The 57671-nt window shown below is 61.2% G+C and carries 49 protein-coding genes, 1 pseudogene and 1 riboswitch (1 of these 51 only partly in view); of the genes and pseudogenes, 16 read left to right on the forward strand and 34 right to left on the reverse strand.

Annotated features, from left to right (window positions below; translation table 11 throughout):
- Window positions 1-85: 85 nt before the first annotated feature.
- From hflX to Q8M42_RS07475, 7 genes are all read right to left on the reverse strand, one after another.
- Complete coding sequence (hflX, locus tag Q8M42_RS07445) at window positions 86-1387, reverse strand: ribosome rescue GTPase HflX (protein ID WP_304864122.1); 1302 nt, start codon at window positions 1385-1387, stop codon at window positions 86-88.
- Window positions 1388-1401: 14 nt separating this feature from the next.
- Window positions 1402-1662, reverse strand: a complete 261-nt coding sequence (hfq, locus tag Q8M42_RS07450; RefSeq protein ID WP_090249679.1) for an RNA chaperone Hfq — start codon at window positions 1660-1662, stop codon at window positions 1402-1404.
- A 101-nt stretch (window positions 1663-1763) separates the two neighbouring features.
- Window positions 1764-2741, reverse strand: a complete 978-nt coding sequence (miaA, locus tag Q8M42_RS07455; protein WP_304864117.1) for a tRNA (adenosine(37)-N6)-dimethylallyltransferase MiaA — start codon at window positions 2739-2741, stop codon at window positions 1764-1766.
- A 29-nt stretch (window positions 2742-2770) separates the two neighbouring features.
- Window positions 2771-4669, reverse strand: coding sequence for a DNA mismatch repair endonuclease MutL (gene mutL / locus Q8M42_RS07460; protein WP_304864115.1), 1899 nt, complete (start codon window positions 4667-4669; stop codon window positions 2771-2773).
- Complete coding sequence (locus Q8M42_RS07465) at window positions 4666-6084, reverse strand: N-acetylmuramoyl-L-alanine amidase (RefSeq protein ID WP_304864112.1); 1419 nt, start codon at window positions 6082-6084, stop codon at window positions 4666-4668. The genes mutL and Q8M42_RS07465 overlap by 4 nt, the downstream gene beginning before the upstream one ends.
- A 19-nt stretch (window positions 6085-6103) precedes the next feature.
- Entirely contained in the window at window positions 6104-6571 is a 468-nt protein-coding gene (gene tsaE, locus Q8M42_RS07470) for a tRNA (adenosine(37)-N6)-threonylcarbamoyltransferase complex ATPase subunit type 1 TsaE (RefSeq protein WP_304864110.1), read from the reverse strand.
- Complete coding sequence (locus Q8M42_RS07475) at window positions 6559-8058, reverse strand: NAD(P)H-hydrate dehydratase (RefSeq protein WP_304864107.1); 1500 nt, start codon at window positions 8056-8058, stop codon at window positions 6559-6561. The genes tsaE and Q8M42_RS07475 overlap by 13 nt, the downstream gene beginning before the upstream one ends.
- Before the next feature lie 60 nt (window positions 8059-8118).
- On the opposite strand from Q8M42_RS07475, the gene queG reads away from it, so the two are divergent.
- On the forward strand, window positions 8119-9180 hold the full coding sequence (queG, locus tag Q8M42_RS07480; RefSeq protein ID WP_304864105.1) for a tRNA epoxyqueuosine(34) reductase QueG: 1062 nt from the start codon (window positions 8119-8121) through the stop codon (window positions 9178-9180).
- A gap of 127 nt (window positions 9181-9307) precedes the next feature.
- On the opposite strand, the gene orn is transcribed toward queG, so the two are convergent.
- Both orn and Q8M42_RS07490 read right to left on the reverse strand, forming a co-directional pair.
- Window positions 9308-9850 carry an oligoribonuclease gene (gene orn / locus Q8M42_RS07485; protein ID WP_304864103.1) on the reverse strand — a complete coding sequence of 181 codons (543 nt, stop codon included), beginning with the start codon at window positions 9848-9850 and terminating at the stop codon, window positions 9308-9310.
- 75 nt (window positions 9851-9925) lie between these two features.
- Window positions 9926-10705, reverse strand: coding sequence for a class I SAM-dependent methyltransferase (locus Q8M42_RS07490; protein ID WP_304864101.1), 780 nt, complete (start codon window positions 10703-10705; stop codon window positions 9926-9928).
- A 119-nt stretch (window positions 10706-10824) separates the two neighbouring features.
- On the opposite strand from Q8M42_RS07490, the gene rsgA reads away from it, so the two are divergent.
- Window positions 10825-11856, forward strand: a complete 1032-nt coding sequence (rsgA, locus tag Q8M42_RS07495) for a small ribosomal subunit biogenesis GTPase RsgA (RefSeq protein WP_275960543.1) — start codon at window positions 10825-10827, stop codon at window positions 11854-11856.
- Window positions 11857-11977: 121 nt separating this feature from the next.
- Here the strand turns inward: rsgA and motB are convergent, their stop codons facing one another.
- Window positions 11978-12994, reverse strand: coding sequence for a flagellar motor protein MotB (gene motB / locus Q8M42_RS07500; RefSeq protein ID WP_304864099.1), 1017 nt, complete (start codon window positions 12992-12994; stop codon window positions 11978-11980).
- 8 nt (window positions 12995-13002) lie between these two features.
- Window positions 13003-13854, reverse strand: coding sequence for a flagellar motor stator protein MotA (gene motA, locus Q8M42_RS07505; protein WP_304864098.1), 852 nt, complete (start codon window positions 13852-13854; stop codon window positions 13003-13005).
- A gap of 119 nt (window positions 13855-13973) precedes the next feature.
- Here motA and Q8M42_RS07510 point away from each other — a divergent pair, with 119 nt between their 5' ends.
- From Q8M42_RS07510 to Q8M42_RS07530, 5 genes are all read left to right on the forward strand, one after another.
- Window positions 13974-15488: an HDOD domain-containing protein gene (locus Q8M42_RS07510; protein WP_304864097.1), complete on the forward strand. Its 1515-nt coding sequence runs from the start codon at window positions 13974-13976 to the stop codon at window positions 15486-15488.
- A 45-nt stretch (window positions 15489-15533) separates the two neighbouring features.
- Complete coding sequence (locus tag Q8M42_RS07515) at window positions 15534-16349, forward strand: rhodanese-like domain-containing protein (RefSeq protein WP_304864096.1); 816 nt, start codon at window positions 15534-15536, stop codon at window positions 16347-16349.
- Window positions 16350-16386: 37 nt separating this feature from the next.
- The gene (gene asd / locus Q8M42_RS07520; protein ID WP_304864094.1) at window positions 16387-17247 is read left to right on the forward strand and encodes an archaetidylserine decarboxylase; all 861 of its coding nucleotides are present in this window, start codon (window positions 16387-16389) and stop codon (window positions 17245-17247) included.
- A gap of 233 nt (window positions 17248-17480) precedes the next feature.
- On the forward strand, window positions 17481-19283 hold the full coding sequence (locus Q8M42_RS07525) for a molecular chaperone (protein ID WP_304864093.1): 1803 nt from the start codon (window positions 17481-17483) through the stop codon (window positions 19281-19283).
- Window positions 19284-19347: 64 nt separating this feature from the next.
- Window positions 19348-21417 (forward strand): EAL domain-containing protein, encoded by a 2070-nt coding sequence (locus Q8M42_RS07530; protein WP_304864092.1) that lies wholly within the window; start codon window positions 19348-19350, stop codon window positions 21415-21417.
- Between the two features lie 55 nt (window positions 21418-21472).
- Here Q8M42_RS07530 and serB read toward each other — a convergent pair whose 3' ends face one another.
- The gene (gene serB / locus Q8M42_RS07535) at window positions 21473-22687 is read right to left on the reverse strand and encodes a phosphoserine phosphatase SerB (RefSeq protein WP_304864090.1); all 1215 of its coding nucleotides are present in this window, start codon (window positions 22685-22687) and stop codon (window positions 21473-21475) included.
- A 174-nt stretch (window positions 22688-22861) separates the two neighbouring features.
- Between serB and Q8M42_RS07540 the strand changes: the two genes are divergently transcribed.
- Window positions 22862-24397, forward strand: a complete 1536-nt coding sequence (locus Q8M42_RS07540; protein WP_304864089.1) for an AhpA/YtjB family protein — start codon at window positions 22862-22864, stop codon at window positions 24395-24397.
- A 35-nt stretch (window positions 24398-24432) separates the two neighbouring features.
- Here the strand turns inward: Q8M42_RS07540 and Q8M42_RS07545 are convergent, their stop codons facing one another.
- The 10 genes from Q8M42_RS07545 to thiC form a co-directional block, all read right to left on the reverse strand.
- Window positions 24433-25143 (reverse strand): membrane integrity-associated transporter subunit PqiC, encoded by a 711-nt coding sequence (locus tag Q8M42_RS07545; protein ID WP_304864087.1) that lies wholly within the window; start codon window positions 25141-25143, stop codon window positions 24433-24435.
- A 127-nt stretch (window positions 25144-25270) separates the two neighbouring features.
- Window positions 25271-27529, reverse strand: a complete 2259-nt coding sequence (gene parC / locus Q8M42_RS07550; RefSeq protein WP_304864085.1) for a DNA topoisomerase IV subunit A — start codon at window positions 27527-27529, stop codon at window positions 25271-25273.
- A gap of 7 nt (window positions 27530-27536) precedes the next feature.
- The gene (locus Q8M42_RS07555; protein ID WP_167143038.1) at window positions 27537-28061 is read right to left on the reverse strand and encodes a TIGR02281 family clan AA aspartic protease; all 525 of its coding nucleotides are present in this window, start codon (window positions 28059-28061) and stop codon (window positions 27537-27539) included.
- Window positions 28058-29041 (reverse strand): esterase-like activity of phytase family protein, encoded by a 984-nt coding sequence (locus Q8M42_RS07560; RefSeq protein WP_370692683.1) that lies wholly within the window; start codon window positions 29039-29041, stop codon window positions 28058-28060. Before Q8M42_RS07560 ends, Q8M42_RS07555 begins: the two co-directional genes overlap by 4 nt.
- A complete protein-coding gene (parE, locus tag Q8M42_RS07565; RefSeq protein WP_275960531.1) occupies window positions 29041-30945 on the reverse strand; it encodes a DNA topoisomerase IV subunit B in 1905 nt (634 codons plus the stop codon). Before parE ends, Q8M42_RS07560 begins: the two co-directional genes overlap by 1 nt.
- Window positions 30946-30960: 15 nt before the next feature.
- Entirely contained in the window at window positions 30961-31572 is a 612-nt protein-coding gene (locus Q8M42_RS07570) for a YqiA/YcfP family alpha/beta fold hydrolase (protein ID WP_304864082.1), read from the reverse strand.
- Between the two features lie 54 nt (window positions 31573-31626).
- Window positions 31627-32448 carry a 3',5'-cyclic-AMP phosphodiesterase gene (cpdA, locus tag Q8M42_RS07575; RefSeq protein ID WP_304864080.1) on the reverse strand — a complete coding sequence of 274 codons (822 nt, stop codon included), beginning with the start codon at window positions 32446-32448 and terminating at the stop codon, window positions 31627-31629.
- A 173-nt stretch (window positions 32449-32621) separates the two neighbouring features.
- Window positions 32622-33080 carry a DUF1249 domain-containing protein gene (locus tag Q8M42_RS07580; RefSeq protein WP_304864078.1) on the reverse strand — a complete coding sequence of 153 codons (459 nt, stop codon included), beginning with the start codon at window positions 33078-33080 and terminating at the stop codon, window positions 32622-32624.
- Window positions 33071-33670 carry an NUDIX domain-containing protein gene (locus Q8M42_RS07585; RefSeq protein ID WP_304864075.1) on the reverse strand — a complete coding sequence of 200 codons (600 nt, stop codon included), beginning with the start codon at window positions 33668-33670 and terminating at the stop codon, window positions 33071-33073. Before Q8M42_RS07585 ends, Q8M42_RS07580 begins: the two co-directional genes overlap by 10 nt.
- Before the next feature lie 88 nt (window positions 33671-33758).
- Window positions 33759-35651: a phosphomethylpyrimidine synthase ThiC gene (gene thiC / locus Q8M42_RS07590; protein ID WP_305283927.1), complete on the reverse strand. Its 1893-nt coding sequence runs from the start codon at window positions 35649-35651 to the stop codon at window positions 33759-33761.
- 95 nt (window positions 35652-35746) lie between these two features.
- Window positions 35747-35853, reverse strand: a riboswitch (TPP riboswitch).
- Between the two features lie 221 nt (window positions 35854-36074).
- Between thiC and Q8M42_RS07595 the strand changes: the two genes are divergently transcribed.
- Complete coding sequence (locus Q8M42_RS07595) at window positions 36075-37517, forward strand: TolC family outer membrane protein (protein WP_304864071.1); 1443 nt, start codon at window positions 36075-36077, stop codon at window positions 37515-37517.
- Between the two features lie 103 nt (window positions 37518-37620).
- Window positions 37621-38289: a thermonuclease family protein gene (locus Q8M42_RS07600; RefSeq protein WP_304864069.1), complete on the forward strand. Its 669-nt coding sequence runs from the start codon at window positions 37621-37623 to the stop codon at window positions 38287-38289.
- A gap of 95 nt (window positions 38290-38384) precedes the next feature.
- On the opposite strand, the gene waaA is transcribed toward Q8M42_RS07600, so the two are convergent.
- Window positions 38385-39668 carry a lipid IV(A) 3-deoxy-D-manno-octulosonic acid transferase gene (waaA, locus tag Q8M42_RS07605; protein ID WP_304864066.1) on the reverse strand — a complete coding sequence of 428 codons (1284 nt, stop codon included), beginning with the start codon at window positions 39666-39668 and terminating at the stop codon, window positions 38385-38387.
- A gap of 54 nt (window positions 39669-39722) precedes the next feature.
- Window positions 39723-40607 carry a LysR family transcriptional regulator gene (locus Q8M42_RS07610; protein WP_304864064.1) on the reverse strand — a complete coding sequence of 295 codons (885 nt, stop codon included), beginning with the start codon at window positions 40605-40607 and terminating at the stop codon, window positions 39723-39725.
- Window positions 40608-40694: 87 nt separating this feature from the next.
- On the opposite strand from Q8M42_RS07610, the gene Q8M42_RS07615 reads away from it, so the two are divergent.
- The 4 genes from Q8M42_RS07615 to Q8M42_RS07630 all read left to right on the forward strand — a co-directional run bounded on the left by Q8M42_RS07615 (window position 40695) and on the right by Q8M42_RS07630 (window position 44029).
- Window positions 40695-41027: a multidrug efflux SMR transporter gene (locus tag Q8M42_RS07615; RefSeq protein ID WP_304864061.1), complete on the forward strand. Its 333-nt coding sequence runs from the start codon at window positions 40695-40697 to the stop codon at window positions 41025-41027.
- Window positions 41028-41102: 75 nt separating this feature from the next.
- Window positions 41103-42275 carry an FAD-binding oxidoreductase gene (locus tag Q8M42_RS07620; RefSeq protein ID WP_304864060.1) on the forward strand — a complete coding sequence of 391 codons (1173 nt, stop codon included), beginning with the start codon at window positions 41103-41105 and terminating at the stop codon, window positions 42273-42275.
- Window positions 42275-43090 (forward strand): aldo/keto reductase, encoded by an 816-nt coding sequence (locus Q8M42_RS07625; RefSeq protein ID WP_304864058.1) that lies wholly within the window; start codon window positions 42275-42277, stop codon window positions 43088-43090. The genes Q8M42_RS07620 and Q8M42_RS07625 overlap by 1 nt, the downstream gene beginning before the upstream one ends.
- Window positions 43091-43153: 63 nt before the next feature.
- The gene (locus tag Q8M42_RS07630) at window positions 43154-44029 is read left to right on the forward strand and encodes a metal ABC transporter ATPase (RefSeq protein ID WP_304864056.1); all 876 of its coding nucleotides are present in this window, start codon (window positions 43154-43156) and stop codon (window positions 44027-44029) included.
- A gap of 198 nt (window positions 44030-44227) precedes the next feature.
- Here Q8M42_RS07630 and Q8M42_RS07635 read toward each other — a convergent pair whose 3' ends face one another.
- From Q8M42_RS07635 to Q8M42_RS07665, 7 genes are all read right to left on the reverse strand, one after another.
- On the reverse strand, window positions 44228-45436 hold the full coding sequence (locus Q8M42_RS07635; RefSeq protein WP_304864053.1) for an acyl-CoA dehydrogenase family protein: 1209 nt from the start codon (window positions 45434-45436) through the stop codon (window positions 44228-44230).
- A 12-nt stretch (window positions 45437-45448) separates the two neighbouring features.
- Window positions 45449-46732 (reverse strand): acyl-CoA dehydrogenase family protein, encoded by a 1284-nt coding sequence (locus tag Q8M42_RS07640; protein WP_304864051.1) that lies wholly within the window; start codon window positions 46730-46732, stop codon window positions 45449-45451.
- Between the two features lie 110 nt (window positions 46733-46842).
- The gene (gene hldE / locus Q8M42_RS07645; protein WP_304864048.1) at window positions 46843-48264 is read right to left on the reverse strand and encodes a bifunctional D-glycero-beta-D-manno-heptose-7-phosphate kinase/D-glycero-beta-D-manno-heptose 1-phosphate adenylyltransferase HldE; all 1422 of its coding nucleotides are present in this window, start codon (window positions 48262-48264) and stop codon (window positions 46843-46845) included.
- 65 nt (window positions 48265-48329) lie between these two features.
- The gene (locus Q8M42_RS07650) at window positions 48330-49730 is read right to left on the reverse strand and encodes a PIG-L deacetylase family protein (protein ID WP_304864046.1); all 1401 of its coding nucleotides are present in this window, start codon (window positions 49728-49730) and stop codon (window positions 48330-48332) included.
- 2 nt (window positions 49731-49732) lie between these two features.
- Entirely contained in the window at window positions 49733-50629 is an 897-nt protein-coding gene (locus Q8M42_RS07655) for a GNAT family N-acetyltransferase (protein ID WP_304864045.1), read from the reverse strand.
- The gene (gene msbA, locus Q8M42_RS07660) at window positions 50629-52467 is read right to left on the reverse strand and encodes a lipid A export permease/ATP-binding protein MsbA (RefSeq protein ID WP_304864043.1); all 1839 of its coding nucleotides are present in this window, start codon (window positions 52465-52467) and stop codon (window positions 50629-50631) included. Before msbA ends, Q8M42_RS07655 begins: the two co-directional genes overlap by 1 nt.
- A 3-nt stretch (window positions 52468-52470) precedes the next feature.
- On the reverse strand, window positions 52471-53628 hold the full coding sequence (locus Q8M42_RS07665) for an O-antigen ligase (protein ID WP_304864041.1): 1158 nt from the start codon (window positions 53626-53628) through the stop codon (window positions 52471-52473).
- 122 nt (window positions 53629-53750) lie between these two features.
- On the opposite strand from Q8M42_RS07665, the gene Q8M42_RS07670 reads away from it, so the two are divergent.
- Window positions 53751-54815 (forward strand): hypothetical protein, encoded by a 1065-nt coding sequence (locus Q8M42_RS07670; protein ID WP_304864038.1) that lies wholly within the window; start codon window positions 53751-53753, stop codon window positions 54813-54815.
- Window positions 54816-54833: 18 nt separating this feature from the next.
- The gene (locus tag Q8M42_RS07675; RefSeq protein ID WP_370692684.1) at window positions 54834-55439 is read left to right on the forward strand and encodes a toluene tolerance protein; all 606 of its coding nucleotides are present in this window, start codon (window positions 54834-54836) and stop codon (window positions 55437-55439) included.
- Here Q8M42_RS07675 and Q8M42_RS07680 read toward each other — a convergent pair.
- The 3 genes and pseudogenes from Q8M42_RS07680 to Q8M42_RS07690 form a co-directional block, all read right to left on the reverse strand.
- Window positions 55436-56533, reverse strand: a complete 1098-nt coding sequence (locus Q8M42_RS07680; protein WP_304864032.1) for a glycosyltransferase — start codon at window positions 56531-56533, stop codon at window positions 55436-55438. The genes Q8M42_RS07675 and Q8M42_RS07680 overlap by 4 nt on opposite strands.
- 29 nt (window positions 56534-56562) lie before the next feature.
- Window positions 56563-57525 carry a glycosyltransferase gene (locus Q8M42_RS07685; RefSeq protein ID WP_304864029.1) on the reverse strand — a complete coding sequence of 321 codons (963 nt, stop codon included), beginning with the start codon at window positions 57523-57525 and terminating at the stop codon, window positions 56563-56565.
- A gap of 120 nt (window positions 57526-57645) precedes the next feature.
- Window positions 57646-57671: pseudogene (locus Q8M42_RS07690) on the reverse strand (hypothetical protein); its annotated part runs 643 nt beyond the window's last position; the annotation flags it as partial.

Consider the following 57671-nt stretch of genomic DNA (forward strand, 5'->3'; position numbering starts at 1 on the left):
TCTGATAAAGCAAAGACGCGCCCACGGCGCGCCCGCCAATGCTACAGAATGCATGCAACCAGCGGCAAAGTCGCTGATGCAGGCTTTATTGCAAAGTGTGTTGCTCGATAAATTCCTGCGGCTTCAGCCCTTCGCGACTGACCAGCCGATTCAGTTCGATTCGCGGCAAGCGCACGGACAGCAGACTGCTGCCGTCCTCGGTATGCGACTCGCTTTGTACCGCCCCCAAAGCAAAGAACTGCGCGCGCAAACGCCCCAGGCGCTGCGGCAACTGCAATGTCGCGACAAACAGGTCATTGCCCAACAGCTCGGCAATGGCCTGGCGCAGCAACGGCAAGCCACGTCCGTCACGTGCAGAGAGCCAGACCCGCTGCGGCTTGCCATCGGCATCGCGCTGAATCTGCGGCTCCACACCCTCGAGCAAATCGAGCTTGTTATACACCTCAAGCATCGGCAGTTCATGGGCACCAATCTCGCCCAGCACCGCCAACACCTGCTCAATCTGCTGATCGCGCTCAGGCTCGTGGGAGTCGATCACGTGCAGCAGCAGATCGGAATTGCTCGACTCCTCAAGCGTCGCACGGAAAGCCTCGACCAGCTTGTGCGGCAAATGCCGAATAAATCCCACGGTATCAGCCAGCACAATCGGCCCCAGATCATCCAGTTCCAGACGACGCAGGGTGGGATCGAGGGTGGCGAACAGCTGATCGGCCGCGTAAACGTCCGATGTGGTCAGGGTATTGAACAGGGTCGACTTGCCGGCGTTGGTGTAGCCCACCAATGACACCGAAGGGATATCCGCACGTTGGCGACCGCGCCGCGCCTGCTCACGCTGGCTGCGCACCTTTTCCAGCTTCTGCTTGATCTGGCGAATCCGCACGCGCAACAGGCGGCGGTCGGTTTCTAGCTGGGTTTCACCCGGGCCGCGCAGACCGATACCACCTTTCTGCCGTTCAAGGTGAGTCCAGCCACGTACCAGCCGCGTACTCATATGGTCGAGCTGGGCCAGCTCGACCTGCAGCTTGCCTTCATGGGTACGCGCGCGCTGAGCAAAAATGTCGAGGATCAGACCGGTACGGTCCAATACCCGACACTCGAAAGCACGCTCAAGGTTACGTTCCTGACTGGGCGTGAGGACGTGATTGAAGATAACCAGATCAGCCTCGACAGCCTTGACCTGATCACGCAGCTCTTCAACTTTGCCACTGCCGATCAGGTACTTGGCCGTCAGCCGATTGCTCGGAACACTGAGGAACGCGACAGTTTCAGCACCGGCCGAGATGGCCAGCTCCTGAAACTCCTGCGGGTCCTCGCGCGCCTCGGAATTTTGGCCGTCCAGATGTACCAGAATGGCCCGCTCTCCACCTTCATGGCGCTCGAAGAACAATGCAGCCTCCTAAATCAGGCGTTACCAGGCTCAGCTTCAGCTTGCTCGGTTTCGCTGGCGCTCGGCAGACGCACCGGACGGCTAGGCACTACAGTGGAAATGGCGTGTTTATAGACCATCTGGCTGACAGTGTTTTTCAGCAAAATCACGAACTGGTCGAAAGATTCGATTTGGCCTTGCAGCTTAATGCCGTTAACCAAATAAATAGAAACCGGGACGCGTTCCTTACGCAAGGTATTCAGGTAAGGGTCTTGTAGCGAATGCCCTTTTGACATGTGCCGCACTCCTTTAAGGATCAATTTTCAATAATTTTAGTAAACCAACAAACGGCTTAAAGCCGTCATACCCCCAAGGATAGACGGCCAACGGCAAGGTCTCAGGTCAATATGGAGACCGCTGCCAGGTATTTCAAGGCACGCGGCAGATTGTCGCAGTCGGCGCTATCGAGCCAGTGCACATCCTGCTGCCAACCACGTAACCAGGTGAACTGTCGCTTGGCCAGCTGGCGCGTGGCGATAATGCCGCGCTCCTGCATCTGTTCAGCGTCGAGGTTGCCGTCCAGATAATCCCAGACTTGGCGATAACCCACCGCCCGTATAGACGGTAGCCCAACGTGCAAGTCACTTCGCTGACGCAGGCGTTCGACCTCGGCAACCAGCCCCTGTTCCAACATCAAGCGAAATCGCAGGGCAATTCGCTCATGCAACAGCTGCCTTTGTGCCGGGGCAATGGCCAATTGCGCCACAGTATAGGGGAATTGCCGCGCTGCCGATGCGCCACCGGCAGTATTTTCTGTCGCCTGGCGCTGGCGATGAACGGTCATGCTCTGCCCGCTCAGATGATAGACCTCAAGGGCGCGAATCAAGCGCTGCGGGTCATTGGGATGGATACGCGCTGCCGACTCTGGATCGACCGCACGCAGCTCGCCATGCAGCACCTCCCAACCGTCGGCCTGGGCGCGCGCCTCCAGCTCGGCGCGCAGCGCTGCATCAGCACTGGGCATTTCCGCCAGGCCTTCAAGCAACGCTTTGAAATACAGCATGGTCCCGCCCACCAGCAACGGAATACGCCCGCGCGCGGTGATCTCGGCCATAGCGGCCAGGGCATCACGACGGAATTCTGCCGCCGAATAGCTCTCGACCGGGTCACGAATATCGATCAGTCGGTGAGGAAACTCGGCCAGCGTGGCTTTATCCGGCTTGGCCGTGCCGATGTCCATATCACGGTAAATCAGCGCGGAATCGACGCTGATCAGCTCGCACGGCAGCACCCGTGCCAGCTCGATGGCCAGATCGGTCTTGCCGGCCGCAGTTGGCCCCATCAGGAAAATCGCCGGAGGCAGGCGCTCGGACATGCTCAAAAATTCTCTTAGTGGCGCAGCGGCTAGCGGCCGCGCAGGAACAGCTTGTCCAGGTCATCCATGCCCATCTGCGTCCAAGTCGGCCGCCCATGGTTGCATTGACCGCTGCGCTCGGTGTGCTCCATATCGCGCAGCAAGGCGTTCATTTCCGGCAGGGTCAGGCGCCGGTTGGCGCGCACCGCGCCGTGGCAGGCCATGGTGCCGAGCAGCTCATTGAGGTGTGCCTGAATGCGGTCGGTAGTGCCGTATTCGAGCAGATCACCCAGCACATCCTGCACCAGCCGCGTGGCCTCAGCCTGCTTGAGCAACGCGGGAATCTGGCGGATCGCCAGGGTTTCCGGGCCCAGACGCTGCAGCTCAAAACCCAAACGCTGGAACCACTCGGCATGTTCTTCGGCGCAATCAGCCTCACGCTGACTCACGGCAATCGACTCCGGCACCAGCAGCGGCTGGCCGCGCAGGCCTTCACTGGCCATAGCCACCTTGAGCCGCTCATAGGTGATGCGTTCATGGGCTGCGTGCATATCCACCACCACCAGCCCCTGGACGTTCTCGGCAAGGATATAGATGCCCTTGAGCTGGGCGATGGCATAGCCCAGGGGCGGAATATCGCCCTGCGCATCCGGCAGGCCCGCCGGAGCCGGCGCAGTGGCCATCGGCGAGAAGAACTCACGATAGGCGCCCTGAGCTTCGGCGGCAGGCAAGGCAGCTTCCGGGCGAGCGCCCTGATAACCGGCGCCTGGCGAACGCCACACCGAGTTGTTGGGCGCGGGTTGCAGCAGGCTGGCCGCCAGGCCGATTTCACCCTGCGGACCAAACTCGCCGGCAGCCTGGCCGGTAGGACGCAGCATCTCGTTGACCGTTGCCGGAGCCGCCAGCTGATCTTCCGGGCGCACCTCGCCAAGCGCACGGTGCAGCGTGCCGTAGAGGAAGTCATGCACCATGCGCCCATCGCGGAAACGCACTTCGTGCTTAGTCGGGTGCACATTGACATCGACCACCGACGGGTCGATTTCCAGAAACAGCACAAAGGTCGGATGGCGGCCATTGAACAGCACATCGCGGTAAGCCTGGCGCACCGCGTGGGCAACCAGCTTGTCGCGCACCATACGTCCGTTTACATAGAAATACTGCAGGTCAGCCTGGCTCCGGGAAAAGGTCGGCAAGCCCACCCAGCCCCACAGGTGCAGGCCGTTGCGCTCGATGTCGATGGGCAGCGCCTGCTCGAGAAACGCCGGGCCACACACCGAAGCCACCCGTCGCGCACGGCTCTGCTCATCTGGTGCTTCGTGCAAGCCGAGCACGGTCTTGCCGTTGTGGCGCAGATGGAAGGCCACATCGAAGCGCGCCAGGGCCAGGCGCTTGATCACTTCCTGCAGGTGATCGAATTCGGTCTTTTCGGTCTTGAGAAACTTGCGCCGCGCCGGGGTGTTAAAAAACAGGTCGCGTACTTCCACCGAAGTGCCAACCGGATGCGCGGCGGGCTGCACCCGCGGCTGCATATCACGACCTTCGGTTTCCACCTGCCAGGCCTGCTCAGCACCTTCCGTGCGCGAAGTCAGGGTCAGGCGCGCCACAGAACTGATCGACGCCAGCGCCTCGCCGCGAAAGCCCAGACTCATCACCTGCTCAAGGTCTTCCAGTTCGCGAATCTTGCTGGTGGCGTGCCGGGCCAACGCCAGGGGCAGATCATCCGGGGAGATGCCGCTGCCATTGTCACGCACCTTGAGCAGCTTGACGCCGCCCTGCTCGACATCCACTTCGATGCGTTTGGCGCCGGAATCCAGGCTGTTTTCCAACAGTTCCTTGATCACCGAGGCCGGACGTTCGACCACCTCGCCGGCAGCAATCTGGTTCGCCAGCCGCGGGCTGAGCAGCTGAATGCGTGCGGTCTCTCTTACTGACGGCTCATGGCTGCTCATGGCTGCGCAGCCAGAGCAGTCGCTGGGATCTGCAAACGCTGACCGACCTTAATCACATCACTTGTCAGCGAATTGGCACTGCGCAGCACGACCAGGCTGACCTGGTAACGCTGGGCGATCAGCGCCAGGCTTTCGCCGGAGCTGACTACATGTTCGCGCGGGCCGAGGGTAATCTTGCCGTTATCTCGCAACCAGGCCACATGGGTGCCGGGTGGCGGATTTTCATGGAAGAACTGCCTTACGCCCGTGACAATCGAGCGCGCCAGGGCCTGCTGGTGACTGGCGCTGGACAGTTTGCGGGCTTCATTGGGATTGGAGATAAACCCAGTTTCCACCAGGATCGACGGAATATCCGGCGACTTCAGCACCATAAAGCCGGCCTGCTCCACCCGCCGCTTATGCAACGGAGTGACGCGGCCCATATGACCCAGCACCTTGTTGCCGACGTTCAGGCTGGACGACAGCGAGGCGGTCATCGACAGGTCGAGCAGCACCCCGGCAAGCATCTTGTCCTTGTCGTCCAGGCTGACATTGCCTGCGCCGCCGATCAGGTCCGACTGGTTTTCCGCATCCGCCAGCCAGCGCGCGGTTTCCGAAGTGGCACCACGATCTGACAGTGCATACACCGAGGCACCGAATGCCGCCGCTCGCGGCGCCGCATCGGCGTGGATGGAAACAAACAGGTCGGCGCCCTTCTTGCGGGCAATCTCGGTGCGTTTGCGCAGCGGGATAAAGTAGTCGCCGGTACGCACCAGCTCGGCGCGGAAGCCCTTTTCGGCATTGACCTGCCGCTGCAGCTCCTTGGCAATCGCCAGGGTCACATGCTTTTCATACTGGCCTTTGACCGGCGACAACGCCCCCGGGTCTTCGCCGCCATGGCCCGCATCGATGGCAATCACGATATCGCGCTTGCCATTGGGTATCGGCGTCAGCTTCGGCGGCGCCTGGGTTGGCGTTACCGGCACCTGCGGCGCAGTGGCCACGGTAGTGGCAGGCAGGCTAGGTGCGGCGCCGCTTTCCTGGTCAAACAGGTCGACGACCAGACGATGGCCGTACTGCTGATTGGGCGCCAGGGTAAAGCTCTTCGGCGTGACCGCCGCAGACAGATCGATGACCACACGCAGGTCATCCGGGGTGCGCTGCGCCGAGCGCACACCCGTGATCGGGGTGTTGCTCAGGGTCAGCTGGTCGAAATTGGTGGCCAGCTTGGCCCCGCTGACATCAATGACGATGCGATTGGGCGACGACAGCAGAAATACGCTGTGCTGCACCGGGCCGGACAGGTCAAACACCAGACGGGTGTTATCCGGCGCACGCCACAGCCGCACACTACGCACATCCGACGCGGCCATTACATCGGCGGCCAGGGCTACCAATGCCACTCCAAGTGCGATGAAACGCGCGCCTATGCGCATAGCCAACCCCATAATAAATTCATGCCCCGACGGCCAAAGTGGCGCACCAGGTGGTGCCACGTGCGCCCTGCGCCTGCAAACGCAGCGCCCGGCCAGCCCCATGCGGGCTAATGGTAATGTCCAGGTCAGCCTTTGGCAAAACGCCGGCGCCGCGCTGCGGCCACTCGACCAGACAAAGGGCATCACCTTCGAAGTAATCACGAATGCCGAGAAACTCCAGCTCCTCAGGATCGACCAGGCGGTAGAGGTCGAAGTGAAAGGCGCGCAAGGCGCCGACCTCATAGGGCTCTACCAGGGTAAAGGTCGGGCTTTTCACTGCGCCAACATGCCCCAGCCCGCGAATAATGCCGCGCGACAGGGTGGTTTTGCCGGCACCGAGATCGCCATGCAGATAGATCACACCAACGCCGCCGGTCGCCTCGGCGATACGCGCGCCCAGCGCCAGCATCGCCTCTTCATCGGCGGCAAACAGTTCTAATTCAGACACGCATGCTGCTCCTGCAACAATTGACGAATAACCGCACACAAATCACTGGCCGCCAGGCCACTGCCCTGCTGCGCCAGCTGCTCGCCAGCACAGGCATGCAGGTAGACCGCCAACTGAGCCGCCCCCAGCCCAGACAGCCCCTGGGCCAACAATGCACCGGTCAAACCTGCCAATACATCGCCCAAGCCGGCGCCGGCCATAACCGGATGGCCACGATCACACAGCCACAAGCCGCCATCAGGCGCAGCTATTAGGCTGCCCGCGCCTTTCAGCACGCACACCGCCTGATAGCGCTGCGCCAAGGCACGTGCCGCTGCTGGCCGATCGGCCTGCACCTCAGCCGTGCTGATACCCAGCAAACGCGCCGCCTCGCCGGGGTGCGGCGTAAGCACGGAGTCCGCCGGTAACTGGACCTGTGCTTGCGCCAACAGGTTCAGCGCATCGGCATCCCAGACCTGCACAGCGCGACTGACCGCAGCCGCCGATAACAGACTACGCCCCCAGGCGCCCTGCCCCAGACCTGGGCCAACCACCCAGACACTGGCATTGGCGCCCAGGGCCAGCAGCTGATTGGCCGAGGCCACGCCAGCGGCCATGACCTCAGGCAAGCGCGCCTGCGCTGCCGGCAGATGCTCACCGCGGGTCGCCAGGCTGACCAGCCCGGCACCGGCGCGCAGCGCGCTTTGCGCCGCCAGCAGACCAGCCCCGGCAAAACCACGGTCTCCGCCGACCACCAGCACATGGCCCAACTGGCCCTTGTGCACGTTGCGCGAACGCATCGGTAACTGCGGCAAACAGGCCGGCGTCAGGCGCTGTGCGGTAAAAGCCTGAGCAGCGACCAGGGCCGCATCGGCCTGCAGATCATCAAACTGCAACTCGCCTAGATAATCCGCCGATTGCCCGGTAAACAGCCCCAGCTTCAGACCGATCAGGGTCACCGTCAGTTGCGCACGCACGGCAACACCCAGCACCTGCCCCGTATCGGCACAGAGCCCGGACGGAATATCCACCGCCAGCACTGGCAAACCACTGACATTTAACAGGCGGATGGCCTGGGCATAGGGCTCGCGCACCGCACCCTGTAAGCCCGTGCCGAGCAGGGCATCAAGCACCACGCCGTGCAGCTCGGCGCACTCGCTCCAGGGTTGCACCGCAACACCAGCAGCAAGCGCATGGTCACGGGCCAAGGCGGCATCGCCCTGCAACTGCGCTGCATCGCCGACCGCCAGCACCTGCACCTGCCAGCCCGCGCGCAACGCCAGCGCCGCCACCAGGTAACCATCACCCGCATTGTTGCCGCGCCCGGCCAGCACCGTCAGCACACCTGTATCCGGCCAACGACGGCGCAGGGCACGCCAGATAGCATGCGCGGCGCGGCTCATCAGCTCGAAACCCGGCGTGCCAGCAGCGATCAATAGCGCATCCAGCTCGCGCACCTGGGCGGCGCTGTATAGCGGCAGAGGAAGATTGTCAGGCGAATGCAGCATGCGTTGGCTCCGATGTCTGGCAGAATTATACCCACCTGCGCCCCGGTTACCCGCCCTCATATGAACATAGACACCCTTGACCTTGCCGCCCTCGCCCAGTCGATCAAAGACTGGGGCCGCGAGCTGGGCTTTCAACAGGTCGGGATTGCCGGTGTGCAACTGGGCGAACACGAGGCGCACCTGCAACGCTGGCTGGACGCTGGTTACCAGGGCGAGATGGACTATATGGCCGCCCATGGCAGCAAACGCACCCACCCCGATGAACTGGTGCCCGGCACTCTACGCGTGGTGTCGCTGCGCATGGACTACCTGCCCGGCGACACGCAGATGGCCCAGCGCCTCGGCCAGCCGGAAAAAGCCTACGTGTCGCGCTACGCCCTGGGCCGCGATTACCACAAGCTGATCCGCAAGCGCTTGCAGCAGCTGGCCGAACGCATCCAGCAGCAGATCGGCCCGTTCGGCTACCGCGCCTTTGTCGACAGCGCGCCCGTGCTGGAAAAGGCCATCGCCGAACAGGCTGGGCTCGGCTGGATCGGCAAGAACACCCTGGTGCTTAACCGCAAGGCCGGCAGCTACTTCTTTCTCGGCGAGCTGTTTGTCGACCTGCCACTGCCGGTGGACCCACCCCACGCCAGCGAGCATTGCGGGCGCTGCACCGCCTGCATGGACATCTGCCCGACCGCCGCCTTTGTCGGCCCCTATGTGCTGGACGCGCGGCGCTGCATTTCCTACCTGACCATCGAGCTCAAGGGCTCAATTCCGGAAGAGCTGCGCGCACCGATCGGCAACCGGGTGTTCGGCTGCGACGACTGCCAGATGGTCTGCCCGTGGAACCGCTTTGCCAAACCCACCGAGCAGAGCGACTTCCAGCCGCGCCACAGCCTGGACAACGCTGAACTGGCCGAGCTGTTCTGCTGGAGCGAAGACGAATTTCTCAGCCGCACCGAGGGCTCACCGCTGCGCCGCGCCGGCTACGAGCGCTGGCTGCGCAACCTGGCCGTCGGCCTGGGCAACGCCCCCTCCAGCATTCCCGTGCTGGAAGCGCTCAAGGCGCGCCGCGAGCACCCATCCGAATTAGTACGCGAGCATGTCGAGTGGGCGCTGGCGCGTCATGGCCTGTAACGAATGCGGCTGTGCTCGCAGGTCGTAGGATGGGTGATAACCCATCAATTGGCTGATGGGTTATCACCCATCCTACGCATCTTTCTTTTACATAACAGCGTTCCCGCGTAGCGGGCTTTTGCCAGTGTCAGACTTTGAGAAAGTGTTGGCGGTAATGCTTCAGCTCAGCGATGGACTCACGGATATCATCCAGCGCCTGATGCGTACCCTGCTTCTGGAACGACTCCTTGACTTGCGGCGCCCACAAGCCGGCGAGAATTTTCAGGGTCGAGACATCCAGATAGCGGTAATGGAAGTAGGCCTCCAGGTTCTGCATGTACTTGTAGAGGAAGCGTCGGTCCTGGCCGATGCTGTTGCCGCAGATCGGTGACTTGCCCTTCGGCACCCACTGCTCCAGAAAGGCAATGGTCATGGCTTCCGCTTCGGCCGGGCCAATCTTGCTTTCACGTACGCGCTGGGTCAGACCGCTGCCACCGTGGGTACGAGTGTTCCATTCATCCATGCCGGCGAGCAGCTCATCACTCTGGTGCACGGCAATCACCGGGCCTTCGGCGAGGATGTTCAGGTCGCTGTCAGTGACGATGGTGGCCATCTCAATGATGACGTCCGTTTCGGGCTCCAGACCGGTCATTTCTAGGTCGATCCAGATAAGGTTCTGCGGGTTCTGCATGCTGCGCTCCTCGGCTAAGGCCGACAGTTTAACAGGCCGCCGAAAAACTACTGCGTTCGGCCGACAGCATTGCGCTCAAGCCGCGCCGCGCATGCGCCATAACAGCAGGCGAGACTTGCGCCAGTCGTGCAGTTCGATCTGCTGATCCGCCGTCTGCCCCGGCACCTCGAAGGTGTTGCTGATCAACAGACTGCCAGCGGGCATCTGCGCGCAGGCCTTGGCCCACAGCTCCGGCATCGGTGCAGGCGAAAGAAAGCAATACACCACATCAAACGCCGACAGGTCGCTGCGCCAGAGGTTTTCATAGCGGATCTGGCAATTGCCCTGGAACAAGGCGCGCAACCAGGCGATGGCAAAGGACAGCGGCGCGGTCTCCACCCCGACAAACTGCGCCTGCGGATAGTGGCGAGCCAAACTCAGCAGCGTGCCGGCCGGGCCACAGCCCAGATCAATAAAACGGAACTGCGCAGGCTGCTGGTCAAGCACCGCACGCAGATGCTGACGCGTGCCGGCAGCCGTCAGGTACAGTGGCACCCGCTCGCCAAAGCTGTTCCAGTTGAGCAGCAACAACAAGACAAAGCCGCCAAGAAACACCCAAGACGGCAGCGGCGCGCCACTGGCCAGCAACAGCGCCGGGACGAACAGCAGATTCAATCCGCACCACCAGCGCGACAGCCCCAGGTAACGCGCCAAAATGGCAGCCAGCAAGCCTTGCAACAGGCCGGTGGCCAGCCAGGTCGGCCGCCAGGGCGAGAGCTGAGCGGCCAGATACAACGCCAAACCGATCAGCAAGGTCGCAGCCAACTGGGCAAACAAGGCGAGCAGCGCCGGATAGTGGCGAACAACGCGCAACATGCAAATTCCTCAACCGTCCGACCGATGATGCGCCGCAGTTTAGCCGCGCCAGCAGCTCAATAGGCAGCCCGTGCTAGACTCGCGACCGTTTATTGCGTAATTCAACTCTCGGAAGACCCATGGCCAAACGCCAACTCAACCGCCGGCAAAACTGGCGTATCGAAAAAATCCAAGGCGAGCGTGCCGCCCGCGCCGCCAAGCGCGAGTCGCAGGCTGTACAAATTCTTGAAGGTGGCGACCTCGGCCCGGAACAGACCGGCCTGGTGATTGCTCACTTCGGCGTGCAGATCGAAGTTGAAGCCCTGGATGGCGAACTTGCCGGCCAGGTATTCCGTTGCCACCTGCGCGCCAACTTGCCGACCATGGTCACCGGTGATCAAGTAGTGTGGCGCGCCGGCAACCAGGGCATTGGCGTGATCGTCGCGCAGTTGCCGCGCAGCACCGAACTCTGCCGCCCGGACACCCGCGGCCAGCTCAAGCCAGTAGCGGCCAACGTCGACCTGATCGTGATCGTCTTCGCCCCGCTGCCCGAGCCCCACGCCAATCTGATCGACCGCTACCTGGTGGCGGCCGAACACGCCGGTATCCGCCCACTGCTGCTGCTGAACAAGACCGACCTGCTGGATGAGCAGAACGCCGTGGCCCTTAACCGCATGCTCGGCGTGTACCGCGAGCTGGGTTATCCGCTGCTGGAAGTGTCTGCCCATGGCGGCGACGGCATGCAGCAGTTGCAACAGCAACTCGATGGCCATGTCAGCGTGTTCGTCGGCCAGTCTGGGGTGGGCAAGTCGTCGCTGGTCAACAGCCTGTTGCCGGAAGTCGATACCCGCGTCGGCCCGCTTTCCGAGCTGACCGGCAAAGGCACCCACACCACCACCACCGCGCGGCTGTTCCACTTCCCCGGCGGCGGTGAGCTGATCGACTCCCCGGGGATTCGCGAATTCGGCCTGGTGCACGTCAGCCGTGATGATGTCGAAGCGGGCTTTATCGAGTTTCACGACCTGATCGGCCAATGCCGCTTCCGCGATTGCAAACACGACCGCGAGCCAGGTTGCGCCTTGCTCAAGGCCCTGGAAGATGGCCGCCTGCATCCGCAGCGCATGGCCAGTTACCGGCATATCCTGGCCAGCCTGCCAGAAGCCGAGTACTGAAAAATCGCCGGAGCGATTTTTAACATCGCGCCGCGACGGCCCGTAGGATGGCCGCCAGGGATGGCAGACCATCAACAAAAAAGGCCGCGACATGTCGCGGCCTTGTGCATTTAGCTGCAGCTCACTCAGCGGGCTGATCGAACTGCAGCACACCTTCCTCGAAGATATTCAAACGCTCGCGCAACTGTCCGCCGGGTAATGGATCGCCTGGCGCAGCGGGCGGTGCGACCGTGGGAGCGGGCGAGGGACTACCCGCATCAGCAGGCGGATCTGCCGCATCACTTTGCCCACCCTCGATGGCGCGCTGAGCCTTCTTGGTCAGCACCACAATGTCGATACGCCGGTTGACCGGATTGAGCGGCTTCTCCCGATCAAACAAGGCCGACGACGCGTAACCCACCACCCGCGCCACCTGCTCGTCGTCATAGCCCCCCGCAATCAGCACGCGCCGCGCCGCATTGGCGCGATCAGAAGACAACTCCCAGTTGCCATAGCCACCGCGGCCGACAAAGGGTGCAGCATCGGTATGACCACTGACACTGATCTTGTTTGGCACCGCCGAGATGGTGTCGGTCATGGCCAGCAGGATGTCCTCGAAGTACGGCTGCAAGCGCGCGCTGCCGGAGGCAAACATCGGTCGGTTCTCGGCATCCATGATCTGGATACGCAGGCCGTCCTGGGTGATCTCGAAAAGAATCTGATCCTTGAAATTCTGCAGCTGAGGGTTTTCCTCAACCTTGTTCTGCAATTCCTGCAGCAGCAATTCCAGGCGCTCACGCTCGACTTCTTCGGCTATCGACTCGGCCTGCAGCTTGTCCACATCCGCCTGCGCATCCTCGGCCGGGCTCTTTTCGTCCTGCGGTTCCGGGTTCAGGGTGCGATCAGGGGCCGGCGTCGGCGTGCCGCCCAAGTCAATCACATAGGGGCTGGCACTTTCCGAGAATCCCACAGGGTCCTGAAAGTAGCCGGAAATCAGCTTCTTCTGCTCAGGCGTCGCCACAGACATCAGCCACATCACCATAAAAAACGCCATCATCGCCGTGGCAAAATCGGCAAAGGCAATCTTCCAGGCGCCACCATGATGGCCGCCGGCAACCTTCTTGACCCGCTTAACGATAATCGGCTGGTTGTTTTCCATGCTATGCCTTAGCCCCCACGCATAGCCTGTTCAAGCTCGCTGAAACTCGGACGGTGCGCCGGGTAGAGCACCTTGCGGGAAAATTCGACCGCCAGCGACGGTGGCATACCTGAAGCAGAGGCTACCAACCCGGCTTTGATTGCCTCATAAACGTTCAGCTCTTCCTTGGCGTCATGCTCCAGTGAGCCGGCCAACGGACCGAAGAAACCATAAGACGCCAGAATCCCAAGGAAGGTACCCACCAGTGCAGTGCCGACCTTCTCGCCAATTTCCGCGTTGTCAGCCTCGGCAAGGATCGACATGGTAATCACGATACCCAGCACCGCTGCCACGATCCCCATGGCTGGCATACCGTCGGCAATCTTCGCAACAGCATGTGCCGGGTGCTCGAGTTCTTCCTTGAGGCTGGTGATTTCCATATCGAACAGGCCCTCAAGCTCGTGCGGGGCCATGTTGCCGGAGGACATGATGCGCAAGTAATCGCAGATGAAGGATGTCATCCGCTGATCCTTGAGAATACCGGGATATTTGCTGAATATCGGGCTGGCCGCGGGGTCTTCAACATCGGCCTCAATGGCCATCATGCCTTCGCGGCGGCTCTTGTTGAGAATCTCATAAAGCAGCTTAAGCACATCCAGATAGTAGTGGTGAGTGAAGCGCGAGCTGAACATGCTCAGCGATTTCTTAAACACCTGCATAAACATGCTGCCAGGGTTGGCCTGCAGAAATGCGCCCAAGGCAGCCCCACCAATGATCAACACTTCGAAGGGGTGGACCAACGCCATAAACTTACCGCCAGAGAGGATAAACCCCCCTAAAACGCTGGCGAGTACAACAATGATACCGATGATTTTTGCCATAGAAAGAGACTTGCCAGAGAGGGTAGAAAGGGGCTTTGCAAAACAACCCTTCTATTTATCGGAAGTTTTGCGCGAGACTATAGCCAGTTAAGGTCAAAAGCCAGCTTGTCTCAACCCGCATGCCAAAGCCCGTCCACTATCCGCGCACCCTGACAGACTGGCTCAAGCAGCTGGATAGCCAGCTATTGCCCGCCTCCATCGACAGTCAGCAGACGCTGCGCCGCGCCCTGGCAGATAGCAGCCGCTCGATGCGCGAGTTGGCAGATTTGATGCAGGGCTGCCCGGCGCTGGCGCTCAGTGTCTTGCGTGAAGCCAACCGCAAGAGCAGTGGGCTCAGCGAGCAAACCGAAAGTCTTGAAGCTGCGATTAGCCGCGTCGGCATTAAACGCACTGAAGACCTGCTCAATACCCTGCCCGCCCTCCCCGAGCAGCAATTGCCTAAAGCGCTGCGGCAAATCCAGCTGATCAGCCAGCATGCCAGCCAGCAGGCCAATGGTCTGTTTGCCGGCCGTCTGGCACGGCTGTGGCAGGAAGTGCATTGGGGTAGCCTGTTGTTTCTCGCGCCGATCTGGACCCTGCTCGCCGCCCACCCTGAGCTGTTCGAGGCCTGGGAACAGCGGGTGCTGGTCAAGGGCGAAGCAGCGAGCAAGGTGGAGCAGGAACTGCTGGGGGTACCGCTGCTGAAGCTGTGCCTGGCCCTGAGCGAGCAGTGGCATTTGCCGGAATGGGTCATTCAGGGCTATCGGTTGCTGGTTAGCGACCGCCGCTTACTGGTCAAGGCGCTGCATATCGCCCGCGACAATGAGCATCCACTGCACCAGCAACAGATCCTAGACGCCGACAGCAACCTGCGCCGCTGGCTGACTCAACCGGCCAACAGCATTCTGTTGGCCAACGGCCTGGCGCTGTCCGCACACTACGCCTGGAACAGCCCGCACAGCCTGCGCTGGCAGCGCCTAACCGGCTTATTCCTACAGTTGCCGCTCGATACCGTGCAGCAGTTGCTGCACCAAAACGCCGTCAGCAGCGCCCGACAGATGCCCGGCACCGACCTCTGGCACCCGGCCGAAGCGCTGCTCTGGCCGTGGCAGGCACGGCACCTGCAGGCCACAGCCGAACAGCCCAAGCCCGCAGTCGTCAGCGAGTGGCGTCAGCAATGCGCACAATTGCTCGCCCAGCCCAGCGCGTTTAGCAATGTGCTGCAGCTCACCGCCTGCGCCAATCAGGCAATCCAGGCCTGCGGCATGCAGCGCGTGCTGATCCTGCTCGCTGATCGTACCCATACCCGCCTGATGGCCCAGCAGCAGAGCGGCCTGGACAAAGCCACCGCCAGCCTCAGCCTGGACCCGCAGCACAGCCAGGTGCTACGCCGCCTGCTCAGCGCCCCTGCACAACTCAAACTGAGCCCGGCCAACATTGCGCAGTTTTCCGCCATGCTACCCGGCTCGCTGAAAAGCCTGTTCCCCAGCGAACACCTGCTGATTCGCTCCATCGCCAGCAACAACCGCGTGGTTATGCTGATCTTCGCCGACCAGGGCGGCCGACCGCTGAGCGATGCCAGCGTGCAGGGCTTCGGCAAAACCGTGCAATGCATTGAGCGTGCCCTGGCCAGCTTTGCCGGCCGCAGCCGCTAGGCTTTCCGCTACAATCCGTCCCTTTCCCGTCAAAAGAGCCCCGGCATGACCGCCTTCGCTGAGTTGCCCCTGCTGATCGAACCCGCGCAACTGGCCAGCCGCCTGAATGCGCCCGAACTGATCCTGATCGACCTGACCAGCAGCGCCCGCTACGCCGCCGGCCACATCCCTGGCGCGCGCTTTGTCGACCCCAAGCGCACCCAACTGGGCCAGCCGCCAGCACCTGGCCTGCTGCCGGAACAGGCGCAGCTTGAGCAGCTGTTCGGCGAGCTGGGACATAACCCCGACGCCGTCTACGTGGTGTATGACGATGAAGGCGGCGGCTGGGCCGGACGCTTTATCTGGCTGCTGGATGTGATTGGCCACGCGCGCTATCACTACCTCGACGGCGGCTTGCAGGCCTGGCTGGCAGAAGAGCGCGAGCTCAGCACCACAGTGCCAGATGCCGGCGCACAGGCGGTTGCACTGCAACTGGACAGCGCGCCGACCGCCACCCGCGAATACCTGCAAAGCCGCCTCGGAGCCGCCGACCTGGCGATCTGGGACGCCCGCGCGCCCAGCGAATACAGCGGTGAAAAAGCCCTGGCACAAAAAGCCGGGCACATTCCTGGCGCCCTCAACTTCGAATGGACTGCGGGCATGGACCCAGCCCGAGCACTGCGCATCCGCGAGGATATCCAGGCGCAGCTCAATAGCCTCGGCATCACCGCCGACAAGGAAATCATCACCCACTGCCAGACCCACCACCGCTCCGGCTTTACCTACCTGGTCGCCAAGCTGCTCGGCTACCCACGGGTAAAAGCCTACGCTGGCTCCTGGGGCGAGTGGGGCAACCACCCGGACACCCCGGTCGAGCGCTAAGCACCCGCAGACCGCCAGTCATTTTTAAGGAACGCCAATGAAAGATCGTCTGTTTATCCTCAGCCAGTACCTGCTGCCGCACCACCTGCTGTCGCGCCTGATCGGCTGCGCCGCCGAATGCCGCGCTGGCTGGTTCAAGAACCGCCTGATCGGCTGGTTCGCCAAGCAGTACCAGGTCAACATGAGCGAAGCCCAGGTCGAAGACCTGAGCGCCTTTGCCCACTTCAATGACTTCTTTACCCGCGCCCTGAAAGACGGCGCCCGCCCGCTCGACAGCACGCCTGGCGCGGTGCTCAGCCCCGCCGATGGCGCAGTCAGCCAGCTCGGCAAAATCGAACAAGGCCGGGTATTCCAGGCCAAGGGCCACAGTTTTAGCGTGATTGAGCTGCTGGGCGGCGACACTGAGCGCGCCGCGGCCTTTATGGGCGGCGACTTCGCCACCATCTACCTCTCACCCAAGGACTACCACCGCGTGCACATGCCGCTGGCCGGCACCCTGAAAGAGATGGTCTACGTGCCGGGCCGGCTGTTCTCGGTCAACCAGACCACGGCGGAAAACGTCCCTGAGCTGTTTGCCCGCAACGAGCGCGTGGTCTGCCTGTTCGATACCGAGCGCGGCCCGATGGCCGTGGTGCTGGTCGGCGCGATGATCGTGGCCTCGATCGAAACCGTCTGGGCGGGCCTGGTCACGCCGCCAAAACGCACCTTGAAAACATTCAGTTACGACGAAACGGCACGTGCGCCGATCATGCTGGAAAAAGGCGCAGAGCTTGGGCGCTTCAAGCTTGGCTCCACCGCCATCGTGCTGTTTGGCCCGGAACAGGTGCAGTGGGCCGCAGAATTGGCCGCCAACAGCCCAGTGCAGATGGGCCAGCGCCTCGCCGCACCACGCGGCTAGCCCACCAAGACTGGCACCGTCAGCCCATGCAGACGGTGCCGGAAGACTGGCCAGGGTGAACCTCCGACCACGAAAACCAGTCACAACAATGACTTCCAGATGATTTGTGTGCCGCGCCAACTTGGCAACCCAGCCAAGGACATGGCTGCGGGGCACGCGAGATGCTGCTAGAGTCGAAACATAATTTCTAGACTCACCTGCCTTGCCCGTGTGCTGTGGAGTATCCGATTTAGATGGATAAACAGAATTCTCACTTGCTACTGCGCGTTACAACGCCGGACAAGCAAAGCCTGTCATTCTGCGAAGCCAGTCCTCGTGATCTGAAAAAATGGGTCGAAGGCCTGCCCAAAGCTAATATTGGCGAAACCGCGCGCCAGCTGTATCAGGCCCTGGTCGAGCTCAATCAGCTGCTGACCCCCTCGGAAAATCGCCTGCAGCTGCTGGAAATCCTCCGCCCGGAAATCTATTTCGTCTGCAAGCAGCTGGAAAAGCACTTCCTTAACCAGGCCATCGTTCTTGATGAGCGGCCGCGCAAGGTTGCCAACCTCTGCCAGGCCCTGCAGAACCACCTGGCAATCGGCTACAAGCTGATCGTCGCCCGGCTGGCGGCCCAGCCAGGCCGCGAACGTCACCAACTGCTTGCCGTAGCCCTGCAGCGCGCCACCCACAGCCTGTGCGGCCCGCTGATTCGCGCCAGCCAGTTATACTGCCCGGTTCCGGAGGGGCTCTGGCTTGAGCTACACCAGCTGTACCAGATCGCCCTGGCGCGCGACCTGCACAAAACCATAATTCGTGACACCCAGGCCCTGCGCACCCAAGGCCTGAGTACTGAACAAAGTTATCTGGTCGCCCTGCTGCTCGGTTGCGCGCGCTGCAACCAGATGCGTCAGAGCGCTATTGCCCGCCTGGCCGAAGTACTTGAGCCCTGGAGCGCACTGGCCACCCTGCAAGCCGGCGACGCCCCCTCCAGCCTGTTTGCCATTGCGCCGCAGCTGGATGGCCCGCCGCGCTATATCTCGCTGTTTCAACAGAGCCAGTTGCACACCGCAGTCGGCATCGACCCCAGCCAACTGGTAGATGCGATCAAGGAGCACCTGCTGCTGCCGGCCGAGAACCTTGCACAATCACGCCTGACGGTGCCCGAAGGCTTCAGTCACGACATGCTGCAGCATCTGGCCGCGGCCTGGGGCGATATCGCCGAGCGTACCTTCCAGCGCAGCCAGGGCCAGGGCGCCTTGACTCTGTGCATCGGCATGAGCGCGCTGCATTTCTACCTGGCCGGCAAACGCCCATTCAACGAAGTGCTGCAGCTACCAGTGACAACCAATGCCGCAGTATTCAAAGCCGAAACCGGCGCACCGGATGTCTGGTCGAACGCCTTCGATGCACAGAAGAGCAACCAGTGGGAAAACGGCCTGCCCTTCGAAGAGATCCAGTACAACAAACCGGAAAAAATGGCTGGTAGCGCCGACAGCAATGCCGACAGCTACCCGGTATTCGAAGTGGCCATCGTCAATATCAGCCCCGGCGGCTACTGCCTGTCGTGGCCGAAAGACGTCCCCAGCCAACTCCAGGCCGGTGAACTGCTCGGCGTACAAGGCCTGCCGCAGCAAGGCTGGAGCATTGCCGTGGTGCGCTGGATTCGCCAGGTACGTGGCGGCGGCACACAGATGGGCATCGAACTGATCGCTCCGCACGCGCAAGCCTGCGGCCTGCAGCTGGTGCGCAAGGCCGAGCAGAACAGCCAGTACCTGCGCGCCCTGCTGCTGCCGGAAATCAGCGCCATCTCGCGGCCGGCCAGCCTGATTACTGCGCGCCTGCCGTTCCAGGAAGGCAACAAGGTCAGCATCAATCTGAATGGCAACGAACATCGCGCAGTACTCAGCCGCCGGCAAACCAGCACCGGCAGTTTCAACCAGTTCGAGTACCGCGGCGTCGAGCAGATCAGCAGTGAGCACGGGAAGCCTGTCACAGCGCCGAAAAGCCGCACGCCAGGCGGGGAGGAAGACTTTGACTCACTCTGGAAGTCGCTGTAGATTGCCGACGCACTCCCGTTTGTCGCCTTTTCGCGCCCGTTCGACGCAGATTTGATACCACACCATGGCCATTGAAAAAAAAACCATACGGCTACTGATACTCGAAGACTCGCAGAACGAGGCCGAGCGCCTGGTCAGCCTGTTCCGTAATGCGGGGCGGGCAACCCGCGTGCATCGCCTGAGTTCCAGCGATGACCTCAACGAGGCCCTGCAACAAAGCTGGGATCTGCTGATCTGCGCACCGAGCAGCGAACAGCTGGCGCCGAGTGAAGCGATTGGCGCGATCCGACGCCAGGCCAAGGATATTCCGGTTATCCAGCTGCTCGCCGACAACGATTCCGACAGCATCACCGAAGCGCTGATGCTCGGCGCCCAGGACGCATTGCCGCAGGGCGAAGACGAGCGCCTGGTACTGGTGGCCAAGCGCGAGCTGGCCAACCTGGAAGAACGCCGCGCGCGCCGCGCCTGCGAGGTGGCGCTGCGTGAAGCGGAAAAACGCTGCCAACTACTGCTCGACAGCTCCGTTGATGCCATCACCTATGTGCACGACGGCATGCACATCTACGCCAACCGCGCCTATCTGGAGCTGTTTGCCTACGAAGATGCCGACGAGCTGGAAGGTATGCCGATGATCGACCTGATCGGCAGCAGCGACCAATCCAGCTTCAAGGACTTCCTGAAGAATTATCAAAGTGCCGAAGGCAGCGCTGAACTCAACTGCGCCGGAATCAAGGCCAACGGCCAGAGCTTCCCGGCACAGATGAGCTTCTCCCCGGCCACCTACGATGGCGAACCCTGCATCCAGGTGGTGATTCGCGCCGAAACGGGTAACGCCGAACTGGAAGAAAAGCTGCGCGAGATCAGCAGCCAGGACCTGGTCACCGGCCTGTTCAACCGCACTCACTTCCTCGAACTGATGGACAGCGCCGCCGAGCGCGCAGTGAATGCCGGACAGCCGTCCAGCCTCGCCTACATCCGCGTTGACCGTTACGCCAGCCTGCTCGCCGATATCGGCCTGGCCGGCATCGACATTCTGCTGACCGATCTGGCCAACCTGCTGCGCGCGCACTTCAGCGCTGACGCGCAACTGGCGCGTTTCGGCGATGACGTATTTGCTGTGCTGCAACCCGGCGTCAGCCCGGAAAGTACTCGCGAGCAGCTGAGCAGCCTGCTGAAAAAAGTCGAAGGTCATCTGTTCGACGTCAGCGGCCGCACCGTGCAAAGCACGCTGTCGATTGGCGTGGCCGGGCTCAACGAGAAAACCGCCAAGGCCCAGGAAGTGGTCGACCGCGCCCATCGCTGCGCCGACGAGCTGAGCGATGGCAACGCGATCAAGCTGTTCAACCCGGCCGATGAGCTGGCCGCCGCTGCGAGCCGCGGCAATATCGTCGCGATGATCCAGCAGGCGCTGGAGAAGAACAGCTTCCGCCTGCTGTTCCAGCCGATCATCAGCCTGCGCGGCGACAGCTTTGAACACTATGAAGCGCTGCTGCGCCTGATCGGCCCACAAGGCGAGGAAATTCCGCCGACCGAACTGTTCAACGCGGCGAAAGATGCCGGACTTGCCGAGAAGATCGATCGCTGGGTGATCCTCAACTCGATCAAACTGCTCGCCGACCATCGCAGCAAAGGCCATAACACCCGCCTGTTCGTACACCTGTCGACCGCCAGCGTGCAGGATCAGACCCTGCTGCCGTGGCTCAGCGTGGCACTGAAAGCCGCACGTCTGCCGTCAGACTCGCTGGTGTTCCAGTTCAGCGAGCCGGATGCGATTGCCTACCTGAAGCAGGCCAAGGCCATCACCCAGGGCCTCAACGAACTGCACTGCAAAACCGCGCTAACTCAATTCGGCTGCTCGCTGAATCCGTTCAACACACTCAAGCACCTGCAGATCGACTTCGTCAAAGTTGACAGCTCCTTCTCCCAGGACCTGAGCAAGACGGAAAACCAGGAAGCGCTGAAAACCTTGCTGGCCAGCCTGCACTCCCAGGCCAAGCTGACCATCGTGCCCTTCGTCGAGAGCGCCAGCGTGCTGGCCACTCTCTGGCAGGCCGGGGTCAACTACATTCAGGGACATTACCTGCAGGGCCCGAGCCAGTCGATGGACTACGACTTCTCGGCCGGCGACGAATAAGACTGTGTAGATACAACTAAAGCCGCCTCTAGGGCGGCTTTAGTTTGCTTGCTATTTACTCCAGGCCGTCGCGGTCGCGAAAGCCGAGCAGATAGAGAATACCGTCCAGGCCCAGGGTCGAGATCGCCTGCTTGGCCGATTGCTTGACCAGCGGCTTGGCGCGGAACGCCACACCGAGGCCGGCGATGGCCAGCATCGGCAGGTCATTGGCACCATCGCCCACGGCGATGGTCTGCTCCAGGCGCAAGCCTTCCTTGGCCGCCAGCTCGCGCAGCAGGTCAGCCTTGCGCTGAGCGTCGACAATCGGCTCAACTGCCACACCAGTGACCAGGCCATCGACAATCTGCAGTTCGTTGGCAAACACATAGTCGATACCCAGCTTGGCCTGCAGCTGCCTGGCAAAGTAGGTAAAGCCGCCAGAAAGGATCGCAGTCTTATAGCCCAGGCGGCGCAGCTCGCTGAACAGCGTCTCGGCGCCTTCGGTCAGGCGCAGTGAGGCGCCGATATCCGCCAGCACGGTTTCCGGCAAGCCCTTGAGCAACGCCAGGCGTTCGCGGAAGCTGGCGGCGAAATCCAGCTCGCCGCGCATCGCCCGCTCGGTGATTTCCGAGACCTGCTCGCCAACACCAGCGGCTTTGGCCAGCTCGTCGATCACCTCAGCCTCGATCAGCGTCGAGTCCATGTCGAACACCGCCAGACGGCGATTACGACGGAACAGCGAATCGCGCTGGAAGGCGATATCGACGTTGAGTTCCTGCGCCACGCTAAGGAACTCGGCACGCAGAGCGGCCGGATCAGCCGGCTCGCCACGCACCGAGAACTCAATACAGCCCTTGCCCTGTTCGGCCGGCATATCCAGCGGCATGCGCCCGGAGAGGCGGTCGATATGGTCGATATTCAGGTCATAACGCGCGGTAATCGCACTGACGCGCTGCAGTTGCTCGGCCGTCACCTTGCGCGTCAGCAGGGTGACAATATGCCGGGCCTTGCCCTGGCCACTGACCCACTGCTGGTAGTCCACCTCGGATACCGGGGTAAAGCGCACCTGCTGATCAAGTTTGTAGGCGGTAAAGAGAATGTCCTTGAGCACCGAGGACGCGCGCTCGGTATCCGGTATTTCCACCAGGATGCCGAACGACAGGGTGTCATGGATCACTGCCTGGCCAATATCGAGGATATTCACCCCGCCCTGAGCCAGTACGCCAGTGATGGCGGCAGTCAAACCGGGGCGATCTTCGCCGGTGATATTGATCAGGACGATTTCGCGCAAGGCTCGGTCTCCAGTACAGCGTCAGGGGCAGCGGCTTGCTGAACAGGTCACAAGCCGTGGAAAAGGCGCACATTCTACCCATTTTCAGCGGCAAACAGCCACGCACGGCGCTTTGCCCACTGCGGGGGCGCCGCTATACTGCGCGCCAACTACAGTCGACATGAGCCGAGCTCTGTGAACCGGCCCGCCCCCGTAAAACCCGATAATTTCTTCCTGCTGCTGTTCCAGGCCCTGCGCCAACGGCGCATCCCCCTGGCGCTACGCATTGTCAGCCATAGCTTGCTGCTGGTGGCCCTGGCCCTGGTGATCTATGGCTGGGTGATCGGCATGCAGTTCAAGCATGCCATGCAGCAGCAGGCCGAAGCCCTGGGCACCAGCCTGATTACCCAGACCGCCGCCTCGGCGACCGAACTGCTGGTGTCCAACGACATCCTCAGTCTCAACGTGCTGCTCAATAACCTGGTGAAAAACCCGCTGGTGGCCCACGCCGCCATCTACAGCGTGGACAACCGCATCCTCGCCGAGGCCGGTTCACGCCCAAGCAAAAGCATGCTCGGGGAAACCGAGGGGCTGTACTCAACACCGATCACCTTTCAGGAGGTAATCGCCGGGCAGCTGCGCATCAGCCTGGATATGCAGCAGTTCCAGCAGCCGATGACCATCAGCCTGCAGAGCATGGGCATTCTTAGCCTGATTCTGCTGGCCCTGACTCTCAGCCTGAGCTTGCGTTTAGGTCGGCATATCTCCACCCCGCTGCTGCAACTGCGGGTATGGCTGCGCGACCCGGATGACCCTGCGCCAGGCGCTGGCCGCCAGGATGAAATCGGCGACCTGGCGCGTCAGCTGCAAGCACGCCTGGTGCCCGAGAAGCCTGCGCTACCAGAAGACGAGCAAGAGCCGCTCTACGACGACGAGCCACTCGCCCAGGAGGATGACGACTATCTGCCTGAAGCCTTCGATGATGAGCCGGACTTTGAAGTGCGTGACCTGCACGATGAGCGCTTCGATGAGCGCGACGAGTTGCTCGAGCCGCTGCACAGCGATGACCAGCCATACGTAGACAGCGCCATGGACGATCCATTCTCCGAGCTGCGCGAGCAGCCCGAGCATGAGCCCGCGCCAGCCCCCGTGATCCGTCAGCCGCTGCCCAGCGCCGTACTGGCGATCCAACTGGGCGCACAGGAGCAACTGCGCCGCCTACCGCGCAGCCGCCTGATGGAGCTGCTACAGCGTTACCGTGACTGCCTTGACCGCGCCGCCAATCTGTATCAGGGCGAGCTGCATACCTTGAGCGACGGTAGCAGCCTGATGCTGTTTCACCAGCTGGATATTGGCGAGGACTACCTGACTCACGCCATCTGCTGCGGCGAACTGATGCGCGCCCTCGGCCATGCCCTGCAGATTGAAGTGGCGGACAGCGGCATCACCCTGCAACTGCAGCTGGGTCTGACCCTGGGCGAGAACCTCAGCGATCTCAGCCAAGGCGACCTGCTGCTCAGTGAAACGGCGCAGAACGCCCTGGCACTGTCACAGCACAGCCGCAACCTGCTGCTGGTCGAGCGCAGCATTGCCGACGATGCTCTGGTCAGCCAGCGTGCGCGCATTCGCGCCATCGCCAGCCCGCAAGGTGCCTGCTGCGTGGAGCGCCTGCTGGAGCCCTATCCATCGCTGCTGGAGCGCCAGCTGGCGCGCATGCACGAAAGCAACTAGAAACACGCGCCTGGCTGAATCGCCAGGCGTTATCCCTAGAAGCGGAACACTTCGCCTTCACCACGCATCGGCTCAACCACCGGAATACGCGGCGGCGCGGGCGGCGCCGGCTTTATCGGCGCAGGTTTACGCACCGGTGCCGGCGCGACGACTGGCGGCACTTGTGTGCCGTGGGTTTCGATGGCGACGGCCAGCTGCTCGATCAGCTGCTGCAGCACCAGGCTCTGCGCCCGCACCTGATCGACGATGGTGCCGCTATGGGCCTCTTCCAGCCTGACCAGACGCCCATCGAGCAACTTGCCATCGACCCCGGCCAGGCGCCACTGCGCGTCCAGCACGGCGGGACGCTGTGGGCCAGAGTCCAGTCGAGTAATCGACAAGCCCAAACGGACCTGCGGCACAAATCCGGCGGCGCCAGGCGCCAGTACCAGGCGCTGGCTGTCCAGGCGCGAGGCCAGTTGGCGCAACAGCTGCTGATCGATATCGGCGGCCAGGCTGCCGGCCCAGCGCGCATCCTCAGCGGCGGTCAGGCTGCCGTCAGCCTGACGTTGCAACAGCGCGTCACGCTGCAGGTAATCAGCCACCGCTACCGGCCCGAGCAGCACGGCAATGCCTTGCTCGGCTACGGGAACGCGAATATCGCCGCTGTCGAGCTGGTACAGCGGCGCTTGCTGATAGCGCATACAACCCGCCAGCCCAAGCACGCCGGTCAGCAGCAAAATTCCGGGAAAACGCAGTGCAGTCATCTTACTCATCCAGCCGGCCAGTCTGCCGGCGTGCATACACATTAGGTGCCGGCGGGTCGCTTGCGTGACCCGCCTTACGGCCGCGTATCATCCTTGAAAGCCGCTCGCGACTCCAGCGCAGTACTCGCTAGCCCTGAACCTCGACCAGCAGGCTGTCGACGCGCTGGAAGCCGCGCGGCAGCTTGTTGCCACGCCGCCCGCGCTCACCTTTGTAGTGCTCCAGATCATCGGCTTTCAGCGACAGGGTACGCTTGCCGGCCTGCAATACCAGGGTGCTGCCTGCCGGCAACACGGCCAGATCGGTGAGGTATTCCTCACGCGACGCGACCCGCTCACCCGGGATGCCGATAATCTTGTTGCCCTTGCCTTTACCCAGTTGCGGTAAATCGCGCACGGGGAACAGCAGCAAACGGCCTTCGGTGGTCACTGCCGCCAGCCAATCCTCTTCACGATTAGCCAACGGTTTCGGCGGCACTACCAGGGCACCGGCAGGCAGGCTAAGCAGCGCCTTGCCGGCCTTATTCTTGGCCTGCAGGTCTTCGCCTTTGACCACAAAACCGTAGCCGGCATCGGAGGCGATCACATACAGCGCATTGTCATCCGGCAGTAGCACGCACTCGAAGGTCGCCCCCGGCGGTGGCGTCAGGCGGCCGGTCAACGGCTCGCCCTGGCCACGGGCCGATGGCAGCGAATGCGCCGCCAGCGAGTAGCTGCGCCCAGTGGAGTCGATAAACACCGCGTACTGGTTAGAGCGACCTGGCGCGGCAGTCTTGAAACCATCACCGGCTTTGTACGACAGGCCAGTGGCGTCGATATCGTGGCCCTTGGCGCAGCGCACCCAGCCTTTTTCCGAGATCACCACGGTGACCGGCTCGGTCGGCATCAATTCGGTTTCGCTGAGTGCTTTGGCTTCGGCGCGAGCGACGATGGGCGAACGACGGTCATCGCCATATTTCTCGGCGTCGGCCAAAATTTCCTGGCGCACCAGCTTCTTCAGCTTGGTTTCACTGCCCAACAAGGCCAGCAGCTTGTCGCGCTCCTTGGCCAGTTCTTCCTGCTCGCCACGGATCTGCATTTCCTCAAGCCGCGCGAGCTGGCGCAGGCGGGTCTCAAGGATGTACTCGGCCTGAACCTCGGTAAGGCCAAAGCGCTCCATCAGCACCGGCTTGGGCGAGTCCTCGGTGCGGATGATGCGGATCACTTCGTCGAGGTTGAGGAAGGCAATCAAGCGGCCTTCCAACAGGTGCAGGCGATGCTCAACCTTGTCCAAACGGAACTGCAGGCGACGGCGTACGGTGCCGACGCGGTACTGCAGCCACTCGGTGAGCAGGGTGCGCAGGTCTTTTACCGACGGTTTGCCGTCCAGACCGATCACGTTGCTGTTGACCCGGTAGCTGGACTCCAGCTCGGTGGTGGCGAACAGGTGCTGCATCAGCTCATCGGCATCCACGCGGTTGGAGCGCGGGATAATCACGATGCGGCACGGGTGCTCGTGGTCCGACTCGTCGCGCAGGTCGGCGACCATCGGCAGCTTCTTGGCCTGCATTTGCGCGGCGATCTGCTCCAGTACCTTGGCCCCGGAGACCTGATGCGGCAGCGACGTCACCACCACATCGCCGTCCTCGACGCGGTACACGGCGCGCATACGCACCGAGCCTTTGCCGGTTTCGTAGATCTTCAGCAGGTCGCTGCGCGGGGTGATGATTTCCGCTTCGGTCGGGTAATCCGGGCCGAGAATATGCTCGCAAAGCTGCTCGACCGTGGCATTCGGCTCGTCCAGCAGGCGAATGCAGGCCGACGCGACCTCGCGCAGGTTATGTGGCGGCACATCGGTGGCCATGCCCACGGCGATACCGGTGGTGCCGTTGAGCAGAATATTTGGCAGGCGCGCTGGCAGGGTCGCCGGCTCGTTCATGGTGCCGTCGAAGTTCGGCACCCAGTCCACGGTGCCCTGGCCCAATTCGGTCAGCAGCACCTCGGAATAACGCGACAGACGCGCCTCGGTGTAACGCATGGCGGCAAAGGATTTGGGATCATCCGGCGCACCCCAGTTGCCCTGGCCGTCGACCAGGGTGTAGCGGTAGCTGAACGGCTGCGCCATCAGCACCATGGCTTCGTAGCAAGCGCTGTCGCCGTGCGGGTGAAACTTGCCGAGCACGTCACCAACGGTACGCGCCGACTTCTTGTGCTTGGAGTCGGCGTCCAGGCCCAGCTCGCTCATGGCGTAGACAATGCGCCGCTGCACCGGCTTCAAGCCGTCGCCTATATGCGGCAGCGCGCGGTCCATGATCACGTACATGGAGTAATTGAGGTAAGCCTGCTCGGTGAAATCGGCAAGGGAACGGCGTTCAACACCGTCCAGGCTCAAATCGAGGGATTCGCTCATGCGTGCCTCATTGCAAAGTGGATTGGCGCAGCATCAAGGTGCCGCCGCGCTGGGTAAATTCGAGTTGTTTCAGGGCACTCATGCCCAGCAATACGTCATCGCCGCCCATGCCGGGGGCGATCAAAGCCTCTACGTCGGTCAGCACGATATCGCCCAGCTGCAAGCGCTCAAGCCGCGTACGGTGCGCCGTGGCGCGGCCATTGGCAGTGCTGATGGTAATTGCCGCGCCAGCCTGCAAACCCAGGCGCTGCGCCACCTCGGTCGGCACCGCAACCTGCGTCGCCCCGGTATCGAGAAGGAAGGTCACCTCCTCGCCGTTAATCTTGCCGCCGGCCATGTAGTGGCCCTGGCGGCTGCTGGCCAGGTGCACCTCGACATAGCCGCTGCCATGCAGCGACTCAGGCGCGCGATTGGGGTTGCGCTGGGCATCTTCCCAGTCGCCGAAAAACTTGGTCGCCAGCAGCAAAGCAGCACCCCAGGCCAGCACCAGCATCACCCGCCCGGCACGTTTGCCCGCAGGCTGCTCGCTCACGGCTTGCTACCCCAGCCGCCTTGGGGTGCGGCAAAGCGCCAGATAATCGGCCGCGATTCACCGTCAGCGCGGCTGAAACGGCCGTTATCGACACCCACCCAGGCACCGGCCTGGTCCACCCACAGCGCCTCGGCCAGGCCATAGGACGGCGGGTAGAGGCGTTCAGGGGTCAGCGCTTCACCGGCAAACGACCAGCACTGTTCGACCTGACCATTACTCAGGCTGCGCCGACAGATGCGGTGCGCCTGGCGCTCAAGGGTGAACAGCTTTTCGTTATGGAAGGCCAGTCCGGAGAAGTCCCGTGGCTGCTCTTTCGCGCCCAGCTGCTCGGGCGCGGGCTCGGTGCCCGCCTCACTGAACAGCACGCAGCCACCGGTACAACGCCAGACGCTGCGCTGCTTATGCACCACCAGCAAGCCGCGACGCATGCGCTCGGCCGCCAGATACAAACGCTCGCCCGCCGGATCGACGGCAATTCCCTCAAACAGCGAGTTGTAGTGCAACAACATGCCACTGGCGCGCGCCTGGCGGATCAGCCCCTGGGGCAGCTTGAGCCAATTAGGCTCACCCACGACCGGCAACTGCAGCACGGCCGCCTTGGCCTCGCTGACCAGGTAACGGTTACCGGCAGCGTCACAGCTGATGCCCTCGAAATCCAACTCACCACCGCGCACCAGCCCGGCGACCCAGCTGCGCATGCGCAAGCCCCAAGGCAAGCGCGTATCCGGGGCGGGGGGAGCAACAAAGGTCTCGGCACTGGCCTGCCACTGCGCCTCATCCGACGTCAGGCGATACAGCTGCTGATCATCGCGATCAGAAACCGCCCACAGCGCGTTATCGCACCAGGCCAACCCGGACAAATTACCGCTGCTGATGCCGCTAACCGGTTGTTCATTGAGCAGCTTCAGCTCCTCCAGCGCCGTCGCGCTCGCCAACAAGGGTGAGCAGACTAGTAGGCAGACAGCCAACAACCGCTGCATCAGAGCAACACCTCGGCCAGGTTGCCCTTGGACTCCAGCCAGGATTTACGGTCGCCGGCGCGCTTCTTCGCCAGCAGCATGTCCATCATTTCCTGGGTGCCGGGGTAATCGTCCAGGGTCAACTGCACCAGACGCCGGGTGTTGGGGTCCATGGTGGTTTCGCGCAGCTGCGGCGGGTTCATTTCGCCCAGGCCTTTAAAGCGGGTGACCTGCGGCTTGCCGCGGCGCTTCTCGGCCACCAGACGGTCGAGAATGCCGTCGCGCTCGGCTTCATCCAGGGCGTAGAAAATTTCCTTGCCCAGGTCGATGCGGTACAGCGGCGGCATGGCGACATAGACGTGACCCGCATCCACCAACGGGCGGAAATGCTGGACGAACAGCGCGCAGAGCAACGTCGCGATATGCAGACCGTCGGAGTCGGCGTCGGCGAGGATGCAGATCTTGCCGTAGCGCAGCTGGCTGAGGTCGCTGGAGCCCGGATCGAGGCCAACCGCCACGGCGATGTTGTGCACCTCCTGGCTGGCCAGCACCTCGCTGCCATCGACCTCCCAAGTATTCAGAATCTTCCCGCGCAGCGGCAGGATCGCCTGGAACTCTTTGTCGCGCGCCTGCTTGGCCGAGCCGCCGGCGGAATCACCTTCGACCAGAAACAGTTCGGAGCGCATCGGGTCCTGGCCAGCGCAGTCAGCCAGCTTGCCCGGCAGCGCCGGACCTTGGGTAATACGTTTGCGCTCGACCTTCTTGCCGGCCTTAAGGCGACGGTTGGCGTTGCTGATCGCCAGCTCCGCGAGCTGCTGACCCAGTTCCGGATGGCCGTTAAGCCATAGACTGAAGGCGTCTTTCACCACACCGGAAACGAAGGCGGCGGCCTCGCGGGACGACAGACGTTCCTTGGTCTGCCCGGAGAACTGCGCGTCCTGCATCTTCATCGAGAGGACGAAAGCAATGCGCTCCCAGATATCTTCCGGGGCCAACTTGACCCCGCGCGGCAGCAGGCTGCGGAACTCGCAGAACTCGCGCATGGCATCCAACAGGCCCTGGCGCAGGCCGTTGACGTGGGTGCCGCCCTGAGCGGTGGGGATCAGGTTGACGTAGCTTTCCTGCACCGCGTCGCCGCCTTCCGGCAGCCACAGCAGTGCCCAATCTACTGCTTCTTTATTACCCGCCAGGCTGCCGCAGAACGGCTCATTAGGCAGGCGTTCAAACTCGCTGACCGCGTCCACCAAATAGGAGCGCAGGCCGTCTTCGTACATCCACTCGACTTTCTCGCCGCTGGCTTTGTCCTCGAAACTGACCGCAAGCCCCGGGCACAACACCGCCTTGGCTTTCAGTACGTGTTTAAGGCGGCTGACCGAGAACTTGAAGGAGTCGAAATACTTGGCATCCGGCCAGAAATGCACGCTGGTGCCGGTGTTGCGCTTGCCCACGGTGCCGACCACGGCCAGGTCGCTGGCCTTGTAGCCGTCAGCGAAACTCATCTGGTACTCGTTGCCGTCGCGTTTGACCGTGACAATCACGCTGGTCGACAGCGCGTTGACCACCGAGATGCCCACGCCATGCAGGCCGCCGGAGAACTGGTAGTTCTTGTTGCTGAACTTGCCGCCAGCATGCAGCTTGGTCAGGATCAGCTCGACCCCTGGTACGCCCTCTTCCGGGTGAATATCCACTGGCATGCCGCGACCGTCGTCGAGCACTTCCAGGGAGTTGTCCTCATGCAGGATCACCTGAATCGATTTGGCATGCCCGGCCAGTGCTTCGTCGACGCTGTTGTCGATGACTTCCTGAGCCAGGTGGTTGGGCCGGCTGGTGTCGGTGTACATGCCCGGGCGTTTGCGCACCGGGTCGAGGCCGGAAAGGACTTCGATGGCATCGGCGTTGTAAGAGCTAGAACCTTGCTGGGCCATGGGGTCTCTTGTTGGTCAATTGAAAACGGAAAAGTCGATATCCTGCCACAGCTGGCGTGGAATACCGGCGAAAGCGAAAAGCATCGGCAGGCGCTCGGCAAAACCCTGAAAGCCGTGATCGCCACCGGCCTGGATACGCAGCGCGCAGGCGCGGTAATAGTGCTGGGCATCGCGATAATCGAGGGTTTCGTCGGCGGTCTGCAGCCACACCTGATAGCGCGCCGGGTCTTGCAGCACCGCTACATCCAACTCGGCCAGGGCGGTTACATGGTCGGTCGTCAGCTCCCAGGTCTCATCGCTGTAATAGTTCTTCTGCGGGCCCAGGTAACCATCGAAACGCAGGTGCGGGCGCACGGCGGGATTGATCAGCAGCGCCGGCAACCCATGGCGTTCGGCCAAGTGGGTCGCATAGTAGCCGCCCAGCGAGCTGCCAACCAGCACGGGCCGACCAAGCTCGGCTATCAGCGCTTCGAGCTGGGCAATTGCTTGGCGTGGATGGTGATGCAAGGCTGGCACCCGTAGCTGCGCGACCAGGCCCAGCTGCGCCATGGCGCGCTGCAACTGGCTGGCCTTGAGCGATGCCGGCGAGCTGTTGAGCCCGTGAATATAGAGAATGGATGCGGTCATGGGCGGGAGGCTAACCGGTTGCGGCGACCGGCTGCAACCGGTTAGCCGAGCGGCTTAATAGCCTTTGATGGTGTAATCGATTTCGAACTTGATGCCAGTCACCCGCGACACTGCGGTTTCCAGGCGGCCGTCATCGAACAAACGCAGCCAGCGATAGCCCGGCGCGGTTTTATCGACCTGAAACTCCTCGCTGCCCGGGGCGAACTGCACGCAGGTCGAGGGTGACGCCAGTAGACGAATCGGGCCGCGCTGCTGATCGAGTTCCTGATGGATATGCCCCCAGAGCACCGCACGCACCTGACTGAAACGCTCGAGCACGGCAAACAGGGCATCCGGGTTGCGCAGACCGATGGGCTCCATCCATTTGCAACCGATGGACACCGGGTGGTGATGCAGGCAGATCAGGTGATGACGATCCGGCGCTTCGCTGAGCGCCCGTTCCAGCAGGGCAAGCTGCTGATCGTTGAGGTAACCGGGAACGGCACCGGGGATCGAAGAGTCGAGCAGGGTCACGCGCCAGTTGCCCAGGTCGATCACCGGCTCCAGCAGGTCACTGCCAACACAGGCTGCCTGCATAGCAGGTACTTCATCGTGGTTACCGGGGAACCAGCGTGCGGGCGCGGGGATGACAGCGGTCATCTCGCGAAAACGCTGGTAGGACTCGGCACTGCCATCCTGCGAGAGGTCGCCACTGGCCAGGATCAGGTCAATCTGCGGTTGCTCCTGCAGCACGCGCTCGATCACCCGCTGCAAGCTGTCTTGGGTATCCATGCCCAATAGCTTGCCTGCCCCGTCGGCAAACAGGTGACTGTCGGATAACTGCACAAGCAGTACCGAGCGATCAACAGCAGTGGTTTTAGTCGGCGCGCCCGGCAAGACCTTCTCCTTGAGCGGAATGCGTGAATTATGCTGGCTAGCCCTGCGGGCGGTAAACCCGCGAAAGGGGAATAGATCACAGAACGCCCGCTGTAAATCCAACGCCCACCCTAAGGCTAGCGCGTATCGGAATAATGCGCCTGCGACTGATTATCGGCAGAACGTGGAAAAACCTAACGCACCGGAGCCAGTTCGTGGCCGCAAGCCAGGCAGTGGCTCAGCCACTCGCCGAGAAACAGATTGAGCTGGGTCTTTTCATCCGGCTGGTGCATGGCCGCATTCGGGTAAGGATAAATACCGTGGAAGCGCCGCGCACTCTGCGTGCCGACCACCTCGGCCATGCGCGCATCGTGATAGACCCGCACCTCCAGACGCGGCACCGGCAGCCAGGACAGGCTGTGTTCCTGGCGCACCTCGATGGTCGAGGTATAAGGGCAGGTTTCCAGCACCTCCAGGGCCAACACCCCGAGCAGGTGCTCGCCCTGACTGAGGGCCACACGGCGAATCTGCTGCCGGGCCTCACCGCGCATGTCCGGCAGCAACTGCAGCAGACGCACGTAGTTGAGTTCGCAAGCGGTCTGCAGCTCGACCAGGTCGACCCGATAGCGCTCGCGCAACAGGTTCACGACCACAGCCCCCGTACTTCGGCGCGGTTCAGCGCCAGCCACTGCAGAGCGATGATGCTCGCGGCATTGTCGATACGCCCATCTTTCAGCGCATCCAGGGCATCTTCCAGCGGCCAGACGTGCACGCGAATGTCCTCGCCCTCTTCCGCCAGACCATGCACACCGCCGGCACCTTCACTGTCGCAACGACCGACAAACAGGTGCACACGTTCATCCGAGCCGCCGGGTGACGGGTAGTACTGGGTAATCGGCCACAAGGAGGTCAACGGCAGATTGGCTTCCTCCATCGCCTCACGGCGGGCGACTTCCTCCGGCTGCTCATCTTTGTCGATCAATCCAGCGACCAGCTCCAGCAGCCAGGGATTAGCGCTTTTCTCCAGCGCGCCAACACGGAACTGCTCGATCAGCACCACACAATCGCGCTGCGGGTCATAGGGCAGCACGCACACCGCATCGTGGCGCACGAACAATTCGCGACTCAGCTCCGGGCCCATGCCACCGGCAAACTGGCGATGGCGCAAACGCAGCCGATCGAGTTTGTAGAAGCCGCTAAAGCAGGCCTCGCGCTCGATCACTTCGACATCTTCTCGTTGCATAACGCCCCCTGATTAACAGAAACGGGCCCGAAGGCCCGTCCTAGTTGCATCCTATGCTGCGCCGAAACAGGGCGCAGCAAAAGCTCTATCAGACCTTGTGGTAGAGCTGCGCACCCTGCGCCTTAAACTCCTCTGCCTTGGCTTGCATGCCCGCCTCAGCGTCCAGGTCGAGTGCGGCGATGCGTTGCTCTTCAGCATAGACGCGAACTTCCTGGGTGATCTTCATCGAGCAGAACTTCGGCCCGCACATGGAGCAGAAGTGTGCCACCTTCGCCGAGTCCTTGGGCAGCGTTTCGTCGTGATAACTGCGCGCGGTGTCGGGGTCGAGGCCGAGGTTGAACTGGTCTTCCCAGCGGAATTCAAAGCGCGCCTTGCTCAGCGCATTGTCGCGAATCTGCGCGCCCGGGTGACCTTTGGCCAGGTCAGCGGCGTGAGCAGCGATCTTGTAGGTGATGATGCCGGTCTTCACGTCATCCTTGTTTGGCAGGCCCAGGTGCTCCTTGGGCGTGACGTAGCAGAGCATGGCGCAACCGAACCAGCCGATCATCGCCGCACCGATGCCGCTGGTGATGTGGTCGTAGCCTGGCGCGATGTCGGTGGTCAGCGGGCCGAGGGTGTAGAACGGCGCCTCGTCACAGCATTCCAGCTGCTTATCCATGTTCTCCTTGATCAACTGCATCGGCACGTGGCCAGGGCCCTCGATCATGGTTTGCACGTCGTGCTTCCAGGCGATCTTGGTCAGCTCGCCGAGGGTTTCCAGCTCGCCGAACTGCGCTTCATCGTTGGCGTCGGCAATCGAGCCCGGACGCAGGCCATCGCCCAGCGAGAAGCTGACGTCGTAGGCCTTCATGATTTCGCAGATGTCTTCGAAATGGGTGTAGAGGAAGTTCTCTTTATGGTGCGCCAGGCACCACTTGGCCATGATCGAGCCGCCACGGGAAACGATGCCGGTGACGCGCTTGGCGGTCATCGGCACATAACGCAGCAACACGCCGGCGTGGATGGTGAAGTAGTCCACGCCCTGCTCGGCCTGCTCGATCAGGGTGTCGCGGAACAGCTCCCAGGTCAGTTCTTCGGCCGCGCCGTCAACTTTTTCCAGGGCCTGGTAGATCGGTACGGTACCGATTGGCACGGGCGAGTTGCAGATGATCCACTCGCGGGTTTCATGAATGTGCTTGCCGGTGGACAGGTCCATGACCGTGTCCGAACCCCAGCGAATACCCCAGGTCAGCTTGGCCACTTCTTCTTCGATGCTTGAGCCCAGCGCCGAGTTGCCGATATTGCCGTTGATCTTCACCAGGAAGTTACGGCCGATGATCATCGGTTCCAGCTCGGTGTGGTTGATGTTGGCCGGGATGATCGCGCGGCCGCGGGCGATCTCTTCGCGGACGAATTCGGGGGTGATGATTTTCGGCACGCTGGCGCCGAAGCTGTGGCCAGGATGCTGTTGATCGAGCAGGCCGGCGGAACGCGCCACTTCCAGCTTCATGTTCTCGCGGATGGCAACGTATTCCATCTCGGCGGTGATGATGCCTTTGCGCGCGTAGTGCATCTGGCTAACGTTGGCCCCAGCCTTGGCGCGGCGCGGGTTGTTGACGTGGGCGAAACGCAGCTTGGTCAGCTCGGCATCGGCGAGGCGCTGCTGGCCGAAGTTGGAACTCAGGCCAGGTAGCCGCTCGGTGTCGCCACGGGACTCGATCCACGGCGAGCGCACATCGGCCAGGCCCTTACGCACGTCGATGATGACATTCGGATCGGTGTACGGACCCGAAGTGTCGTAGACCACCACTGGCGCGTTGATCTCGCCGCCGAAGTCAGTCGGGGTGATATCCAGGCTGATTTCGCGCATCGGCACCAGGATGTCCGGGCGCGAGCCCTGCACATAAACTTTCTGCGAACGCGGGAAGGGTTGGATCGACTGCTGGTCGACCTGGGCGGACTCACTCAGGATCGGATTGAGGTTTTTTTCTTGTGTGCTCATCGGCGGCTCTCCAGGGCTATATGTCGGAGCGAACCTGGAGATAAATGAGCGGCGAAAGGCGCACCTGGGGCGGTGCCAGAGGCTCGCCAGGGGAAAGGCGAGCACATCTTGTTCCCTACGCAGGCCTTAACCTGATCAGGTTCAACGGGATCCGGCAGCTGCCAATCTCAGCCCCGCAATTGGGGCACCCCGACAAGAACGCGGCCAGTCTAATCAACCCCAGCCAATAAAACCAACTCGGGAGTCAATTTCTTATGACCCACGCGTCGGAAAGTGACGAAAGCAGCCACCACAAATAACCCGAAACGCAGAACACGCCATGGATTGTTGCAATCTACACTCATTCAGCCCCAGACAAATCTTGACCCTCTAGGCAGCGCCCCTATAGCCTTGCCGATTACCGCCAAAATCAGGATCACACCCATGTTGCGCAGACTCTCTCTGGCTCTCGCTGTGGCCGCCGCGTCCAACGGAATGGCCTGGGCTGCTGAACAAGCCCCGCTGTCTACCAAAACTGACCTGGTCACGGTTTACCAGGAAGCCGCCGCCAACAATGCCGACCTGGCCGCCGCCCGTGCTGACTATGAAGCACGCAGCGAAGTGGTGCCCCAGGCCCGCGCCGGCCTGCTGCCGAACCTGTCGGCCGGCGCCAACCTGAGCGACACCCGTACCCAGGTCGACTCGCCAGCCAACACCAGCTCGCGCAGCGGCACGGTATACCAGGCCAACCTCAGCCAGCCGCTGTTCCGCGCTGACCGCTGGTTCCAGCTGCAGGCCGCCAAAGCGAGCAACGAACAAGCCGTACTGGAACTGTCGGCCACCGAGCAGAACCTGATTCTGCAGAGCGCCGAAACCTACTTCGCGGTACTGCGCGCCCAGGACAACCTGGCATCGACCAAGGCCGAAGAAGCCGCGTTCAAGCGTCAGCTGGATCAAGCCAACGAGCGCTTCGATGTCGGCCTCTCGGACAAGACCGACGTACTGGAAGCCCAGGCCGGTTTCGACACTGCCCGCGCCAACCGCATCATCGCCCAGAAACAGGTAGAAGACGCCTTCGAGGCCCTGATCACCCTGACCCACCGCGACTTCGCTGCACTGGAAGGCATCGAACACAGCCTGCCGATCCTCGCGCCGACGCCGAACGACGCCAAGGCCTGGGTTGATACCGCCGCCGCGCAGAACCTCAACCTGCAGGCCAGCAACTACGCCGTTGAAGCCGCCGAAGAAACCCTGCGCCAGCGCAAATCCGGCCACGCCCCGACCCTGGATGCGGTAGCCAGCTACCAGAAAGGCGATAACGACAGCCTCGGCTTCAGCAACAACGCCGCCAGCGTCAATCGCTTCAGCGGTGACGTCGAGCAGCGCTCGATTGGCCTGCAACTGAATATCCCGCTGTACAGCGGCGGCCTGACCAGCTCTCAGGTGCGCGAGTCCTACCAGCGCCTGAACCAGAGCGAGCAGCTGCGTGAAAGCCTGCGTCGCCAAGTAGTGCAGAACACCCGCAACCTGCACCGCGCGGTCAACACCGACGTGGAAACCGTGCAGGCGCGCAAGCAGTCGATCATCTCCAACCAGAGCGCCCTGGAAGCCACCGAAATCGGCTATCAGGTCGGTACGCGTAATATCGTTGACGTGCTGGATGCCCAGCGCCAGCTGTACAGCTCAGTGCGCAACTACAACAACGCGCGTTACGACTACATCCTCAACAACCTGCGCTTGAAGCAGGCCGCCGGCACCCTCAGCCCGGACGACCTGGCGGCACTGGAGCAGTACCTGAAATCCGACTACAACCCGGATAAAGACTTCCTCCCGCCAGACCTGGCCAAAGCCGCCGAAGCCCAGCTGCGTGGCAGCCCGCAGTACTGAGTTGAGCAAAACAAAAAAAGCCCGCTGAAATCAGCGGGCTTTTTTATGTACTGTGTACAAATGGCTTTAAAACACTGAACTGAAAACAATGAACGGATACCACGTGAGCCGCTTACTTTTTTTATTTTTGGCCCTTGTACCCGCCATAACGTTTGCCGGTAACTGCAAAGTAATTGATGTTAACGATGGCGATACATTTACCTGCTTCACCGATGAGAATGAACAAGTGAAAGTGAGGCTGGCAGAGATTGATGCTCCCGAATTAAATCAACCCTACGGCGACCGCGCTAGACAGGCCTTATACAGCCTGATATCCAGTGAGATGGTGAGGCTGGATGTTCAAGATACAGACAGCTATGGCCGCACAGTGGCTCGGGTTAAACGAGTGGATGGTCTCGATGTAAACGCTGAGCAGGTTCGCGCAGGAGCCGCTTGGGTTTATCCAAAGCACCTAAAGGACAAGTCACTACTAGTAGTAGAGGCTGAGGCCAAAAATCGCCAAGTAGGCATATGGGCATTGCCAGCCTCCGACCAAATCCCCCCATGGGAATGGCGTCATTCTGGGCAGACAGATTCAACACCCGACACTCAGCCCGCGCGCCAGACAACGTTTTCTCAAACGGAATCTTCAGGCGGTAGCTTTAACTGCAGCAAGCTCAAATGGTGCGGCCAAATGAGCTGTGCTGAGGCGCAATACCAACTGTCGGTGTGTGGGAACCCAAATATAGATGGTGACAGGGATGGCAGACCTTGCGAAAGGCAGTGCAGGTAATGGCTTATCTCATTCTGATACGAATGGCATAGACCAACTGAGCCAACGTCATGGACTCCCTTGGTAGGAGTCCATGATTCAACCCAGCATATGACCTACTGAAGCAACCGCCCAAGCCCCGCCAACAAACGCGCCAACGCGCCCTGATTGGCCTGCATCACCGTCAAACCAGCATCACGCATCGCCTGCGACGCCTCGGGCTCACTCCATAACTGGGCAACACGCTGCGCCAGACTATTAGCATCTGTCACCTCGCTTAGCGCGCCTGCCGTGCGCAACTGCGCGGCAATTTCCAAGAAGTTGAACAGATGCGGCCCGCTCAGCACCGGCTTGCCCAATGCGGCAGGTTCGAGCAGGTTATGCCCGCCATTGGCCACCAAACTGCCGCCGACAAAGGCGATATCGGCCAGGGCATAGAGAAACAACAGCTCGCCCATGGTGTCGCCAAGCAACACCTGATCGCTCGCCAGCAACGCTTCGCCAGTGGAACGTCGCCGCGTGCTAAAGCCTTGCCGCTGGCACAACTCGAACACCGTATTGAAGCGCTCGGGATGGCGCGGCACCAGAATCAGCAACGCATCGGGGTTGTGCGTGAGCAATTCACGGTGAGCAGCGAGAACGATCTCGTCTTCACCGGCATGGGTACTCGCCGCGATCCACACCGGGCGCTGCGTAGCCTGCCATTGCTCCCGCAAGGCAGCGGCGCGGGTCAGCAATGCAGGATCAATCGTCAGATCAAACTTGATCGAACCGGTCACCTCAATGCACTCGGCGCGCGCACCCAGACTGCGAAAACGCTCGGCTTCCAGCGCCGTTTGCACGGCCAGCAAATCCAGTTCGGCCAGCATCGGCGCAGTGAGGTTGGCAAAGCGCGCATAACCACGGGCCGAGCGCTCGGACAGCCGCCCGTTGGCCAGCGCCACCGGGATGCCACGCGTGGCGCACTGGTGGATATGGTTGGGCCACAGCTCGGTTTCCATAATCACCGCCAGCCTGGGTTGCACGCGGTCGAGAAAGCGCGCGGCTGCCCAAGGCAGGTCATACGGCAGGTAGCAATGCTGCACACGCCCAGCGTACTCGGTGCCGCCAAACATCGCCTGAATGCGCTCCGAACCGGTCGGCGTCATGCAGGTGATGGTGATCGGCAACTGCGGATAACGCGCCAGCAGCTCGCGCACCAGCGGCGCGGCGGCGATGCTTTCGCCCACCGACACCGCGTGCAACCAAATGCCGCCCGGCTTTAGCGCCGGCAGGCCGAGGGCAAAGCGCTCGCCAATGCGCTTGGCATAGGCCGGCGCCTGCCAGGCACGCCAGGCCAAACGCCCGGCCACCAGTGGTAAGCCGAGATGAAACAGCAGGGTGTAGAGGCTTCTATTCATGGCGCGCAGCTTATGCATTTTGACCAATACCGTCGAGTAACGCGCAGCTCCGCATCAGCCAATCGCCTGCAAATGCTGGGCAAAGCACTCGGCCAGCCACAACGCAGCCGGCCCGAGCGCCTCATCACGCCGGCAAACCAGCTCCACCACCAATGGCGGCGGCGTCCAATCACTGCTTAACTCAACCAGCTGGCTCTGGTAGGTCGGGTACTGCACCACATGGCGTGGCAGCCAGGCCCAGCCTAGGTTGCGCATCAGCAGTTCGGCCATGGCGTAGAAGCTGTCAGTGCGCCAGACCGACGGGCTGATTTGCTCGCCTCCGGGGTAATGGCTGTCCTGCGGCGCCATCAGCAGTTGCCGATGTCTCGCCAGTTCACGCCGATCAACATGCCCAGCCCCCGCCAACGCATGCCCTGCCCCGCACACGGTCACCATCTCGATGGTGCCCAGGCGCTGACGCTCCAGGGCGTCGGGCATCTGCTCGTGGTGAAACAGCAGGCCGAGGTCGGCGCGGTGCTCCCGCAGCTTGCGCGCCACATCGCCCTGGGCGCCGCTGGCCAGCTGCACCTCTAGCAGCGGAAATTGCTGCGCCAGCGCCTCCAGACTGTCCAGCACCGGCTGATAGGGCATCGCCTCATCCTGGGCCAGACGCAGGCGCACCTCTTCACCGCGTACCAGCCCCAGCGCACGGCCTTCCAGACGCTGACACTGACGCAGCACCTCACGCGCCTCTTCCAGCAGAGCCGCGCCGGCGTCGGTCAGGCGTGGCTGACGGCCACTGCTGCGCTCGAACAGGCGCACGCCCAGATCGGTCTCCAGCAGGGCAATCGCATTGCTCACCGCCGATTGCGCGCGCTGCATTTGCCGGCCCACGGCAGAGAACGACTGACCATCGGCGACGCTGACAAACAGGCGAATCTGCTCCAGGCTCCACTGCATAACCCATCTCCATTTCAGATAGGTAATCACTTTATCCCATCCGCCAGATCACTAGAATGGTAGCCAGATCACTATGGGGGCCACATCATGGGCGGCTATCTCTACCTCGCTATTGCCATCACTGCCGAAGTCATTGCCACCACCTCGATGAAGGCCCTGGATGGCTTCAACAAACCCCTGCCCCTGCTGCTGGTTGTGGTCGGCTACGCCATCTCGTTCTGGATGCTCAGTCTGGTGGTGAAAACCATCCCGGTCGGTGTCGCCTATGCAGTGTGGGCGGGCCTGGGCATCGTACTGGTGAGCATCGCTGCGGGGTTTCTCTACCAACAACGGCTGGACCTGCCAGCCATCCTTGGCATGGGTTTGATCGTCGCAGGCGTGGTGGTGATTCAGTTGTTCTCGCAAAGCGTCGGACATTAGCCGGTTCTGGGCCAGGGAGGCGCGCTAGCGCAAGCGGGTTATACTGCGCGCCTGTTTTCCCGGTGAGACACATGCATGTCCCAGGCGTTAAGCACTGATGTTTTGATCGTGGGCGGCGGCATCGCCGGCCTCTGGCTGAATGCGCGCCTGCGCCGCCAGGGCTTTGCCAGCGTACTGGTGGAAAACGCCCGCCTCGGCGGCGGGCAGAGCGTGAAATCCCAGGGCATCATCCATGGCGGCGCCAAATACGCCCTGCATGGCGCGCTGACCGGTGCCTCCGAAGCCATCGCCGATATGCCGCGACGCTGGCGCGAAGCGCTGGCCGGTAACGGCGAGCTGGATCTGAGCGGCGTGCGCCTGCTCTCCGATGCCCACTACCTGTGGTCGCCCGGCAGTCTGGCCGGCAATATCACCAGCTTCTTTGCCAGCAAGGCGGTGCGCGGCCGGGTCGATCAGGTCAAGGGGGAGCAGCTGCCACCGGCCCTGCAACACCCCAAGTTCAAAGGCAAGGTCTACCGCCTGGCCGAACTGGTGCTGGATGTGCCAAGCCTGATCAGCCGTCTCAGCGAGCTGGCCGGCGATGGCCTACTGGCTGCCGAGCGCATCGAACCGCTGCGGGAAAATGGTGAGCTGATCGGCCTAATCATTGATGGCCGGGAGATCCGTGCGCAACGCGTCATCCTTAGCGCAGGGCGCGGTAATGCCGAACTGCTCAGCGCCCTTGGCCTAAACCAGCCGGCACAACAACTGCGTCCGCTGCATATGGCCTTAGTCAAAGGACCGACGCTGAAACCGCTGTACGCCCATTGCCTGGGCGGCGGACCGAAGCCACGCGTGACCATCACCACCCACCCGGCCGCCGATGGCCAATGGGTCTGGTACCTCGGTGGTGACCTGGCAGAAGCCGATGGCGTGGCCCGTAATGAGTCGGAGCAGATCCAGGCGGCGCAGAAAGAACTGGCCGAGCTGCTGCCCTGGGTCGACCTGTCCTCGGCGCAGTGGGCGACGCTTCGGGTGGAGCGCGCCGAGCCTGCGCAATCCGGTCTGGTGCGCCCGGACAATGCCTTTTTGCACGAACAGGACACGCTGCTGGTGGGCTGGCCGACTAAACTGGCGTTAGCCCCGGACTTTGCCGACCGCGTACTGGCGGCGCTGACCCGTGACGGCATTCAGCCGGCGCAACACGCACCATTGCCCGAGCTGCCACGCCCGAGCGTCGCTCCACCCGCCTGGGAGGAATTGTTCTGATGCATCCACTGCACAGCCTGCACAACCTGCATCGCCCACTGGGCGCCACCGAGCTGCTGGTTTCGCCGCTGGGCCTGGGCACGGTCAAGCTGGGCCGTGATCAAGGGGTGAAATACCCCAGCGGCTTCACCATCCCCGATGACGCCGCCGCCCGCGAACTGCTGGCCCAGGCCCATGACCTGGGCATCAATCTGATCGACACCGCGCCCGCCTATGGCACCAGCGAAACGCGTCTCGGCCCGTTGTTGCGCGGCCAGCGCCAACAGTGGGTGATCGTCAGCAAGGTCGGTGAAGAATTCGACAACGGCCAGTCGCGCTTCGACTTCAGCCCGGCGCACACGCGCTTTTCGGTGGAACGCAGCCTCAAGCGCCTGGAAACTGATTTTATCGACCTGGTACTGGTGCATTCCGACGGCAACGATGTGGCGATTCTGCGTGACAGCGGCGTGTACCAGACCCTGGCCGAGCTTAAGCGCGAGGGTAAGATTCGCGGTTTTGGCCTTTCTGGCAAAACTGTCGAAGGCGGCCTGCTGGCCCTCGAGCACGGTGACTGCGCGATGGTCACCTACAACCTCAATGAACAGGCCGAGCAGGCCGTACTCGACTACGCCGAGCTGCACGGCAAAGGCATCCTGATCAAGAAGGCCCTGGCCAGCGGCCACGCCTGCCTGGCTGATGCAGACCCGGTACGCGCCAGTTTCGAGCTGATCTTCGGCCACCCGGCTGCCACCAGCGCGATCATCGGCACCATCAACCCGCAGCACCTGGCGCATAACGTCGCCACCGCCGCCGCTGTAATTCAGGATATTGCCTAAGCGTTCACGCTCGCCCATCTGTGCCAAGCTCAGTGGCCGTACCTATGCCAGCGAGGAGTTGCAATGCCGCGCACCCTGATCCGCAAAGATCCCAGCAACTTCAAAACCCTGCAGCTGTTTGTCGAAGCCAGCACGGAAGGGCTGAGTTATCAGGGCTTGGGCATGCCGCTGAACTTTGCGCAGATGCTGGAAAAGCGTAAACCGGTGGCGGTAGCTGACAACCAGCGCTTTGCCGTTGAGCTGGCCAACCTGGGCGTATCGGTGCGCCTAACGCTGTGCTGGCAAGACCGGGAATACTGGGTATTGGTGCGCCAGCGCCGCGCGGATCGCGGTGATGTGGTGCTTAAGCTGATCTCTGGTTACGTGCCGGCCCACGAACTCAACCTGCCGCTGCTCACCGCAATTCAGGAAGTGGCCGAGGAATGCCTGCTGGAGACGCCGGAAGGCTGGCTAAGTGGGCGCTTTGGCGACACCTGGCTGCCGACGCCCTACCAGAGCAGCCTGCACTACCGGGAAACCGCGCACTTCAGCCTCAGCCCGCTGTCCGGCGCGGCGCGTCCGGTGCAATGCGGCAACCTCAAACTGCTTGAGCGCCCGCGCGCCTACGTCCACCTGCCGACCGCCTCACTGCAGCTGGTGTATGACCTGCGCCTGGATCTGCCCAAAGAAACGCGGCAGCTCAGCCTACTGCACGTCGATGAGCACCTGGAAGACGGTCAACTGATCGCCCGCCTCAACCGCGCCCGCCCCGATCTGTTTCTCATCCCACTGGACCAGGGTCGACCGACTGCCGAGCTGCTGACTCTGAAGCAGGGCCAACTCTTACCTGCCAGCACACGCGGTCTGTGGTTAGCGGAAAGCTTTGCGCCACAGGATGGCTGGCTGGTGCACGAGGAGCGTATTCGCTGGAAGGCTTGGCTAAGCCTGCAAGGCATCTGAACGCAGCCGTAGAGGCAATCTGCAACGGCCAAAATCGTAGGGTGGATGACGCTCTTTTCATCCACCTTTACTGTGGATCGGTGAAGCGCCATCCACCCTAAAACTGGCTGGCTTAGACGCAAAAAAGCCCCACCTAAGCAGGGCAAAAAGGGATTCTTCAAGCATGCAGACTGGGCTTCACCCAGCCTGCATGAACGACTACTTCAACTCGCTGGAGCTCTTGCCCAGCAAACGCCTTGCAACGATCAGCAACTGGATCTGCTGGGTGCCTTCGAAGATGTCGAGAATCTTTGAGTCGCGCGCCCACTTTTCCAACAGCTCGTCCTCGCCATAACCCAGCGCACCGGCCAGTTCGACGCATTTCAGCGTCACCTCGTTAGCCACCCGCCCGGCCTTGGCCTTGGCGATGGACGCCTCCTTGGAGTTGGGCAACTTGTTGTCGGCCATCCAGGCGGCTTTCAGGGTCAGCAGGCGCGCGGCCTCCCATTCGGCCTGCAGGCGATAAAGCGTTGCCTCGGCATGGCTGACGCTGAGCAGCGGGGTGCGGTAATCCAGCGTGCAGACCTTCCTCAGCAGCTCGCGGGTGCGGTCCAGCGATGCCTTGGCTACGCCCACCGCCATACCAGCGACCAGCGGACGGGTGTTGTCGAAGGTTTCCATCACCCCGGCAAAGCCTTTTTGCACATCGATCTCCGGGTTGCCGAGCAGGTTGGCCGCCGGCACGCGGCAATCGCTAAAGCTGATCGCCGCCGTATCCGAGGCCTTGATGCCGAGCTTCTTCTCCAGGCGGGTCACGCTCATCCCCGGCGTGCCGTGCTCCACCACAAAGGACTTGATCGCTGCGCGACCGAGGCTCTTGTCCAGCGTGGCCCAGACCACTACGGCATCGGCGCGCTCGCCGGAGGTGACGTAGATTTTTTCGCCGTTGAGCACGTAGTGATCGCCATCCTTGATCGCCGTGGTGCGAATCGCCGCCGAGTCCGAACCGCAACCCGGCTCGGTAATCGCCATGGCCGCCCAGGTGCCGCCGAAGCGCGCCAATTGCTCATCATTAGCCACCGCCGCAATCGCCGCATTGCCCAAGCCTTGCCGCGGCATGGCCAGCAGCAGGCCGACATCGCCCCAGCACAGCTCCATCACCCCGAGCAGGGCAGACAGATTGCCGCCATTTTTGATGCCTTCTTGCTGCTCACGGGCCGCGCCGCGTTTGCTTGCGGAGGTGGCACCGATGGCGTCCGGCGAGCCGGCATTCATGCCATCGAGCAGCGCCGCCAGCAGGTCCAGCTCCTTGGGGTACGCGTGCTCGGCCTTGTCGTACTTGCGGGAAATCGGCCGGAAATAGTTTTCCGCCACCTGATGGGCCTGGTTGACCAGGCCACGGAATTTCTTCGGGGTTTCCAGATTCATGTTGAGGCGCCCTTAGAGCTGTAGGCCGCCGGCCATAATCGCCAGCGCACGCAAATCGCGGTACCAGCGCTCGGCTGGATGTTCTTTGGTAAAGCCATGACCACCGAGCAATTGCACGGCGTCGGTGCCGATCTTCATGGCCTTCTCGCTGCACAGCAGGCGCGCCAGATAGGCTTCGCGCTGGAACGGCAAACCCTGTTCGGCGCGCGAACACGCTCGCCAGACCATCAGGCGCATGGCGTCGAGCTCCACGGCCATATCGGCGACCATAAAGGCCACACCCTGGCGATGACTGATCGGCTCGCCGAAGGCCACTCGCTCGTTGCAGTAAGGCACCACATAATCCAGCGCCGCCTGCGCCGTGCCCACCGCCAGGGCGCACCAGGCCAGGCCGGCGTAATCGAGAAAGCTCTGGTAGTTGAAATCCTCAGCCGCCAGACGCGCATCCAGCGGCACCTTGACGCTGTTCAGGCGCAAGCGCGCAGTACCGCCCGCTTTCAGGCCCATGGCCGGTTGCGGGCTGCGCTGCAGGCCCTTAGCACCGGCTTCGACAATAAATAGCGCTGGGCCGTCAGCCGCTTGCGCCGCGACAATCAGCTGGCTGGCATCCAGGCCACGCAACACCAGGCTTTTCTCACCGCTGAGCACGTAGTGCTTGCCACGCTTGCGCGCACGGGTCGCCAGTTTGTGTGGGTCAAACAGCGGCGTCGGCTCATTGACCGCAATGGCCATCAGCGGCGCTGGCTCCTCACCGACAAAGGCCGGCAACCAGCGCGCCTGCTGCGCCGCACTACCCCAGCGACGAATGCAGTTGGCCGCCGACAAAGGCACCAACAAGGCCGCCGCCAAGGATAAATCGCCCTTACCCAGCGCCTCGGCAATCAGTGCGTTGCTCAGGGTGGTGCGCTCGCCCGCCATACCGCCCTGAGCTTCGCTCACCGCGTAATGGGTCAGCCCCAGTTCATGCGCCTGGTTGAGCAAGGCAGCCGGTAGCGCGGCCTGCTCGTCGGCATCGTGCGCCAGCGGGCGCAGCACTTCGCCGGCGAAGGCTTCGAGCATCTCCACCAGCATCTGCTGCTCATCGGAGAGCGACAGATCGAACAAGGCATCGGGATCAGCCGGGCGCGGCAATTTGGCAACTTTGCCCGCGCGCTGCGCGGCCGCACGAAAGCTCGCGCGGCTACCGGTGTAGATGAGTTTTTCGAAGGATTTGCGCAGTTTCAAGCGGTCCGGCCAGTCAGCCTGGGCGACCCGGTTGAGCATTGCCAGGGCACGGCCCTGTATGTCGGAAGTCATGGCATCTCGCTCCATGCGGGGGATGCCGATGATCATGCGCGCGGTCAGGGCAAGCGCCTATGACCGCGCCGACGTCAGCGACTGGCAAAACAGCCAGTCACTGATGAAGTTTAGTTATTGCGGATTTTCTCGACGATCGCGGTAGTCGAGCTGTTTTCCACCAGCCCCAGCACCCGCACTTCGCCGCCATAGGCCGTGACAATATCGGCACCGACCACCTGCTCGATACCATAGTCACCGCCCTTGACCAGCACATCCGGTTTGACCGCGCGCAGCAGGTTTTCCGGGGTGTCTTCGCTGAAACTCACCACCCAGTCCACCGCACCTAAGCCAGCCAGCACGGCCATACGCCGGTCCACCGAATTGATCGGCCGGCCAGGGCCTTTCAGACGGCTGACCGAGGCATCGTCGTTGACCGCCAGCACCAGTCGATCACCTTGCGCACGCGCCTGCTCCAGATAGGTGACATGGCCGGCATGCAAAATGTCAAAGCAACCATTGGTAAAGACAATCTTCTCACCATGGGCGCGGGCGTCCTCAATCGCCAGCAGCAGTTGATCGAGGCTTAGCACGCCCCGCTCGGAGCCGGCCTCACGCTGGATCGCGCGGCGTAGTTCCGGCGCACTGATCGCCGCAGTACCCAGTTTGCCGACCACAATGCCAGCGGCCAGATTGGCCAAAGCGACGGCATGCGGCAGCTCCTCGCCTGCCGCTAGGCTGGCGGCCAGGGTGGAAATCACCGTATCACCTGCACCGGTGACATCGAACACTTCGCGGGCGCGAGCCGGTAGATGCAGCGCCGGATGATCTGGGCGCAGCAAGGTCATGCCATGCTCGCCGCGGGTCACCAACAACGCGCCCAACTCCAGCTCAGCCATCAGCGCCGCACCTTTGGCCACCAGCTCGGCCTCATCGCGGCATGCACCGACAATGGTTTCAAACTCGTGCAAGTTCGGGGTGATCAGGCTGGCGCCACGGTAGATGGAGAAATCCTTACCTTTGGGATCGGCCAGCACCGCAATACCTTTGCTACGCGCCAGCTGCACCAGCGCCTGATGGTTCTGCAGCGCGCCCTTACCGTAATCGGAAAGGATCAGCACCTTGATGCCCTCCAGCTGCGCTTCGACGCTGGCAGCCAACGCCGCGCTGTCAGTGCGGAACGGCTCTTCGAAATCCATGCGCAGCAGTTGCTGGTGACGACTCATCACCCGCAGTTTGACGATGGTCGGCTGATCGTTGATTGTCTGGAAGAAGGTCTTTACGCCAACCGCCTGCAGCCTGTTGCGCAGGCTTTCAGCGGCCTCATCCTGACCGGTCACACCCAGTAATGTCGCTGGCGCGCCGAGGGCGGCGATGTTTAGCGCGACGTTGGCCGCACCACCTGGACGATCCTCGATCTGCTCAACCTTGACCACCGGCACCGGCGCTTCCGGAGAGATCCGCGAGGTGCCACCATGCCAATAACGGTCGAGCATAACGTCGCCCACCACCAGAACGGCGGCTTGGTCAAAACGCGGCATGGACAACTTCATAAACACTCCAGAAGCGGCTAAAACGAATCGCCGCAAATCATAACATTGGCAGGTAAATACGCTGATCAACCGTCGAGCGCACGCACCCAGAACAGTTCGTGGCGGCGCACCGCCTTACGGAAGAACTCATCTTCACCAGTTGCCGGCCAGCGCCGACCGACCAGCAGGCGCTGGATCAGCCGGCGGATGCGCCGTTTAAGCGGCAATGCGCCTTGTAAATCGTGCTGCATGGCCAAGGCCATGGCTTTATCCAGCTGCCGCGCGACATCCAACCCAGGGCTCCACAAGCCATCCGCCGGCAGCGCTTCAATAGCTGGCGGCAGTGCAATGCCAAAGCCTGCGGGGCCCATCGGCCAACGGTCGTTGTCGTGCAGATGATTGGCATACAGCAACAGGGTTTTCGGCTTCCAGCTGCTCAGCTCAATCGCCTGCAGCAGCGCCTCGGTACTGGCAACATGGTCACTGTGCGGGTCCAATTGCGGATGCGGTGTCACCACCACCTCAGGCTGGAAGTGTTCAAGCGCCGCCACTAAATCGGCCAGCAGATTGCGCCAGCTAGGCAGACCATCAGCATCGCCTGGCAGCTGAATTGAATTAGCAGCGCGTACGCTGCGAGTATCACCCTCAGCCGACTCGCGCGAAGCAAAAGCTGCCTCGGGTTGCGCCTGCATCGCCGGCAACTGCAGGCAGTAATAGCCCAGCTGCAAACACTGACTCTGCGGCACGCCGCCCCAGAGCGGAACGGCCAAGCTGTCCCATGCACGCAGGCGCCCTTTGAGCCGGGCAGCGGCGGCTTTGTCCAGTTTCAGCGCCTGATAGGCCTCAGCCTCGATCTCGCCCTGGGTCAGGGTCACGATACTGACATCAGGCGCCCGGCTATACAGGCCAAAGGCGGCCAATTCGGCGTCGTCGGCATGCGGCGCAATGACCATCAGGCGCTGCTCGGCATAATCCGGATTGCTCAGGGCAAACAGAGTGACGGCCGGTTCAATGCGGCAGAAGCGACCGCGCAGCTGCAGCGCGCCACTGGCCAATGCATCCTGCTGACCGGACAGGTTGAGGTAGCGACGACCCTTCACGCCCCGCTCGAAATCCTGACGGTCGTTGCCGACCACAACATAAGGGTCCAGCCAGCGCCCCAACCAGTTCGCCTTGAGCTGCACTTGCAGAATCAGGGTATCGGCAGCGCCAATATCGCCATCCAAGCGCAGGCAGCACGCCTCGATACGCCCGGCAAGAGCGGGCACATCCGCTGCAAATCGATAGTTGTAGTCATCGCCTGGCGCGTAAAACAGATGATCGGCAAACCAGGCCTCATGGGCTATCCAGCCCACCAGCAAAAGCACTGGCACCCACCACCATGCGGCAAATACGCCGAGCAGGCACAACAGCGCCAGCGCCACCAACAGCGCAATGCGCTTTTGCCGACGATGCAGCTTGAGCAGGGCTTGCTTGCGTGCGGACATGGTCAAACCTGATAAACCGGAACGCGGTTGCACCAGCGGTCTTTGTATTCGCGATCAGCTCGGCCAAAGGAATAACGCAGCGGCTTACCCAGCGCCCGCGCTTCAGCCCAGGCGGTTTGCGTGTTGATAAAGCTGAGCACGCTGCCGGGGCTGAACTCGCGGTTTTGCGGATCAACGCCGCCGTTGATGTACTCCAGACTGACCCACTGCGGCGCCTCGACACGGTAAAGCACCTGGATCGCCACTGGCTGGTCGTTCAGGTAGATCAGCGCCCCAGTCATAAAGTCGCGCATTAGGCTGAACACCTCGGTCAAATGCGCCTTACCGGTCGCCTCGAAGCCCCAACGGCGCTGAAACAGCTCGGCGTAGATTAGCGCCTGCTCGCCGGCGGACAATTCCAGCATCGGCCGGATAACACCGCCCGCCTCTTCCAGCAGACGCTGTTCGCGGCGTTGGTTGTAGCGGAATTTCTTGCTGTACTCCTCAGGCTCGCGGGCCAACGCCAGGCCTTCAGGCTGCTCGCGCAACGTACTGATCGAGCTGGCATTCAGCACTGAAATATAACGACCGCGATGGCGCAACGAGACGCTGGCGGAGGGCGCTATCGGAAGAATCAATTCCGCATTGCCGAGGTCAAACAGGCCCCGCTTGCCCTGCTGCTTGAGCACATCCTTGGACAGCGCCAGGTGCCGTCCCCAGGTCGGAATTGCCGCCTGCAGCTCGCCCTGCTCAAACCAGCCCAGGTGACGCACCGGCAAACCGGCCAGCCCCGCCAAACGTTCGATGACCTGCGGATGGGTGGCGACGCTGCCGCCGAAGCGCAGCCAGGCATCGGCATACGCAGCAGCATCAATCGGCGTCCAACCGTGCTCACGCCAGGCGCGCAAATGACTGAGCATCAGGCACTTGGCTCCGCATGCAGGTCAGCATCGTCGGCAAAATCACGGGCATGTAGGCGTGCGTAGTAGCCATTAAGCGACAACAACTGCGCGTGGGTACCGCGCTCAACAATTTCGCCTTGCTCCATCACTAGAATCAGATCGGCTTTCTCAATAGTGCTCAGGCGATGGGCGATCACGATAGTAGTACGCCCTTCGACAACCTTATCCAGCGCAGCCTGGATGTGCCGCTCGGACTCGGTGTCCAGCGCGGAGGTGGCTTCATCGAGGATGAGCAGCGGAGCGTCCTTGAGCAGCGCCCGAGCAATCGCCAGGCGCTGGCGCTGACCACCTGAGAGCAATACACCATTCTCGCCCACCAGGGTGTCGTAGCCCTGCGACATTTTCTCGATGAACTCAGCGGCGTATGCATCCTCAGCGGCACGCTTGACGGCGTCCAGAGGCGCACCGGCCAGATCGCCATAGGCGATATTGTTGCGCACGGTGTCATTGAACAGCGTGACATGCTGGGTCACCAAAGCGATATGGCGACGTAAGTTACGCAGTGTGTACTCTTCTACATCCAGGTCATCGAGCAGAATCTGACCTTGTTCATGGTGATAGAAACGCGGAATCAGGCTCGCCAACGTGGATTTGCCGCTACCAGAACGCCCCACCAACGCCACCATCTGCCCCGGCTCGGCAACAAAGGAAACATTATTTAGCACGGGCTTTTCACTGGTCGGATATTGGAAGCTGAGATTGCGGACCTGCAAACGACCCGTTACTCGCTCACGCTCCTGAGTACCCAGGTCAACTTCAGGCTGCTCATCCAGCTGCTCAAAAATACTCTCGGCCCCAGCCACCCCTTTTTGGATAGTCGAACTGACCTCAGACAGCTGACGAATTGGCTTGGGTAGCAACCCCGCCAGCGTGATGTAAGCCACTAAATCACCGGCACTGGCATCACCACGTAACAGCAGTACGAGGAACATCAATACGGCCATGGCGCTGTAGATCACCAGCTGCAGGCTTGGGGTGTAGACCGCGCCTGTTTTAACCATTTTCAGCTGCTTGAGGCGGTTATCCTCGCTGGCGGCCTGGAAACGTTGCTGCTCATAACGTTCACCGCCAAAACTACGGACAACTCGATACCCCTGAATGGTTTCCGAAGCCACATGGGTAACATCCCCCATCGCAACTTGAATCTTCTTGCTTTGCTTGCGAAATTTCTTACTGGTGCTGGACACCATCAATCCAATAATCGGCAGTATCGCAACCATAACCAGCGTGAGCTTCCAGTTCATCCATAACAAGGTTGCAAAAAGAAAGACAACCGTCATCCCCTCACGCACCACCACCTTGATCGCATCCGTAGCGGCACCAGTAACCATGGTCACGTTGTAAGTAAGCCTGGATATCAGGTGACCTGAGTTGTGGCTATCAAAATACCGATTGGGCAGCGTTAGAAGATTGTTGAATAGCGCAATACGCATATCTTGAACCAAGCCCATGGAAACTTTGGCGAGGTAGAAATTGCCGAGAAATGAACCAATGCCCTGCCAAAGAGCAATAAGAACAATAAGCAGAGGAACGGCCTGGAGCAGTTTAAGCTCTGCAAGCCAGGGCGCATGGGCCTGCACCCAAGGTACCCCAGCAAAAAGTCCGACATTCGGATTACTGAGTCCATCAACAAAGAACTTCAGGATGTAGCCAAGCATTGGCTGAGTTGAGGCGAAGATCAGAAACCCGAAAATACTGATCAAAAACATACCAATGTACGGTTTCACGTACCCCAGCAGCCGAAAGTAGATTTTCAGGCTGCTGGGCTGGACCGCATCATTTCTCGCATCACTCATGAATCAACTCACTTCAATACAGGCGGATCGCAGTCTAACACTGTGCGGCTGTGCAATAAGGGCAAGTGTAAGGGCCAGAGGAAGCCAGACTACGAACCACTCGGCCCTGGGGGTGCCCCATAAACTGGCCGCATCAAACTGAAGCGCCGCCAGCGAGACAACCAACGTTCCGAATACCAGCCGCCCTCCGGCGGAAAAACGATGCTGCCAAGCAATATGAAATGCACTCAACCACAGGCCTATCCACAAAATCACACCCGGGACACCCAGCTCAACTGCAACATGGGTGAAACCATTGTGCGTATGGTCGAAGCCCTCGGGGTAGTTGGACGTCACAACACGATAATCCGTACCGATTCCCAACCCGAGAAAGGGATTTTGCATAACCATGTCTAGACTGGCCTGGAAAATTTCTGGTCGGTACGACAGACCGCGCGCGAGAATAAACGGCGCGAAAAGCTCATAACCGACCCAGCAGACAACCATGAGTACGATGCCGCCCATCCACACAAAGCGACCACCGCGAAGTAAAAGCAGGGCAGAAATACCAGCGATTAATGCCAGCATTGCACCGCGGCTCTGCCCCAGCAGAACAAACGCTAGGGCGAACAGCATCAGCACACCCCACAGAAAACCCTGCGAGACACCCGACGGTTTGAACCGCGCCCCCCAAATCACCACAAGCGCCATGACATAGGCACCGAGAATCGGGTGCCCCACCTGCCCTATACCCTCAAGCCGAGCACTGAGTGGCTGCATATCGCGGATATAAAACAGATAAATGCTCACGCAACAAGAAAGCGCTAAGCCTACAAAGGCGACAGCCAGGCCCTGCCACACGCGCTCAGGATACTGAGAGGACAGCAGTGCCAGGGACACAAGAAAAATCCCGATATAAAGCACGCGTTTCAATTCTCTCGGCGGCTCGTCAGCGCCAGTCCACAAAGTACTCAGCGCAGCCCAGGCCAAGAAGAGCAATAAGAGCGAACAGAAAACCTGACTCTTGCGCCAAAGCTCAAGCAAGCGCTGGTGAAAGACAACCATTGACAGCAAACCGGGCAGCCAAAGCAAAACAACCAACGCTTGCTGATAAACCTTATTGCTCGGGGCCCATGCAATCCCCAATAGAAACCACAAATAACCAAAGGTTATCAGCAGCATTGTTCCCTTCGCCGACATTCTCAACATCAATTCCCAACTCCCAACGCCCAGGGCACTCAGTGGGCGGCTCAACCTAAAAAAGGGGTATTCTATGCGGTATCTAACATTCGATACCTTAAGTAATGAACGCCACCCCACAACTTATCTATCTCGCCTTCGGCGCAGACATTTACCAACGCGAAGCGGTTTTCAGCATAGCCAGCGCGCTCGCCCACTCAGCCCTCTGCGCAAGTGATCGCCGGTTTGAGATTCAGGTCTTTACCGATAACCCTCAGTTTTACACGAAGCTACCCGTCACAACTCACGCCATAGACCCCACCTGGAATGGCCCTCACCGCTACCATTTCAGGATCAAGCACGCCCTCTTGCTCAACATACTCAATAAGTATGAAAAGGCTGCGCTGATTGACACTGACACGTTTTTCCGCACTTCTCCTGAGTCACTGTTCGGGCGCTTAACAGGTGGTCATCTACTCTGCAATGCTATCGGAGCTGTTCTCGGAGAATCACCATCGCTTCCCAGCCAGTCAGTCACCTATCTCGAGCAGAATGGACTTTTGGAGACGAATATGCGCCAGACGAACTCTGGCGTAATCGGTCTAACCACGACTGACAAAGGGGTTCTCGAACACGCCATTAAGCTGATGGATGACCTGCGCCCACTGGCACCAGAACTCTATACATTAGAAGAGCTCAGCTTGGCTCTGGCAGCACATGGCCGGCTGCAGCTCAACGCATGCACCGACCTCATACACCACTACTGGAGCCGCAAGGCGCAGTTCAGAGCCAAAATCCAAGCGTGGCACACAAAGCATCACGGTGAACCTCTGAGCAAAGCAGCAATGGTAGATGTTCTGCTCGTGAATGATCGCTTGCCACGACCACCACAGCCTTACCGGAGCTGGCAAAAAGCTGTGACTGCTCTAATCGCCAAAGAGCGCAGACAATTTATACGAGAGCTGCTTTATGGCTGCCATGACTACTCAAACGAGTTCGATCACGCCTGTGCAGTGGCTTGGTGGGATAAAGCATTAGTCAATATTGAAGAACGACAGGGACAACCGCTGAGCAGCGAGCATATGACGCTATGGCTGGCAGATCCGTTGTTAAAACTGTTGGCAGGCCGCCACTACGACACCATGCTGGCCCACCTACTAAGCCGCCTCAAGGCCAAGCAGGTCATTTAAGGCTAAGGACACACGATGCTGAGCACGAAACACCTGACCGATAGCGCGTTGGCGACACTGACCGCCGAGGCGAAAGTACTCGAAGAAGACAGTCTAGGCCCCAAGGTTTATCGCCTCTCCAACGGCCACTTCCTCAAGCTTTTCCGGCGCAAACGCTTGATTTCCTCAGCCCTGCTCAGGCCGTATTCCGTACGCTTTTATCAAAATGCAGAGCGCCTGGCTGGATTAGGCATCCCAACGCTGACGCCTATCACGCTGTACACCTTTCCTGAAAAGCAGCTCAGTGCCGTTCTCTATACACCGCTTCCAGGCCAGACACTCAAGGAACTGTACCTGCAGAATCCCGAAAGCTTTATCACGCGCCTGCCGGCTCTCTGTGACTTCATCCGCGAGCTTCACAGAAAAGGGATTTACTTCCGCTCACTTCACATGGGCAACATCGTGCTGACCCCACAAGATACCTTGGGACTAATTGATGTTGCCGATCTGGCCTTTCACCGTCGACCGCTATCAAAAGCCAAAGCCGCACGCAACCTCAAGCACTTCGCTCGTCTGCTGCGGCAAATGGAGATTGCCGGACGCTTCCCAATGGTGGAGTTATCGGCTGCCGTTTTAGCAGACTAACGTGCAAGCAAGTGCTGATAAAACGCCTCGAATCGTGCCCAAACACCTTCGGCATCCAAGCCCACACGTTGCACATCAGCCAGGGCAGCGGGGTCTTCTGTCAGCACAGTATTGAGCGCATTGCGCCACGCCTCAGTAGCGCATGGCAAAAGCCCTGCCGCACCATTGAGCTGTTCACGAAAGACCGCTAAATCGTTCGCCAAAACCGGTACGCCTGCAATCACCGCCTCAGGCAAGACCAACCCCAACCCCTCCTGCTCCGATGGAATGCAGATCAAATCAAAGGCCGAGTACAGGCGGGGAGCTTCGGCATGATGACCGGTCAAATAAACCTGCCTGAGCACACCCAACTTTTCAGCAAGGGCTGTCAATTGCTGGCGCTCAACCCCCTCCCCGACGATCACAAGACGATCCTCGGGGTTGTTCAGGAGCCAACCCGCGGCAGCAGTCACCAGACGACTAAAGCCTTTCTCTGGCACCAGGCGGCCCACCGCACCAATCGTTCGCCCGGCACCTGGCGGAATGCCAAGAGCGCGCTGCGCGGCTTCTCGCGCCATAAGCGAGGATCGAAATGCCACGGGTTCGATCGCTACACGCCCGCTCAGCACCTTTAAGCCGACCTGCGCTTCAAGCTCAGCGGCCAACGTGGCAGAAACCGCTACCAGATCCAGACGGTCCGCAGGAAAGCGTCTCAAGAGAGCAATGTGTGCTGCCTTTAGCCGTTTTGAGCCATGAAACATCACCACCGCTCGTGTAGCGGTCAGCGCTGCCAACAAGGGGAGAATAAAAGCTGCCACACCGATACCGTCGATAAGCACCACGCGTGGCGGTTGCTGCATCAGCCGCTTAGCCAGACGCCGCCGATCCCGCACACGCTGCAGCCTCCCCAGCAGCCCTGCGCCCTTGATGCGCGCCGAGGAAAGACCGAGCGCAGTAACGCACCCCAAATCAGCCAGCGGTGCGGCATCACCTGACTGCAATAACAGCGTTTCTACGGTTTCACCGGGCTTACCCATCTGGAGAACCTGCCGATGCACCTTATGCACGGAGACGAAGGCTGCACCACCGCTCCACATAACGTTCAGAACGCTCACGATCACTCCTTAATTGGACCGGCAGGCCCTCAGATCAACTTCCACCTGGCCAGCGGACGAAGAAACCATGGCAAACGGCTGTGAACGCGCAATGAAGGGCGCATGACCTCAGCGATTGCATGCCCGAGCGCTGCAAAACTGTAACGCTGCTGCGCCAGTACTCGACCGGCCTCTGCAATCATCTGGGCTTTTTCCGGGTCGGCACGCAATATGCCAAGCTTCTCGCGGAGCTCAGGAATATCGCGGTAAAGCACCAGGTTATGCATATCGACAAAACCCAGTGCAGTATTCTCTTCAGCGCCCTGGTCATAGGCGAGCAATACGCAACCCACGGCCATCGCCTCAAAGTTCTTGATCATGTATTCACCCATCCCGACATCAGCGCTCACAAAGAAGCGGATACGGTTGAGTGTGTCGTTATATTCCTGGCCGGATTTCGTCTTGGTGACCAACAGGTTCTCGACGGACGCCAACTCATCCAGCAGCGCCTTGCGCCCGCTATAGGCCACGCTCTTGGTGCTGCCAACAAAGGCCAACTCGATATCACGCTCCAGGCCTTGATAGGTCATCAGCCCCTGGTCGTAGCCTTTGGGCACGAAAACAGCATCGAACCCTTCGGCACGCAAACGCTGGCTGACTTGGGCACCGGAGCTGATGATGCGCACCCAGGGCATACGTCGATAGTGGGCGCTGAACTTGCCCGTATATTTGCACGGAATATAGTTCTGGTAGGCGTCGTGCTCGAGAATCACGACGTTGGGCAAGGTGCGAATGAAGCGCCACTGGCGCATCTCTTTCTTGAAACGCAGAAAGAAAAGAACCCTGTCGTAGCGAGACAGATCAACGTGTTGGCGGAAATAGCGCTTCAGATTGGCCTGCTCATCGCTACTCAGCCAACGAATGTCGCAGTTGTCGCATGACGCGGCGATGCCGTCATACAGCCTGTCTAAGATTGCACGCTGCTCGGCTTGGACCAGAAAAAGCACGTTCACTGACACACCTCAAAAACGGTACCCATAATCGCCTATGAGAACAGCGCAATAGCTGCCCCGAAGCATCTATACAGCGAGCAACCGCCACGAAGGCAGAAGCAGAGCCTGTCGTCGAATCCGCTAGAGCGTCCCATCTGGTAGTTGCA

It is taken from the genome of Pseudomonas sp. (assembly GCF_030684895.1).
GTDB lineage: Bacteria > Pseudomonadota > Gammaproteobacteria > Pseudomonadales > Pseudomonadaceae > Aquipseudomonas.

Bases quoted from the DNA above. Each gene is read 5' to 3' on its own strand.
- hfq (WP_090249679.1), bottom strand. From the start codon at position 1,662: ATGTCAAAAGGGCATTCGCTACAAGACCCTTACCTGAATACCTTGCGT.
- miaA (WP_304864117.1), bottom strand. From the start codon at position 2,741: ATGTCCGAGCGCCTGCCTCCGGCGATTTTCCTGATGGGGCCAACTGCG.
- mutL (WP_304864115.1), bottom strand. From the start codon at position 4,669: ATGAGCAGCCATGAGCCGTCAGTAAGAGAGACCGCACGCATTCAGCTG.
- Q8M42_RS07465 (WP_304864112.1), bottom strand. From the start codon at position 6,084: ATGCGCATAGGCGCGCGTTTCATCGCACTTGGAGTGGCATTGGTAGCC.
- Q8M42_RS07475 (WP_304864107.1), bottom strand. From the start codon at position 8,058: ATGCTGCATTCGCCTGACAATCTTCCTCTGCCGCTATACAGCGCCGCC.
- queG (WP_304864105.1), top strand. From the start codon at position 8,119: ATGAACATAGACACCCTTGACCTTGCCGCCCTCGCCCAGTCGATCAAA.
- orn (WP_304864103.1), bottom strand. From the start codon at position 9,850: ATGCAGAACCCGCAGAACCTTATCTGGATCGACCTAGAAATGACCGGT.
- Q8M42_RS07490 (WP_304864101.1), bottom strand. From the start codon at position 10,705: ATGTTGCGCGTTGTTCGCCACTATCCGGCGCTGCTCGCCTTGTTTGCC.
- rsgA (WP_275960543.1), top strand. From the start codon at position 10,825: ATGGCCAAACGCCAACTCAACCGCCGGCAAAACTGGCGTATCGAAAAA.
- motB (WP_304864099.1), bottom strand. From the start codon at position 12,994: ATGGAAAACAACCAGCCGATTATCGTTAAGCGGGTCAAGAAGGTTGCC.
- motA (WP_304864098.1), bottom strand. From the start codon at position 13,854: ATGGCAAAAATCATCGGTATCATTGTTGTACTCGCCAGCGTTTTAGGG.
- Q8M42_RS07510 (WP_304864097.1), top strand. From the start codon at position 13,974: ATGCCAAAGCCCGTCCACTATCCGCGCACCCTGACAGACTGGCTCAAG.
- Q8M42_RS07515 (WP_304864096.1), top strand. From the start codon at position 15,534: ATGACCGCCTTCGCTGAGTTGCCCCTGCTGATCGAACCCGCGCAACTG.
- asd (WP_304864094.1), top strand. From the start codon at position 16,387: ATGAAAGATCGTCTGTTTATCCTCAGCCAGTACCTGCTGCCGCACCAC.
- Q8M42_RS07525 (WP_304864093.1), top strand. From the start codon at position 17,481: ATGGATAAACAGAATTCTCACTTGCTACTGCGCGTTACAACGCCGGAC.
- Q8M42_RS07530 (WP_304864092.1), top strand. From the start codon at position 19,348: ATGGCCATTGAAAAAAAAACCATACGGCTACTGATACTCGAAGACTCG.
- Q8M42_RS07545 (WP_304864087.1), bottom strand. From the start codon at position 25,143: ATGACTGCACTGCGTTTTCCCGGAATTTTGCTGCTGACCGGCGTGCTT.
- parC (WP_304864085.1), bottom strand. From the start codon at position 27,529: ATGAGCGAATCCCTCGATTTGAGCCTGGACGGTGTTGAACGCCGTTCC.
- Q8M42_RS07560 (WP_370692683.1), bottom strand. From the start codon at position 29,041: ATGCAGCGGTTGTTGGCTGTCTGCCTACTAGTCTGCTCACCCTTGTTG.
- parE (WP_275960531.1), bottom strand. From the start codon at position 30,945: ATGGCCCAGCAAGGTTCTAGCTCTTACAACGCCGATGCCATCGAAGTC.
- Q8M42_RS07570 (WP_304864082.1), bottom strand. From the start codon at position 31,572: ATGACCGCATCCATTCTCTATATTCACGGGCTCAACAGCTCGCCGGCA.
- Q8M42_RS07585 (WP_304864075.1), bottom strand. From the start codon at position 33,670: ATGCAACGAGAAGATGTCGAAGTGATCGAGCGCGAGGCCTGCTTTAGC.
- thiC (WP_305283927.1), bottom strand. From the start codon at position 35,651: ATGAGCACACAAGAAAAAAACCTCAATCCGATCCTGAGTGAGTCCGCC.
- Q8M42_RS07595 (WP_304864071.1), top strand. From the start codon at position 36,075: ATGTTGCGCAGACTCTCTCTGGCTCTCGCTGTGGCCGCCGCGTCCAAC.
- waaA (WP_304864066.1), bottom strand. From the start codon at position 39,668: ATGAATAGAAGCCTCTACACCCTGCTGTTTCATCTCGGCTTACCACTG.
- Q8M42_RS07610 (WP_304864064.1), bottom strand. From the start codon at position 40,607: ATGCAGTGGAGCCTGGAGCAGATTCGCCTGTTTGTCAGCGTCGCCGAT.
- Q8M42_RS07615 (WP_304864061.1), top strand. From the start codon at position 40,695: ATGGGCGGCTATCTCTACCTCGCTATTGCCATCACTGCCGAAGTCATT.
- Q8M42_RS07620 (WP_304864060.1), top strand. From the start codon at position 41,103: ATGTCCCAGGCGTTAAGCACTGATGTTTTGATCGTGGGCGGCGGCATC.
- Q8M42_RS07625 (WP_304864058.1), top strand. From the start codon at position 42,275: ATGCATCCACTGCACAGCCTGCACAACCTGCATCGCCCACTGGGCGCC.
- Q8M42_RS07630 (WP_304864056.1), top strand. From the start codon at position 43,154: ATGCCGCGCACCCTGATCCGCAAAGATCCCAGCAACTTCAAAACCCTG.
- Q8M42_RS07635 (WP_304864053.1), bottom strand. From the start codon at position 45,436: ATGAATCTGGAAACCCCGAAGAAATTCCGTGGCCTGGTCAACCAGGCC.
- Q8M42_RS07640 (WP_304864051.1), bottom strand. From the start codon at position 46,732: ATGACTTCCGACATACAGGGCCGTGCCCTGGCAATGCTCAACCGGGTC.
- hldE (WP_304864048.1), bottom strand. From the start codon at position 48,264: ATGAAGTTGTCCATGCCGCGTTTTGACCAAGCCGCCGTTCTGGTGGTG.
- Q8M42_RS07650 (WP_304864046.1), bottom strand. From the start codon at position 49,730: ATGTCCGCACGCAAGCAAGCCCTGCTCAAGCTGCATCGTCGGCAAAAG.
- Q8M42_RS07655 (WP_304864045.1), bottom strand. From the start codon at position 50,629: ATGCTCAGTCATTTGCGCGCCTGGCGTGAGCACGGTTGGACGCCGATT.
- msbA (WP_304864043.1), bottom strand. From the start codon at position 52,467: ATGAGTGATGCGAGAAATGATGCGGTCCAGCCCAGCAGCCTGAAAATC.
- Q8M42_RS07665 (WP_304864041.1), bottom strand. From the start codon at position 53,628: ATGCTGCTGATAACCTTTGGTTATTTGTGGTTTCTATTGGGGATTGCA.
- Q8M42_RS07670 (WP_304864038.1), top strand. From the start codon at position 53,751: ATGAACGCCACCCCACAACTTATCTATCTCGCCTTCGGCGCAGACATT.